Annotated in this window: 48 protein-coding genes and 1 pseudogene (1 of these 49 running past the window's edge); 11 read left to right on the forward strand and 38 right to left on the reverse strand. The window is 34.3% G+C overall.

Features of this window, described 5'->3' with window-relative positions; translation table 11 throughout:
- The 8 genes from DET63_RS19640 to DET63_RS19675 form a co-directional block, all read right to left on the reverse strand.
- Positions 1 to 260: the 5' portion of a DUF3887 domain-containing protein gene (locus DET63_RS19640; RefSeq protein ID WP_113937584.1), read on the reverse strand. The gene continues 127 nt to the left of window position 1, outside the view; the window shows 260 of its 387 coding nt (coding positions 1-260); it begins with the start codon at positions 258 to 260; the stop codon falls past the left edge of the window.
- Entirely contained in the window at positions 257 to 940 is a 684-nt protein-coding gene (locus DET63_RS19645) for a YhfC family glutamic-type intramembrane protease (protein WP_113937585.1), read from the reverse strand. Before DET63_RS19645 ends, DET63_RS19640 begins: the two co-directional genes overlap by 4 nt.
- An 89-nt stretch (positions 941 to 1,029) precedes the next feature.
- On the reverse strand, positions 1,030 to 2,346 hold the full coding sequence (locus tag DET63_RS19650) for a GHKL domain-containing protein (RefSeq protein WP_113937586.1): 1,317 nt from the start codon (positions 2,344 to 2,346) through the stop codon (positions 1,030 to 1,032).
- Positions 2,346 to 3,080, reverse strand: coding sequence for a response regulator transcription factor (locus DET63_RS19655; protein WP_113937587.1), 735 nt, complete (start codon positions 3,078 to 3,080; stop codon positions 2,346 to 2,348). The genes DET63_RS19650 and DET63_RS19655 overlap by 1 nt, the downstream gene beginning before the upstream one ends.
- Positions 3,081 to 3,258: 178 nt before the next feature.
- Positions 3,259 to 3,837, reverse strand: coding sequence for an HAD-IA family hydrolase (locus DET63_RS19660; protein ID WP_113937588.1), 579 nt, complete (start codon positions 3,835 to 3,837; stop codon positions 3,259 to 3,261).
- 27 nt (positions 3,838 to 3,864) lie between these two features.
- On the reverse strand, positions 3,865 to 4,443 hold the full coding sequence (locus DET63_RS19665) for a kinase (protein WP_113937589.1): 579 nt from the start codon (positions 4,441 to 4,443) through the stop codon (positions 3,865 to 3,867).
- Positions 4,443 to 4,985 (reverse strand): GNAT family N-acetyltransferase, encoded by a 543-nt coding sequence (locus DET63_RS19670; RefSeq protein ID WP_113937590.1) that lies wholly within the window; start codon positions 4,983 to 4,985, stop codon positions 4,443 to 4,445. Before DET63_RS19670 ends, DET63_RS19665 begins: the two co-directional genes overlap by 1 nt.
- A 15-nt stretch (positions 4,986 to 5,000) precedes the next feature.
- A complete protein-coding gene (locus DET63_RS19675) occupies positions 5,001 to 5,384 on the reverse strand; it encodes a VOC family protein (protein WP_113937591.1) in 384 nt (127 codons plus the stop codon).
- Positions 5,385 to 5,666: 282 nt separating this feature from the next.
- Between DET63_RS19675 and DET63_RS19680 the strand changes: the two genes are divergently transcribed.
- Positions 5,667 to 5,915 carry a hypothetical protein gene (locus DET63_RS19680; protein ID WP_000433610.1) on the forward strand — a complete coding sequence of 83 codons (249 nt, stop codon included), beginning with the start codon at positions 5,667 to 5,669 and terminating at the stop codon, positions 5,913 to 5,915.
- Positions 5,916 to 6,081: 166 nt separating this feature from the next.
- On the opposite strand, the gene DET63_RS19685 is transcribed toward DET63_RS19680, so the two are convergent.
- On the reverse strand, positions 6,082 to 7,191 hold the full coding sequence (locus tag DET63_RS19685; protein WP_113937592.1) for a lactonase family protein: 1,110 nt from the start codon (positions 7,189 to 7,191) through the stop codon (positions 6,082 to 6,084).
- A gap of 191 nt (positions 7,192 to 7,382) precedes the next feature.
- Here DET63_RS19685 and DET63_RS19690 point away from each other — a divergent pair, with 191 nt between their 5' ends.
- Entirely contained in the window at positions 7,383 to 7,679 is a 297-nt protein-coding gene (locus tag DET63_RS19690; protein ID WP_113937593.1) for a hypothetical protein, read from the forward strand.
- Positions 7,680 to 7,783: 104 nt separating this feature from the next.
- On the opposite strand, the gene DET63_RS19695 is transcribed toward DET63_RS19690, so the two are convergent.
- Positions 7,784 to 8,320, reverse strand: a complete 537-nt coding sequence (locus DET63_RS19695; RefSeq protein WP_113937594.1) for a DUF2812 domain-containing protein — start codon at positions 8,318 to 8,320, stop codon at positions 7,784 to 7,786.
- A 7-nt stretch (positions 8,321 to 8,327) separates the two neighbouring features.
- Positions 8,328 to 8,645, reverse strand: a complete 318-nt coding sequence (locus tag DET63_RS19700; RefSeq protein ID WP_000991891.1) for a PadR family transcriptional regulator — start codon at positions 8,643 to 8,645, stop codon at positions 8,328 to 8,330.
- A gap of 204 nt (positions 8,646 to 8,849) precedes the next feature.
- Here DET63_RS19700 and DET63_RS19710 point away from each other — a divergent pair, with 204 nt between their 5' ends.
- The 3 genes from DET63_RS19710 to DET63_RS19720 are packed head-to-tail and all read left to right on the forward strand — an operon-like array spanning position 8,850 to position 12,023.
- On the forward strand, positions 8,850 to 9,779 hold the full coding sequence (locus DET63_RS19710; RefSeq protein ID WP_012261180.1) for an AAA family ATPase: 930 nt from the start codon (positions 8,850 to 8,852) through the stop codon (positions 9,777 to 9,779).
- Complete coding sequence (locus DET63_RS19715; protein ID WP_113937595.1) at positions 9,776 to 10,939, forward strand: DUF58 domain-containing protein; 1,164 nt, start codon at positions 9,776 to 9,778, stop codon at positions 10,937 to 10,939. Before DET63_RS19710 ends, DET63_RS19715 begins: the two co-directional genes overlap by 4 nt.
- A complete protein-coding gene (locus DET63_RS19720) occupies positions 10,914 to 12,023 on the forward strand; it encodes a DUF4018 domain-containing protein (protein WP_113937596.1) in 1,110 nt (369 codons plus the stop codon). Before DET63_RS19715 ends, DET63_RS19720 begins: the two co-directional genes overlap by 26 nt.
- A gap of 68 nt (positions 12,024 to 12,091) precedes the next feature.
- Here the strand turns inward: DET63_RS19720 and DET63_RS19725 are convergent, their stop codons facing one another.
- Together DET63_RS19725 and DET63_RS19730 are read right to left on the reverse strand one after the other, a co-directional pair.
- The gene (locus tag DET63_RS19725; protein WP_002084815.1) at positions 12,092 to 13,543 is read right to left on the reverse strand and encodes an MFS transporter; all 1,452 of its coding nucleotides are present in this window, start codon (positions 13,541 to 13,543) and stop codon (positions 12,092 to 12,094) included.
- Between the two features lie 303 nt (positions 13,544 to 13,846).
- Positions 13,847 to 15,064: an aspartate aminotransferase family protein gene (locus DET63_RS19730; RefSeq protein WP_113937597.1), complete on the reverse strand. Its 1,218-nt coding sequence runs from the start codon at positions 15,062 to 15,064 to the stop codon at positions 13,847 to 13,849.
- A gap of 289 nt (positions 15,065 to 15,353) precedes the next feature.
- Between DET63_RS19730 and DET63_RS19735 the strand changes: the two genes are divergently transcribed.
- A complete protein-coding gene (locus tag DET63_RS19735) occupies positions 15,354 to 16,733 on the forward strand; it encodes a catalase (RefSeq protein WP_113937598.1) in 1,380 nt (459 codons plus the stop codon).
- Positions 16,734 to 16,855: 122 nt separating this feature from the next.
- Here DET63_RS19735 and DET63_RS19740 read toward each other — a convergent pair whose 3' ends face one another.
- The 10 genes and pseudogenes from DET63_RS19740 to DET63_RS19785 all read right to left on the reverse strand — a co-directional run bounded on the left by DET63_RS19740 (position 16,856) and on the right by DET63_RS19785 (position 26,451).
- Positions 16,856 to 17,377, reverse strand: a complete 522-nt coding sequence (locus tag DET63_RS19740) for a hypothetical protein (RefSeq protein ID WP_113937599.1) — start codon at positions 17,375 to 17,377, stop codon at positions 16,856 to 16,858.
- A gap of 113 nt (positions 17,378 to 17,490) precedes the next feature.
- A complete protein-coding gene (locus tag DET63_RS19745; RefSeq protein WP_113937600.1) occupies positions 17,491 to 19,245 on the reverse strand; it encodes an adenine deaminase C-terminal domain-containing protein in 1,755 nt (584 codons plus the stop codon).
- A 366-nt stretch (positions 19,246 to 19,611) separates the two neighbouring features.
- Positions 19,612 to 20,778 (reverse strand): serine hydrolase domain-containing protein, encoded by a 1,167-nt coding sequence (locus tag DET63_RS19750; protein ID WP_113937601.1) that lies wholly within the window; start codon positions 20,776 to 20,778, stop codon positions 19,612 to 19,614.
- Positions 20,779 to 21,230: 452 nt separating this feature from the next.
- Positions 21,231 to 21,737 (reverse strand): DUF3902 family protein, encoded by a 507-nt coding sequence (locus DET63_RS19755; protein WP_113937602.1) that lies wholly within the window; start codon positions 21,735 to 21,737, stop codon positions 21,231 to 21,233.
- A 350-nt stretch (positions 21,738 to 22,087) separates the two neighbouring features.
- Positions 22,088 to 22,822, reverse strand: a complete 735-nt coding sequence (locus tag DET63_RS19760) for a signal peptidase II (protein WP_113937603.1) — start codon at positions 22,820 to 22,822, stop codon at positions 22,088 to 22,090.
- Between the two features lie 15 nt (positions 22,823 to 22,837).
- A pseudogene (locus DET63_RS19765) lies at positions 22,838 to 23,949 on the reverse strand (DUF58 domain-containing protein).
- Entirely contained in the window at positions 23,946 to 24,878 is a 933-nt protein-coding gene (locus DET63_RS19770) for an AAA family ATPase (RefSeq protein ID WP_113937604.1), read from the reverse strand. The pseudogene DET63_RS19765 and the gene DET63_RS19770 overlap by 4 nt, the downstream one beginning before the upstream one ends.
- A gap of 146 nt (positions 24,879 to 25,024) precedes the next feature.
- On the reverse strand, positions 25,025 to 25,318 hold the full coding sequence (locus DET63_RS19775; RefSeq protein WP_002142306.1) for a putative quinol monooxygenase: 294 nt from the start codon (positions 25,316 to 25,318) through the stop codon (positions 25,025 to 25,027).
- Between the two features lie 47 nt (positions 25,319 to 25,365).
- On the reverse strand, positions 25,366 to 26,004 hold the full coding sequence (locus tag DET63_RS19780; protein ID WP_113937605.1) for a nitroreductase family protein: 639 nt from the start codon (positions 26,002 to 26,004) through the stop codon (positions 25,366 to 25,368).
- Between the two features lie 18 nt (positions 26,005 to 26,022).
- Positions 26,023 to 26,451 carry a MarR family winged helix-turn-helix transcriptional regulator gene (locus DET63_RS19785; RefSeq protein ID WP_000204168.1) on the reverse strand — a complete coding sequence of 143 codons (429 nt, stop codon included), beginning with the start codon at positions 26,449 to 26,451 and terminating at the stop codon, positions 26,023 to 26,025.
- Positions 26,452 to 26,715: 264 nt separating this feature from the next.
- Here DET63_RS19785 and tet point away from each other — a divergent pair, with 264 nt between their 5' ends.
- Complete coding sequence (gene tet / locus DET63_RS19795; protein WP_113937607.1) at positions 26,716 to 28,659, forward strand: tetracycline resistance ribosomal protection protein; 1,944 nt, start codon at positions 26,716 to 26,718, stop codon at positions 28,657 to 28,659.
- A gap of 47 nt (positions 28,660 to 28,706) precedes the next feature.
- Here tet and DET63_RS19800 read toward each other — a convergent pair whose 3' ends face one another.
- Complete coding sequence (locus tag DET63_RS19800) at positions 28,707 to 29,351, reverse strand: alpha/beta hydrolase (protein WP_113937608.1); 645 nt, start codon at positions 29,349 to 29,351, stop codon at positions 28,707 to 28,709.
- A gap of 21 nt (positions 29,352 to 29,372) precedes the next feature.
- A complete protein-coding gene (locus DET63_RS19805) occupies positions 29,373 to 29,840 on the reverse strand; it encodes an NUDIX hydrolase (protein WP_088009398.1) in 468 nt (155 codons plus the stop codon).
- Between the two features lie 206 nt (positions 29,841 to 30,046).
- Here DET63_RS19805 and DET63_RS19810 point away from each other — a divergent pair, with 206 nt between their 5' ends.
- A complete protein-coding gene (locus DET63_RS19810; protein WP_113937626.1) occupies positions 30,047 to 30,838 on the forward strand; it encodes a DUF4240 domain-containing protein in 792 nt (263 codons plus the stop codon).
- Positions 30,839 to 30,897: 59 nt separating this feature from the next.
- On the opposite strand, the gene DET63_RS19815 is transcribed toward DET63_RS19810, so the two are convergent.
- The 10 genes from DET63_RS19815 to DET63_RS19860 all read right to left on the reverse strand — a co-directional run bounded on the left by DET63_RS19815 (position 30,898) and on the right by DET63_RS19860 (position 39,248).
- On the reverse strand, positions 30,898 to 31,935 hold the full coding sequence (locus DET63_RS19815; RefSeq protein ID WP_113937609.1) for an SDR family oxidoreductase: 1,038 nt from the start codon (positions 31,933 to 31,935) through the stop codon (positions 30,898 to 30,900).
- 182 nt (positions 31,936 to 32,117) lie between these two features.
- Positions 32,118 to 32,789, reverse strand: coding sequence for an ABC transporter ATP-binding protein (locus DET63_RS19820; RefSeq protein ID WP_113937610.1), 672 nt, complete (start codon positions 32,787 to 32,789; stop codon positions 32,118 to 32,120).
- A complete protein-coding gene (locus tag DET63_RS19825) occupies positions 32,789 to 34,054 on the reverse strand; it encodes an ABC transporter permease (protein WP_181777940.1) in 1,266 nt (421 codons plus the stop codon). The genes DET63_RS19820 and DET63_RS19825 overlap by 1 nt, the downstream gene beginning before the upstream one ends.
- Positions 34,055 to 34,059: 5 nt before the next feature.
- Entirely contained in the window at positions 34,060 to 35,145 is a 1,086-nt protein-coding gene (locus tag DET63_RS19830) for an FtsX-like permease family protein (RefSeq protein ID WP_113937611.1), read from the reverse strand.
- A 77-nt stretch (positions 35,146 to 35,222) separates the two neighbouring features.
- Positions 35,223 to 35,591, reverse strand: a complete 369-nt coding sequence (locus tag DET63_RS19835; RefSeq protein ID WP_113937612.1) for a hypothetical protein — start codon at positions 35,589 to 35,591, stop codon at positions 35,223 to 35,225.
- A 476-nt stretch (positions 35,592 to 36,067) separates the two neighbouring features.
- Positions 36,068 to 36,334 (reverse strand): hypothetical protein, encoded by a 267-nt coding sequence (locus DET63_RS19840; protein ID WP_113937613.1) that lies wholly within the window; start codon positions 36,332 to 36,334, stop codon positions 36,068 to 36,070.
- Between the two features lie 126 nt (positions 36,335 to 36,460).
- Positions 36,461 to 37,396, reverse strand: coding sequence for a serine hydrolase domain-containing protein (locus DET63_RS19845; protein WP_113937614.1), 936 nt, complete (start codon positions 37,394 to 37,396; stop codon positions 36,461 to 36,463).
- Between the two features lie 24 nt (positions 37,397 to 37,420).
- Positions 37,421 to 38,311, reverse strand: coding sequence for an AraC family transcriptional regulator (locus DET63_RS19850; RefSeq protein WP_113937615.1), 891 nt, complete (start codon positions 38,309 to 38,311; stop codon positions 37,421 to 37,423).
- A 47-nt stretch (positions 38,312 to 38,358) separates the two neighbouring features.
- Complete coding sequence (locus DET63_RS19855) at positions 38,359 to 38,829, reverse strand: GNAT family N-acetyltransferase (RefSeq protein ID WP_113937616.1); 471 nt, start codon at positions 38,827 to 38,829, stop codon at positions 38,359 to 38,361.
- Positions 38,830 to 38,846: 17 nt separating this feature from the next.
- The gene (locus tag DET63_RS19860) at positions 38,847 to 39,248 is read right to left on the reverse strand and encodes a DUF3980 domain-containing protein (protein WP_085311783.1); all 402 of its coding nucleotides are present in this window, start codon (positions 39,246 to 39,248) and stop codon (positions 38,847 to 38,849) included.
- A gap of 96 nt (positions 39,249 to 39,344) precedes the next feature.
- Between DET63_RS19860 and DET63_RS19865 the strand changes: the two genes are divergently transcribed.
- Positions 39,345 to 39,794, forward strand: a complete 450-nt coding sequence (locus DET63_RS19865; protein WP_113937617.1) for an NUDIX hydrolase — start codon at positions 39,345 to 39,347, stop codon at positions 39,792 to 39,794.
- Between the two features lie 33 nt (positions 39,795 to 39,827).
- Here DET63_RS19865 and DET63_RS19870 read toward each other — a convergent pair whose 3' ends face one another.
- Positions 39,828 to 40,739 carry a DMT family transporter gene (locus DET63_RS19870; protein WP_113937618.1) on the reverse strand — a complete coding sequence of 304 codons (912 nt, stop codon included), beginning with the start codon at positions 40,737 to 40,739 and terminating at the stop codon, positions 39,828 to 39,830.
- Between the two features lie 124 nt (positions 40,740 to 40,863).
- On the opposite strand from DET63_RS19870, the gene pdxR reads away from it, so the two are divergent.
- Complete coding sequence (pdxR, locus tag DET63_RS19875) at positions 40,864 to 42,306, forward strand: MocR-like pyridoxine biosynthesis transcription factor PdxR (RefSeq protein WP_113937619.1); 1,443 nt, start codon at positions 40,864 to 40,866, stop codon at positions 42,304 to 42,306.
- A 232-nt stretch (positions 42,307 to 42,538) separates the two neighbouring features.
- Complete coding sequence (locus DET63_RS19880) at positions 42,539 to 42,979, forward strand: YaiI/YqxD family protein (RefSeq protein WP_113937620.1); 441 nt, start codon at positions 42,539 to 42,541, stop codon at positions 42,977 to 42,979.
- 84 nt (positions 42,980 to 43,063) lie between these two features.
- Here the strand turns inward: DET63_RS19880 and DET63_RS19885 are convergent, their stop codons facing one another.
- Positions 43,064 to 43,378: a DUF3892 domain-containing protein gene (locus DET63_RS19885; protein WP_113937621.1), complete on the reverse strand. Its 315-nt coding sequence runs from the start codon at positions 43,376 to 43,378 to the stop codon at positions 43,064 to 43,066.
- A 127-nt stretch (positions 43,379 to 43,505) separates the two neighbouring features.
- Positions 43,506 to 44,330 (reverse strand): DUF2785 domain-containing protein, encoded by an 825-nt coding sequence (locus DET63_RS19890; RefSeq protein ID WP_113937622.1) that lies wholly within the window; start codon positions 44,328 to 44,330, stop codon positions 43,506 to 43,508.
- Positions 44,331 to 44,520: the final 190 nt, after the last annotated feature.

The raw sequence follows: 44,520 nt of genomic DNA on the forward strand, positions 1-44,520 counted from the left end.
TTCTCAATTTTTTCGAATGTACCAGCTTTTTCAATTATAGGAGTAAGTTCTTTCATTTGCTCTTCTGATAAGGCTGATTTCATTTTACTATCAAATTTTTCATGTACTTCTTTATACTTAGCTTCATTTAGTAACGTTACAATCTCTTCCGCTTTCGGAATAAACTTTTTTGAAGTACTTTCATCTACTTTATTACCAGTACATGCTGCAAGTGCGAACGCCGCAATAGCACTTATAATAATGAGTAACATTCTTTTCATTTTAATACACCCTTTCTTTTTAAGATGAAACTATAACTAAATAGAAGTAAAGCACAAATTGCTATTGAAACTTCTGACATAATGATCCCGTTTTTCCCTGGTACATATAGAGATATAATGCCAGCTAATGCATTTGCGGTCCCATGGATGAGAATTGCATATACAACATAACGGAATTTCTTTTGGACGACAGCTTGTAATACAATGAAGGAAAGTCCAATATGCAATATCATCGCGAAGATGCGCTCAATACCGCCGAAATAGTAACTGTCACCATTTTGAATGACTGTTTGTGACAATAATAGAGATATTACCGGGATACCAACTATCAACACCGCCTCAATACCACCGTGCCCTACTCCGAATAAAAATCCAGACTGCCAATCTCGTTGTTTCATAAAATAACGTATTGCGATAAAACGGGCTACCTCTTCAAAAATACCAGCTGATAAACTAAGCAAAAATACAAGTAATACAGGCTGCATTACTGAAAACATTTGAAAATCTGTGCTAGTTCCATTTACATAATTCAGTATTGGTATGCGGATCAATATTTGTGATACAACAAAAGCCAATACACCTAACATATACGGGATATAGCGTTTCTTCCAAACAGCATAGAAAAGTGCTACAAGCGGTAAACCAAAGCTAATCATTGTTGTAAAAATAAGACCATTCATCTCGCTTCACCTCTTACTTAAAGTGTATATAAACGAGTGAAGGAAGTATGTAGTTCTTTCCTATTCGGTTTCATTTTCATCATAGATGGTCATTTCATCTCTTTTAATATGAGTGTTTGCGTGAAATAAGGACTTACATAAGTTGTTTCTAACGTCGCGTTATTTGTTTTATTCATAATCCGTTTTAACGAAAATAGCCCGTATCCTCTCGATCCTGCTTTACTTGAATGGTTTTTCTCATAAATTTTTTGCAAATCAATCGCTTCACTCTTTGAACTATTACGTACGATAAAATATTGTTGTGAATCCATTTCAAAAAATGCGATTTGCAATATCTTTTCCTCACTATGTACTGCCTCTTCAATTGCATTGTCTACTAAAACTGAAATGATGCGAATAAATGAAATGATCGTCATCGAAACACTTTCAATTTTCTCCGGTATATCAAGCATTACTTTTATTTGTTGTTGCTGGGCAGTGCCAACTTTCGCTCTCAATACACTTCTCACTTCAGGAATATGTATGCGAGATAATTTCGCAAGATCAAGTTCATGATCATTTATTGTTTTTAACGTAGGAGCTATAACGTCATAGTACACTTGCTCAATTTCTTTCACATTTTTCGTACGTATTCCCTCTTCTAACGATAGTAATACATTCATATAATCGTGACGGAAACTAGCAAGCTCATCATGCATATCCTCTAATTTCTCCACATAATCTAATAACTCTTTATCTAAACGTTTTTCATGCTCTTCTTGTAACTTTGCTTTCGATAAATGTGAACTTATAAGTACTATGATGACTAATAATAAAAATACAATAATCGCTGAAATATAACTTACATCACTGTATTGTTGATTTAACTTTGCTAAAAACGCAGAAGATGGCCGAGTTAAAATTAGTTCAATAATAAATCCAACAATTAATAATATATAAGTTACATAGTATAGCCGACTACCTACTATATATTGAGCAATTTTTCGGATTCTTTTCCGAGCTACAAAAATACCGATAAAAGTAAGTGTCGATACGATAAGATGAATAATACTACCTGTCCATAAATATAAATTGAATGTTGTTAACATAAAGATTTTCATTCCTAAATCAAATAGCAACATTTTCACTAACGTTATAATCACCATACTCACTAGTGCAAAATATACATTATGCTTAAATTTCAATTCATTTTGCATTAATCCTAAACTTATTAAAAATAACACAATAGTACTATTCAACTCTGGGTATCTCGTTACTGTTACGACAATAGCCAGTAAAATAATGAATACTGCACTTAAAGCTATTAACATTCTATATGACAATCTATTGTACCGGATTAATTGAATGTATAAAAACGTATGGCTTATACTAGTAAGCAGTATTGCAAATAAATCATAAATATACATTACATCTCACCCTTTAATATGTTACGTACTTTACTCAATAAACGACGTGATACTGGAATGCGTTTCCCGCTTTTTAAAACTATCATTTTTTGCTTCGCATCGTAATAAGACATTTGCTTCGTATTCACGATATATGATTGATGACAACGAAATAAACGTTCATCTATTATTTCTATCTCCTTTAATGTTCCATAAAAATAAACGATACGATCTAACGTCACTAATGCTAAACGGTGCGGTTCATCAGTCATAACATATTCAACTTCATGAAACGGAACCCGCACAGTCGCATTACTATTTTCAACGATAAAATCATCAGATGGAATAATATGCTTATTACGCGCTTCATATTGGAGTAAACATTGTTCAAAAACGTTACACCTCTCCTCGTATGGCAACCCTTTATCAATAAAAGTTAAAGCTGATACCATGTATTGATATGAAATAGGTGCAAATTCAGAATGCGTCGTTACAAACACAATAATTCCTTGCGTATCATACTTTCGTATCTCTTGTGCCACTTGTAACCCTTTATGTTCTTCTCTTTTTATCTCTATATCTAAAAAATAGATTGGGATATACTTCGCCTTAGGAATGTTAGTAATGATGTTTTCACTTTTACTAGTTACCTCTATAAAATCAAAAGGCAACATATACTCCTCACAAATCTCTTCAACTAGCCGCTTCATTTGCTGTGCTTGTATGACATCATCTTCTAAAATGAAAATACTCATGTGATCACTCGCTTTATTGAAATCTTTTCATCTATAAATTTATCTATAACTATATAATTCAAATCGTTATACCAATCTCCTCCTAAGTACTAGAAAGTATTAATTTTCTATATTTTTTATAAAGCATAGAAAATAACCTCTACTTTCAAGCAAAAAGTAAAGGTTTTATTTGAATTATTTATAAAATAACCTCTCTATCAATCACTACGTTAAAAAATTCCGAGTAATGCGATAAAGAATAATCCGCTACATCACAATTCCCTTGAAACATACATGTTGAAATACCTAATTCTTTTGCAGGTAATAAATCTAATTCTCTATCACCAATAGCTAAATCAATACTGTGCTTTTTATGCAAATGATCATAAGATAAAGTGTTCGGTTTTCGGGGGAAACCATCGTCAATTGTAACCATGTCTACGAAGTATTTCTCCCAGCCGTAATGATTTAATATAGATAATACCCCCGCTCTATCTTTATGAGTCATAATTACATTTTTATCGGCAAACTTTAATACCTCTTCCACTTTTTCAAATGGTTTTATATCTTCTATCATAATGCGACTCTCTAATACATCAATTTCACTTAATTGTTTTTTAGATATTTTATAATAATCAATTGTGTGAGAAAATGAAACCTTTAACTTTGTATAGATTTCCTCTTCACTTATTTCCTTCCCTAAAACTTGAGAAAGAATTTTTGTATATACCGGATACGTATCAAATAACGTCCCATCAAAGTCCCACAAAATATTCATTTCATTCACCCTTCTATTTTCTAATCACTAAATAACTAAATCCGCCCTATCCCTCGGCGATTCCGCTTCCCAATAATACTCCTCAGCTTTCCAATACCTACTTTGAAATTTTGAAAGGTTCTTCTGCGTTTCTGGACTTTCACGTAGAAACCTTGTCTCTCTTGAACAATCCAAATACACCATATAATGAAAGAAATCTCTCCATTCTTTTCGCTGCAGAAAAACGCCTTCTACAATTATTACACCTACTAAAGGAAGCTGTATTTCTTTCATTTCACATGAATCTGTTTCATCATGATAAAAAGGTAATTCTAATTCAATGTCGCTTTGTAACTTTTGAAACAGGTTTCGCAGCAACCAATCAATATCCCATTGAAGGTTGTAGTACTCATACCACTCTTCAAATCCAGTATTATATCGCTCGTTACGCTCGGTAATGTGATCATCAATATGAAAAATATGAAACGAGATTCCATTTCGTTTCATATTTTCTTCTAATTTTTTAACCAATGTTGTTTTACCCGAACGACTTAGTCCATCTATACCTAGTATAAATCGTTCATCTTTATGTTCCTTAATAACTTTCATTATTTCATTTGTGCTCATTACTTTTGCCACTCTTCTTTTAATAATGAATAAACGACCGTGTCATGAGCAACATCATTTTGAATCATATATTTTCGAAGTAATCCTTCTTCTTGAAATCCGACTTTTGTCAATAAATTACGGGAAGCTTCATTTTCTATATATACGACAGCTGCAATTCTTATAAATTGCAACGTTTCAAATCCGTAAGCTAACATTGCTTGCAGTGCTTCGGTTGCGTATCCTTGCCCCCAATGTGTATCATCTAGCTCATAACCAATTTCAGCTCGTTTATGATGATTGTTAATTAAATGAAACCCACACGTACCAATTAATTGATCCGTTCCTTTCTTCTCTATTCCCCAGCGAAATACGCTTCCCTCTTCATTACGCTTTCTAAACGTTTGAATTGTCGTTTTCGCTTGCTCAATATTTTCGAAAGCATCCATCCCAAAATAACGAATAACGGATTCTTTTGAAAAATAATGGAACATCGTTTCTGCATCTAACAGTGTAAGTTCTCTTAATAGTAAACGTTCTGTCTCTAATTTTGGAAACCCCATCCTCTTTTTCTCCTTCTATTCTAATGAACTACAAATTTCAATATAATTACCGTCTGGATCGGCAATGTAAGCAATTGTTTGTCCCCACGGTTTTACGATTGGCTCAACTAGAACTTTAACCCCTTGTTCTTTTAATTTCTCAATCGTTCCCTTTACATCTTCTACAACAAACCCTAACTCAAAATGAGAAGATTGTAGTACACCTTCTGTAAGAGGTAGTCCCGTTAACTCCTTAACATCCTCTCGTGTATTCATCGCTAAAACTGTTGCTCCTGTTTCAAATTCAATATATGTACCGTGCTCTGCTCTTATTGGCAATCTTAAAATTTCTTTATAAAACTGAAGACATTGCTCAAACTTTTCTACATATAAAATAATGTATTTCATTTTTAAGTTCATAATTATTCCCCCTTAACCTTCACCTTTAAAAATTCGACAAATGTTTTTAAAAACCTTGTACCTTATTGAGATGAGCACAAAAAAATGAGGCCGATTTCTCGGCCCCCCAGCTTATTGGCATAAAACAGGAGATTTGGTTTGGACATAACCAGTTCTTACATTTATTATATTTTATTTTTTCTGAATTTTAAATATAATAAATACCTATTTATGTTGAGAAAGTTTTTTTACTTGCATAAAATCATACCGCTTAAGAAATGCTACAAATGGAGGTGTATACATATGGAACCAATGCTATGTCCAAGTTGTAAAACGAACCGAACTCGCTTTAATATTCTTGAGCAACAAGTAAAACCAGTAAAATTAAATCCGCAAACTGGTCAAGTAGAAGAAGAATACACAAATGAAACGATGAACGCTTTTCATATGGCTTATCAAGGACCTACTTACCGCGTCCAATGTGCTGTATGCGGGCTTGTTGAAAACCCAGAGCAATTTATTAAACCGGCTCAAAATCAGTCTTTCTCTTAAACATTTCCCTACCCCCTATCAATTTTCTATAGGGGGTTTTTCCATTTTACATAAGCAAGGTGGACAATTGCTGTTTAATCAAAGGTTTCTAATTCATCTACATGTCTACTATTCATACACCGTCATATATTTTTCTTTTCCACACAAATATAGCGGCCCAATAGAATCAAAGAACAGCTAAGCCTTGCGACCCAAAGTAAGGAAAATTTGATGAAGCAACAACCTGCAACCTTACTAGACTACCATCACTTTGAATATTAAATACTGACACTGTACCCTGATTTCCATTAAGGGTGTAAAAATGTCGTCCATCTTTACTCACTCCAACATCCATCGGAAGACCCGGTGCCGTCCCCGGCGGTGTACTAGTAATATGCCTTACTACTGACACTACTCCATTGGGGGCGATTTGGTAGGTGGAGATGGTGCCACTTAAAGTGTTCGTAGTGTAGGCAAAACGTTCATCCTTCGTTGTTATAACCCAACAGGCAGTTTTATATCCGTTTTGTACAGAGCCGCTGATTACATGAAGAGTACCGTCATTGCTCAAGGAATAAGATGACAACGCATTTGAAACTGCTTCTGTAACTAAGAGAATTCCGGACGATAGAAAGTAAGCACCCAATGGGCCTTTACCGTAAGAATCATTAACAATTGGTCCTGTAACCGTACCATCTTTATTTACATGGAAGACACTGAGATGGTTTGATGTAAGCTCGGAGACAACAATTTTACTACCATCCGGGGTGAAGAGAACTTGTGCGGGCTGAGCATTAAAGGTACTGAGAGCATGAGTGGATCCTGGAATAAGTGTAAGGTTTCCCTTATCATCTATGTGAAATCCAGTAATATTTGATGCAAAATTGTTTGCAGCATTACCTACATTGGAGACATAGAGAAGATTACCATACACACCAATGCTATTGGGCTGAGCACCTCCTGATGACTTTACATCCACGAAAGTCGGCACCCCGTTATCTGCTATGATAAAACTACTGATACTATGGCTGCCTGCGTTAACTGCAAATAGGAACCGACCATCACGGGACAAAGTCAGAGAACCTTGTGATGCTAGAGGATCTATACCATCGTTTGCCGTTTCTGTAGAAACTTCCTTTATACCAGTACCTCTTCCGTAAGTTCGGTAAGAACCCACAAAGGTGAGCATTCCATTCGTATCCATATGAAAAGCAACAATGTGATTCATTACTTCATTATTAGTCATCATGTATACCATACTCGCACGAGCACGAAAATAATTGTTCATTCTCTGCATTTTATGACTCTCCTCCCTTCATAATTTTATATGGTTCTTTTTCCATTTAAATTCCCATGCAAATGGAAATTGATTTAGAAATATCTCTTACTCATCTCGTAGTTTCTTTAAGTGAAATCCTTATTCACTTCCATATTATATTTTCAACCCCACACTCTTTTGGTAATATTTACATAAGAGAGGTGAAATTAATGATTTTAAATAAAAAGTTAATGATTCCATCTACATTTCTACTATTAACTTGTCACATAGGTATTTTTTACTTTTGGATTTTCGATTGGAAGAAGATAACAGCTCCTTACGGTCTAGCTATATGGATTGTTTCTACTGTTTGCGGCTTTTTACTTTATTACCACTTTAAACATCAAAAATCTAATAAAATAGTCTTAATTGGTAGTTCATTATTATTAATCGTTTCTTCATCATTTATGATTTTTTTAGGTATTATCACTGGTATTATCTTTGTAACTGTTAGTTCTATGCCTTAAATATATAGTTTTTTATTATGTAAAAAAGAGTGAACAAAATAGAATTACATAAAAATTAAAGAAGATGATTCCGATAATCATCTTCTTTTAAAATCCACTCTTTATTATAATATTTCGCTTTTCAATTTCTTAATTTTCCAAGAGAGCCTTATAAAGAGATACATATACATACAACCAACAAACCCCAGCATAACTTTCGCCCAAATTGGCACTCTTGATTCTGTTGAACTTAAAAATGCGTTATACATTGAGGGTAATATAGTTATTGAAATAAAGGCAAAAAATTGTAGTAATTCCTTCATTTTTTGTACCTTCGTTTCCTTTTCTGAATAAATATCAGGCAACTCTTTTTCCTCTTCTACATCTTTACAAAAATAATTCCACTTTGCAAAACTCGTTACATGTTTCCATCCACACATTTCATATATTTCAATATATTCTTTTTGTTTTTCCATTGAATCTTTATAATCCAATCTAAAATCCGCTTTATATACTACATCTTTCGGCTTAGTTTTCTGAAACGTATACATTATATTATATTTTTGTAATGCCCAGCCTTGTTGGTGCATATCCCGTAAAAAAGCTTCTTCTTTTTCTAAGCTCCATACCGCGAAAGGTTTGAATATCTTCTTTGTCTCCATCTTCCATTCACTCCCCTAATATACTGTTTCCATTCCTTACAGATCTCTGCAGTCTGTTATACTCTAGCTCTAACACTTCTCTCCCAAACGGTGTTAACTCATAGCACTTCTTTCTGTCTGTAGAGGCAACTTCAACAATCAATTTCTCTTTTAATAACTTCGTCGTATTCCCATATAAAGTACCAGGACCGAGTTTTACTTCCCCATTTGTCATCTCTTCTACCATTTGCATAATTCCATAACCATGCATTGGCTTTACAAGTGACAACAATATGTAATATGTCGCCTCAGTTAATGGAATGTATTTTTGCGCTTTCGCATTCATTATAACTACCTCCGATACATCGCTTCATGATATATCGACTTACGATACATCGTATAACGATATTGCATAATCATATTCCAAAATATGCAAGTGTAATATTAAAATTAAATATCTATTTCTTCGGATTAAAAAATCATACCAATTTTCTGAATAATTTGTTAAAATATAGAAATATCCACTTTTATTTTGAAAGGAATGATACATATGATAAATAAATTAAAAGAAAACATAGGATCTGTTTTTGTCGGTAAGGAAAATGTAATTGATTTACTCCTCGTTTCACTGCTTGCTGATGGACATGTACTTCTTGAAGACGTACCTGGTACTGGAAAAACATTACTAGCAAAAACAATTTCTAAAAGCATTGGTGGTAATTTTTCTCGCGTTCAATTTACCCCTGATGTACTTCCGAGTGATGTAACAGGTATTGAATATTTCAATCCAAAAACTAGTGAATTCGAATTAAGACTTGGACCAGTTATGACAAATATACTACTCGCAGATGAAATTAACCGCGCGATGCCGAGAACACAATCTAGTTTGTTAGAAGCGATGGAAGAACGACAAGTAACGCTTGAAAAGCAGTCTACTCCTCTTCCGAAACCGTTCTTTGTTATTGCGACGCAAAACCCGATTGAATCACAAGGAACTTTCCCTCTTCCAGATGCACAACTTGATCGCTTTTTAATGACGATTTCAATTGGTTATCCGTCTCCTGAAGATGAATTAAAAATGATGCGCCGTTTTCGTAACAATGCACCGTTAGAAAGCGTCACATCTGTCATTTCTTTAGAAGACATTTTAGAAGCACAGAAACAAGTGAAAGAAATTTTCGTATCAGAACCGTTAGAACATTACATTATTAAGCTTGCTCACGCTACAAGAAATCATGATTACATTGCTAACGGTGTAAGCCCGCGTGCTACATTAGCTTTAGTACGTGCCGTTCAAGCACTAGCCTTTTTACGCGGCAGAGAATATTGCACACCTGAAGATATACAATTTTTAGTTCCTTCCGTTTGGAATCACCGTATCGTCTTATCGATGGAAGGAGCTTTACGTACGACAAAAAATGAATTAATGCAAAGGATTTTAAAAGAAGTGGACGTACCCGTGGAGATTGAACAAGCATGAATGGACAGCGCGTTGTAACTGTACCTTTATTTTTTCAACTCCATATTATTCAATTAACTGTGCCAGGTGCTATACTATTTACGTTTTTTCTGCCGCAACGAATTATTATGTTTCTCTTTTTCTTCTACTATTTATTTACGATTTTCATTTATAAATATGTCGCTTACTTAGAGAAAAAATTTCAAATTATAAATGAGAAACAAACAACTCGGCTTTTCCCAGATGAATCTGGACAATTTTATATTCATTTAAAAAATGGTGCAAACATACCACTTGTTAACGGCGTTTGTTATTTTCATTTAAATTCATCTCTTATACCGCATAAGGATCAAGGGATTGAACAAATATCAAAAACGTTATTTTCTTTCCCATTTTCACAACCTGCTCATTCAGCACAAAAATGGGATTTAACATTAACCGCAACGAAGCGTGGTGTGTTTCAAATTGAACAGTTCGAATGTGTTTTAAAAGATCCTTTTCATCTTTTAACTGTACATTTACCTGTTTTCGATAAGTTAAAGGCTGAAATTATTGTGTACCCTTCTCCTAAAGAGGTAGCCGGTTTACAAGAACTTCAGCAACTATTAACAGGTTCGTATCGAACGAATTTCTCTTTTTACAATGATGAAACATCCATTATCGGTGTTAAACGATATGAACGTGAATCTTTCCGCTCTATTCATTGGAAAGCATCTGCTAAAATGCAGGCGTTACAAGCTAAACAATATGAACCTGTAAAAAATTATAGTTGGACAATTTGTCTTTCTTTAGCTGCTGATCGTGGGTTTGGTTGGAAAGAGAATGTAGAAGACCTTATTTCATTTACAACGTACATTTGTCAATTCGCAACGAAGCATCAAATTCCGTTTGAGTTATTTATTAGCGTTTTAGCAGAAGGTGGCCCTTTGCTTTTACCATTAAACGAAGGACAAACACATTACGCCAAAGCGTTAGAAGAATTAGCACGTATTTCAGATGATAGTACATTACTTCCGAAACAAGGATTTCTTCACTATGTAACGAGAAAAAGGGAACGCTCATCTACAATGATATACATTGGTTTGCAGAAAAAGGAGCTCCCACTTCTATCTCAGCCTACGTTCCTCATTAATAATGAAGGGATGGTGGAAAAGCTTGAAAACTTGGCTCTATCACGTTAATGACTTTATTCTGCTCCTCCTCCTTTCGTTATTAACAGAAAGGGACGAACTAGTTGGTATTGCTATATTTTTAGCAACAGGCTATGTAGGTGTAGTTCTTATTCATAAATTAATGAATAAAAAAACAACAGGATTTGTACTACTGTTAGTTATTCAAATAGTCTGTTTTTCTTTCCTTCTCCCTTTCTCTCTATTTGGAACAATTATGTTACCGCTTTTCTTCTTTATCGTACACGCAGTCGGACCTGGCTATCCGGTTCAAAAATCGTTAGGCGGTATTGTATGGTTTGTCGTTTCAGCTATATTTTATGCGCCATTTCCTCCGGTATGGAAATTGTTACCATTAGTTTTACACATCATGATTACATTTTGGTTAACAGGTTCAAATCGTAATCAACAGCTATTACGTTTTTCTTCCCTTATTACTATTGGAATAATTAGTGCTTTACTCATTCCAATATTCCCTTATATTCGGCTTATTTTTTCTTATGTCGTACAAGTAGTTGCTTTAGGATTTGGTTACGCTATAAATCCGTTGTTCTCGGCAGCTACTCAAAAAGATACAGACGATTTTTGGTCGAATAAAGGGAATTTAAAAGATCCTACAATTAAGGAGGAATTGGGGCAACGTACTTTTGATCCAACTCTCATAAATAGCATTACAATAATAGCATGTACAGCCATCGCTATTTACGTCGTTTGGAAAATAGTAAAAAAACGAAAACATTTAAGTTTACCAAATATGCCTGTCTTTGAATCTACAATCATTACTGATAAAGAAGGCATTAGCCAAAAACGGTTCAAACGAAATAAACCACCACATAATGAAATTCGAAAAGAAATTTTCAAACTCGAGAGTAAGCTATCTCCTCCTTTAAACCGAGAACGAGGAGAAACTGTTGAAGCTTGGCTAGAGAGAATTAATGATGAAGAAGAGGTAAATATTCAGAGTCATATTATTATAGACGCGTATAATGCAGTGCGTTATTCAAATGGTGAAAACACTGTACTTCTGCATGAATTTAAGGAAGAGGTTCATAAGCTTTATGCGTATCAGAAGAGTTTGAAGAAGAAGAGAAAATGATGTATACAAAAAGACTCCTATTAAACTAGGAGTCTTTTTGTGTAAAAGTCCACGTTGCTTTTCACAAATTATGCTTTTTTTCCTGCTTCAATTTCTAAAGATTCTTCATGCCACCAAAGTGTTTCTTCAGGATCCTCTTTAGCAATTTGATGTGCTTCTTTTTTCGATTCTACAGTAGGATAAGAACCTTTTAGTGCACGTCCTGATGTTGTGACAAACAGTACACTAAACACAATTAATCCAATTACACTTACACCTGTTAAATAAAATGCTGGTGCCAGTGGATTACCAGTAGCATGAACTAAGTATGAACATACAAGCGGCGTTGTACCACCGAATATAGATACAGAAATATTAAAGGAGATAGAAAGCGCACGATAACGTACATCTGTGAAAAAGAGTGCTGGTAATAACGAAGGCAATGTTCCTTCATATACACTAAGGAAGAAACCTAAAATGAAAATACCCGCAAACATAGCTACAATATGTCCGTTACCAATTAATAAAAATGCTGGAATTGAACATAATGCTAAACCGAGTAAACCAATTTGTACTACGCGTTTATTACCTACTTTATCACTTAATTTACCGAAATAAAGTGCTAGTGGAATCATAAGTGCCATCGTAATTGAAATAATTAATAAGCCCGTTGTTTCTTTGACTTTTAGTACTTGTGTTAAATAAGAAGGAATATACGAAAGGATCATATAGTTTGTAATGTTAAAGAAGGCAACAATTACTGTGCTTAATAAGAAGTCTTTTTTGTGATATTTTAATATATCCATAAATGAAAATTGTTCGTTGTCTTCAGATTCCTCTTGTGCTTTTTCCATCTCTTGAAAGATTGGAGATTCATCTAAATGACGTCGTAAATATAAACCGACCAAACCAATTGGTGCAGCAATTAAGAAAGGAATACGCCATCCCCAGCTGAGCATTTGCTCATCTGTTAATAATAACGTTAAAATGGTAACAATTACCGAGGCAGCAATGTAACCTGAGAGTGTTCCAATTTCAAGACCACTACCGAGTATACCACGCTTTTTATCTGGAGAAGATTCTGCGATATAAACCATTGCTCCTGAATATTCGCCGCCTGTAGAGAAGCCTTGAATCATTCGAGCAATTAAAAGTAGTATTGGTGCCCATACACCAATTTGTTCATAGGTTGGTAGTAATGCGATGAATAATGTAGAAAGTGCCATTAAAATAATAGTTGTACTTAAAACAATCTTTCGGCCATACTTATCTCCTATTCTACCAAAGAAAATACCTCCGATTGGTCGAACGAGAAAGGCCGCTGCAAATGTACCAAATGTAAGTACAAGTTGCAAACCACTATTATCCACACCTGAGAAGAATAGTTGACTTAATATTACCGCTAAATACGCGTATAATCCAAAGTCAAACCACTCCATTGCATTCCCTATACCAGTAGCAATAACTGCTTTCCTGGCTTGTTTAGGATTGACAATATTAACGTCTTGAGGTTCAAAATTCAAATCATTATTTTGTTGCATATAGTAAAACAGCCCCTTATTTAATTTAACTTCTTTAAGCACACCTTCTCTTACTAGAATAAATTCAATACGAAGCACTTAAGGAAAAGCAACGTCTCCTTATCTGTTATTATTGTTTCACATAATTAATTATTTGTCCAACGAGATGCTTCCTAGATTAAGTAATTTACTATTTTAAAAAGCTGAAGAAGGCGCTATACGAGTACCTTTTTCAGCTTTTTATTTTAATACGTAAATTTATTTTTTCCACCCCTATTTTCTTCCTATTTGAATTAAAAATAAGGTGCTTTTTTATAAAGTTTTTTAAACACTCGCTATAGCTGATAAGCTATGAATACAGGAGATAAACTCATAAATAAATGCATCAATTTCTTCTTTAGTAATTATATATGGAGGAAGTAAACGGATGATGTTCCCTTGTGTAACATCAACTAACATTCCTTTCTTCATTAGCTCCACCTGTAATTTCTTAACATTTTCATTCTTATCATTCAAACTAATTCCAAACATCATTCCAGCATGACGTACTTCCTGAATATAATAAGAATTTTCTTTCTGAATTTCTTGCAATTTATCATTTAGATAGTGTGATGTTTCATACGCTTCTTGCATTAAACCATCGTCAATCAATGTATTTAAAACCGTTAACCCTAAAGCCGTTCCCATTGAAGAATGCGCAAACGTTGTACCGTGATCTCCTGGTGCAAATACATCACATAATTTTTCACCTACAATAATTCCGCCAAGCGGTATCCCGCCTCCTGCTCCCTTACCAATTTGAATAATATCCGGTGTAATATTGAAATTTTGATAAGCAAATAGTTTACCAGTTCTCCCCATACCACTTTGAACTTCATCAACGATAAGAATGACATTATATTTATCACATAAGTTTTGAACACCATGTAAATATTCACCCGATAAAGGGTATATCCCCCCGCTACCTAATACAGGCTCTAGCATAATCGCAATTGGATTTTCTTTAACAATTGTTTCTTCTAATTGCTCTATATTCTCGCGCTCTACTTCATATACAGGAATCGATGTTTTAGGGAAATTTTGATATACACTTTCTTGTCTCGTAAAATGAAGTGCCCCTAACGTACGCCCGTGGAAGCTATTCTTCAGCACTACGATTCCTTCACGTTCCTCATGCGTATTCGCTCTATATTTATCAATTAATTTCAACGTTGTTTCTGTCGCTTCCGTACCAGAGTTTGTAAAAAAGACTTTTCCATTTTTTAAAGAGCAATCAACTAATTTCTTTGCATACTCAATCGCAACTGGGTTTAAAAAATGAAATGGGAGATGCAGAGATTTCGTAACTTGTTCCATTGTCGTTTGCACGATTTTCGGGTGATTATACCCTAATACGTTCACTCCGACACCAGAAAATAAATCTACATACTCTTTACCATCCACATCATAAAGCTTGCACCCTTCTCCTCTTTCTATCGCAACCTTCGTACGACAATACGTAGGCATCATATATTCTTTATCTAATTGAAACCAATCCGACATTTTAAATTCCTCCTAGTTATTTTCCCTGTTTATTTATGTTCATTCTCTATAAAATCATGTATAAATTCATTTTTAAGATTGAAATTTTAATTGTGGTTTTCTAAAACGTGTTATTTCTCTTTCCGATATTCATTTTTTCATAATTTCTTCTATTTCAACAGGTCCACTATATGTGCGTTTTTTTCATCTAGCGGTATGTTATAAATTTGAACTTCGTATGTAATACATAATTGAGGCTAAAGAATCATATTTAGTAACAATCAACGAAAAAATTTTGGAGGCTATGTCGATGAATGAAAAACATGATAAACAGAAGGAGTCTTTATTAGGAGAATACTTTAATAGCAATCGAGAACTTACTGAACCAGCTATACTTCACTCTCAAACAGTTGGTTCACGTGGACCTATTTTAAAGCAAGATAATGTACTGCACGAGGCGTTACAAGAATTTATCCATGAAAAAATTTTAGAAAGACCTGTTCATGCAAAAGGATTTGGTGCATTCGGTTATTTTCAAACGATATATCCGATGTCTGAACATACAAAACTAAGCTTTTTACAAAATTCTAATGAGAAAATTCCTGTTATGGTGCGATTTTCATTAGCGGTTAGTACGAAAGGAACACCTGATACTGCTAGAAATGTACGCGGTTTTGCTACAAAATTTTATACAAAAGAAGGCGTATTTGATCTTTTATGTAATCACCTTCCTGTCTTTTCTGTTCGTGATCCGATGCGTTTCCCTGAAACTATTAATGCGTTGTTGCCTTCACCTAAAAATAACTTAATAGACCCTGATAGATTTTGGAGTTTTGTCGCTAGAGCACCCGAATCCATTCATTTTGTTGTCCGTTTATACTCTGATGCTGGTACGGCAAAAAGTCTTCGCCACATTCCAGGACATAGTGTAAATACATATGTTTGGAGAAATGCTCACGGTTATCGAAAGTACGTAAAGTATCATTGGTATCCATTTGAAGGTGTGCAATTCATTACTAGTGAGGAAGCAAATAAACTAGCTGCCGAAAACCCTGATTATAGCGGGAAAGATTTATACGATGCAATTGAAGCTGGTAAAGCAGTGGAATATGGTTTATATGTCCAGCTCATGGATCCTAAAGATGAAACACACCTTTCTTATGACCCTTTAGATGATACAAAAGTATGGGATGAAAAGGAGTATCCTCTTATACCAGTAGGCAAAATGGTATTAAATAAAAATCCTGAAAACTATAAAGAACAAGTAGAAAAAGTCGCTTTCTCCCCTTCTAATTTACTAGACGGTGCAGAACTATCAGATGATAAAATGCTACAAGGTCGTGCTAACATTTATAGTGATTCTCAAAGAAGAAGAATTGGACCTGAATTTCGTAAAATAGCGATCAACCAACAGCAAAATTGGACACCTGCTAATCAAACAACTAGCGGTGACGGAAGATACGTTGAAGGAAAACTTGAAAGAGCTTCTATAACTAAGAAAGACGACTTTGGGCAGCCTGGTGAATTTTATGCGAAGTTACAACCGATAGAAAAAGAACATCTTGCCGAAAACTTAGCTAGTGATTTGAAAGTTATCTCCGATGATATAAGAAAGGTAGTTTTAGGGTATTTCCATGAAGTGTCAGCTGATTTGGCAAAGAGGATTGAGAGTACGATGCAAAGGCTTTAAGAATATAAAAAAACGTCATTTTTAATGATTAAAATGACGTTTTTTTGCGAACTTACTCGTGATTTCTATCGACCAATGTACATTTATTAACGAAATCTTTCCCCTTCAAGATTTTCGTTATCTCATTTCATATTATGGTACTCATTTCTTTTTTCCAGATAATCTTTTTCACATTGTAATGGTCTGTATTCCACGATTTTCCCTTGCTTCTTTTTCGTTTCGGTAACAATCCATTCCCCTTTTTCAAGGTTTAAGCGTTTCATTACATTAGTATCGTCAATTTCTTTATAAAGTAAAAATGCTTCTTGCGCCTTCACAAATAATCTAGGCTCTCCTCTATATCCACCACTATCATAAACTTTAGTTAGCGAATTATAATAAGAATCATTTTCCCTTCCACCATACATCAAATGCGCAGCCTCTAGGTCTCTTTTACTAATTTCCCAAAAACTATTTTCATCAATCTTTAAATCAAATGTAGATATAATGTCATTCATAATGTTTTTCACATACTTTTCATCACGAATTTTACTTTCTTCCAGACAATCCGAAGATAACCTTGGTGCATTTGACTGAGAATGTACCACATGCTGTATAGATACGCACAAAATAAATACACTTAAAACATACAATAGTTTTTTCATATTTAAGTATCACCTCAAATGATTTAGATACTATATTATTTGAGGCTTAGGATATTCTTATGCTAAGAATGAGAAAGGTCCTATAAAATAGACTTTTTATAGGACCTTTCCTTTTAATATTGATTTATCAGTTTCATCGGCGAAGCAAGTACCTTACTACTTTTCACATCATATAATCCTATAGGCGTTACTCGTATAAAAGGCAAGTGCGTCGCAGAAAAGAATAAAATCGTAAATGCCGGATCGTCATACGCGTAGCCACGCTCTTGCAATAATTTCACCATCTGTTTTTCTTCCTGTATTAATTCACTCATTTTTAAATTAGACATAATCCCGAGCAATGGTAATGCTATTTCGTGTAATACTTCATTCTTTTCAACTATTACCATTCCCCCGCCAAGCTCTTTTACCCTATGAAAAGCTGTAAGCATATCTTCTTTACTCTTTCCAATGAGGATGATGTCACCTGTACCGGAATATGAGCTAACAAGGCCTCCTAATTTATTTGCAAAGCCTTTTACAACTGTATTCACTCGCCAAGTACCATCACGAGCAATCATCATAAGGAAACACTCATCATGATCTAGAGAAAGTTCCTCACCGTTTAAGTCGATTTCAGTTACATATGGTTTTGAAATAACATCATTTAATAATTTTATACCTGTTGTTTCAGAAAAAATCATATCTTCTTTCTTTAAAGACCAGTCTAATGATAATGGAGTTACTTTGAATTTACTCCAGTCTATATGTAATGATGCATTTTTGTTTATTCCGTCACGCTTCATCCACTTACCCTTTGCAATTACACTTATTGGAATCGGGTTTTCTTTACTTTCCAAAATATTAATATTTGCAATTCTTCCTGTCGCGATCGCGCCGTGTAAATGCTCCATATTATAATAACGAGCAATGTTATAGCTTGCCATATTATAGGCATCAATTACTGGTATTCCTTGCTTTATCGCGATTTCTATCATCCTATTCGTCATTCCGTTTTCATAAAATGACGGATGTGAACCATCTGTTGTAAACATGAATCTATCAAAGTGCTTGACACCTAATTCCAGCAATTCTTTCAGTAAAACTTCTAAATCTGGACGGATAGAAGAGTTTCTAAGAGAAACGGTGTAACCTTGCATAAGACGTGTTAATGCTTCCTGCCCCGTCATCGCTTCATGATCACAATCTGTACCTAACAGTTTTAACTTCGCTAAAGTCGTTTCAGATGCTCCTGGGAAATGCCCTTCCACCTTTTTATGTAATCGTTTCGTTTCCTGCACCCAATGTAACATTTCATCATCGCCATGTAATAACTTTGGCCACGCCGTTAGCTCGCCGCCTTGAAGAACCGCTTTATGCTTTAGCCACTCTATTATTTCTTCACGATTAAATAAAGATTCCCCGTTTTGCAATTCAGTTTGTCCATCAAAACGACACCACCAATACATACTTGCTGGAATCTTTTCAAATTCATCTAATACACGAAATGCATCTTCACGTTGTAAGGTAAAAAATAAAGTTAAATTATCATTAATAAACGTCGTTGTCCCAAATTGCATCGCATGATTTGCTAAAGTTTCTGGATTATACAATTGATATGGATGTGCATGCGGTTCAATGTAACTAGGAACTACATACTTTCCATCACAATCAATCACTTCACATTCATGTAGTTGCTCTGGTAGTTTTTCTCCTACATATATAATGCGGTCATCATAGATCCAAATATTTGCTTGCACCCACTCGCGCATATAGGAATTTAAATATGTTGCATTCTTGAATAAAATGTGCGGGCTTCTTGTGCCATCTATTACTTCAACATGCTCTCGTAATTGTGTGTTACTCCATCTAAACTGATTTTGTCCCAATGTATTTCACTCCACATCAATTTACTTTTATTTATTAAAATAAAAATAATTAACTAACTAAAGTATTATCCATTCATAACTCCCCTGTATATCCCCTATACCCTTTATTATATGGAATAATTACAAAAATAACAATTTTCAAAATTCATAATATATCTCTTTGATCCAAAATAAAAAAGATATCATGCAACTGACATCTTTTTTATACTAGACTATAAGATTGAATTACACTTGTATCCGTATTTATGTTCTACATATACTTGATTGCTGCCATACCATGAATGCTAATACTGCCCTTATTTGCGAAATTAAAAAGCATCTCTTTTATTTACAACTAAAGCAGTATTCCATTCGCTTTCTTTTCATCTATTTCTTAAATTCAATTTGCATCATTTTATTAAACTGTGTAAAAACATCCATCGCACCTAAAGAGTTAATATTGGCAGCTAATGTATGTTTGCCTCCCATTACTCCGCCAACAAAAGTTGTAAATCCAGGAATTGCCCCTCCGTGACCCCAAACTGAAACACCGTTTGGAAGTTTAGTCTCATAGATCCCAAGGCCATATCCATCACCAACACCTTTTCCTTCTATAGGAACTGTAGTAAGCATTTCTTTTAGCTCACGTTCTTTCAGTAACTTACCACCAAGTAAAAATGAAAAGAATTTATTTAGATCGTCCGCATTAGAAATCATATCTCCAGCTGAATTAGCTAAACTCGGATTATAATACGTCATGTCTTTCAACTCACTTGTTTCATCAATTTTCATATACCCACGAGCATGATTCTTACCTGGAATTACGGGTGAATTCCCTGGTAAAAACGTATTTGACAGATCCAAAGGCTTAATAATTCGCTTTTCAATTTCTTCCGCATAACTATTTCCAGTTATTTTTTCAATAAGCATTCCCAATATGACGTATCCTGTGTTTGAATACAACCATCCCTTACCTGGTGAAAAATCTGGAGGTAGAGAAAGTCCTATTTTCACTATTTCTTCTGCTGTATACGTTTTTTTCGAATTCATTATGTCAGCGTCTTTTGACTTTAAATATTCAGCTATACCACTCGTATGATTTAAAAGTTGACGTATCGTAATTTGATTGCCATCATACCCATTTCCTTGAATGAGGCCCGGTAGCCACTTTTCAATTGGATCGTCTAGTTGTATGCGATTTTCTCCTACTAATTGAAGTACAGTCGTAGCTGTAAAAGTCTTGGTCACACTACCAATCCGAAAGCGATATTCTGATTTTATCGGTTGCTTTGTACTTAAATCCGCGACGCCAGCAGTATAACTACTAATCTTTCCATTGTTAGACGTCTTCGCTAATATTCCTGGGGTTCCAAGCTGTACTGTTTCCTGCATTACTTGTTTCCAACCATTCCGATTCTTTTGATCATGTGATTGTGACGGACTAGATAAATTTTGAACAGACTCTGCTTTCACAGTAAAACCTGGTGTGAATAGAGTAGTACCCGCTAATAAAACTGCCAAACTTGCTAACTTAATTGAATTACATTTTTTCATAAGGCTCCCTCTCCTCTATTAATATCGGATTAATTCAAGTTATACTTTAATCCTATATGATAAAACTCTCTTTTTTCTTATCCATTCCTTACGAAATACTTACGTTCAGATTTTGATACGATAAACTGAGAAAGAGCTATGCATGAAAATAAAAAGGGCATATAAAATAAGGACAGCGACTTAACTGCCCTTATTTTCATTTCACCTCGTCTTTATTATTTTTAAGATGATTCATTAATTGTGTTCGTTTCAAAGGTACATATATGTTTGTTCCAGTAACATATCTTTTTCCCAATCGAATTATCTTATAAATTTCAGGAGTGCATATTAAGATTAACAATAAAAAAAGAACGTGTTTTCAATTTATCAAAACACGTTCTCTTACATACTTAAAACCCTATATCAACTTTTTATTTCATTCACTTCTTTAAACTACTAATCTATATCCACTTTTACCATCCTGCACTAGCATTCATACCATTTCCAAGAATAGTAAGAAATAGTGACCACAATACTGGTCCTAACGTAAGAAGTAAACTTAGAAGTATAAGTAATCTATATACCCCGGGGAAATTTTGATCTTTACGATTTACAAATACTAAAATAACTAATAATATTATGGTCGTTAAAAATAAAAGTAGAGTTAGCAGCCAATACCAAACCATTAAACTGAGACTCCATGGTGTTAATAGCTCGTGTATTATACCAAATATGATTCCTAATACTCCAAAACTAAAGGTAGTAACTGTTGATTTTATAAGCACTATATTTAATGTTTTTTCGTATGTATTTTTACAATATAAATCTATTAAAGTGTATAAAGATAAATATGCCATTAATACCCCTATCCAAGACAATAACCAGTCTCCGCCTCCTCTAAATAACATGAACAGCAACCAACACATCCCTACTGCAGAAAAAGCAAAGGAAATAAGTATGCTTTTCAATACCGGTTTCATTATATTTTCACACCCTTAAAAATAAATTATAAGTTTTTACTAAACTCATGTAATTTTTTATTAACATGCTACCCATTAATCGTTTAGCTCTAATGCATCCTTTTTTCATTCTATATTAATAAAACAAAGATACACTCATGAACAATTAAAGAAGCAATACTCTACAAAGAGTTCCATATAGCTTGTATATTCTTTTTCCATTGGTAGAGATATTAAAAAATTAAGTATACATTAACATGCAATTAAATATAAGTAAATAAAATTAATTTGCAGCTAATTTTATTTACTTATATAATTTTTATATTTAGATTAACTCAGCCATCTTTTTTATTTTGATATAGCATATTCTGCTATTCATGTCCCCCTTTTCCATCCCGCTCTATCCACCGCATAGTCTTCTTAATATCTAACTCCGTATACGTCTTTTCACCATATCGGACAGACTCGTATATTGGAATAATGTCTATCGTTCTACAAATTCTTTTCAGCCATTGTTGCATCGTTTCATAGGGCCTTCGCTGTTCGTGAAATGGTAAAGTTCTTTCCCATTCAACTAACTTTTTCCTTATCGTATCTGCAGGCAATGACTTTTCTGACTGATCAATGACTTTTTCATCCTTTGTGGTTCTTACCACAGTTTGCTTTGTGACCGATTCTTTCTCCTGTATTATTTCAGTTTTCGTCAACCTTTTCCTAATGTACTTGTAGATGGAATATATAATTGACATTACAATAATCACATAAAAAGCTATACTGATCCATGAGCTTGAGAGCACAGAAAATACATCCCCCCATGAACTTTTCCTTTCGAAAGCTGGCATTTTACTATCCGTTTTTGTTCTTATCCCTTTATCTCCTACTTTTGTCTTTTCCAAAGGTGTGCCATAATCTTCATTATTTTCATTGTTTATTGTTTCCTTATAAATTTTTTCAGATTTCTTTTCACTAAAAAAACGCTCTTTTACTATGTCTTGTACATGCACAACACCTTGTGATAACGTTATCGCACTAACCGCAAAGAATAGTATGATTAAAGCTCTTACACTCCAAAACTTCACTTTCATATGCCGCTTTTTATTCAACATGACATGAATCCCTTCTTATTCTTTAATTACAATCCATTTATTCGTTCTACTGTATTCCCTAGGTGAAGTACCAAGAATTAAAGGAACTGCATCCAATTCCTTACGACGAAATCCTGCTGTATAAAAATAAGAAGATGATACAGGCGTATCTTGATCCGATATTGAGGCAAGTACCTTTAATACATTTTGCAAATGTTTCCGATTATCCCCGTTCTTTACATGTAACAATCCGTTACCTTTCACACTGTTAATCCATAACTCAAATGAACAATCTTGCATGAGCAGTTGTTTGCATATGCCTGCCGTTAATTCAATAAGCTCTTCAATATCATTTCGTAAAGAAACGCCACTTTTATTTTGTAAATTGAGATAAATCGCATATTTATCAGATTGTGTTCGTTCGTATTTTTTCGCAGTTATCATCCCTGTTTTTGCTGTTGCACCCCAATGGATAGAACGAAAATCTTCATTTTCATAAGACTTCACTCCCATTACTTTCGTTTCATCATATAGCGGAGAAGACATCGCTTTTCGAAATCCGCGTGACCATTCTTGTAATTCAGGAACTTGTATTTTCGGAACGGCTGGTAAAACTAAATAGGACGGCGTATCAACTTGTTTATATGTTATATGTTTCGTTATGAATCCAAAGGGATCAGTAATAACAATTTCAACTTCTTCCCATTTCGCGATTCCTCTTTTTAAAGCTACAGCTTGCAAATCAAATGAAACTGCCTCTCCTCCTTTTATATTGAAATTCAAATAATAATTTGAACCTGTACTATGATTTTTGTTTAGTTCATCATGATTCCAAGTTAGCTTGTTTTCACATTTAAATCGAAATACGATATTGAAAATAGGAAATATCGACTTGTTTGAAATTTTCAATTTGCACATATTTATTTCACCTATAAAAACGTTCGAATTACCTTGATTGTATTTCCAGTTAACGCGAGATACTTTCCGAATATATATATATGTGTAGCGCCTATTAAAATTAAATACAAAAATACGAGAGATAATATGAGTAGATTACTTGAAAATACACATAAAATAACGGCTACAACTGACATAACTCCTATTACGAAAGGCTCCGCTAACGGTGTATACACAAGCTGTTGATTCATCGTACATTCTCCACTGGCACACTAATCGTATGAAGAATTTCTTTCATAATTTGTTCTTTCGTCGTTTTCATCTCACCTTCAATCGTTAACGTTAACCGATGAGCACAAACGGATGCAGCTAGTAGTTTTATATCATCTGGCGTACAATAATCTCTTTCATTTAATATCGCTCGTGCTTGAATCGCTCTCATAAATGCCAATGTGCCCCGAGGACTTACACCAATTTCAATTAGCTCATGCTTACGAGTTGCTTCAATGATTTCAAGAAGATAATCTTGCACATCACTCCCTACTAACACTTCCCTTGCACGTTTTTGTATATTTATTATTTCTTCACTCGAAATAATAGAATGCAGCGTTTCTAATGGATCATTCGTTTGGAACCGATTCATCATTTCCTTTTCCGCTTCTCTCGTAGGGTAACCTTGGCGTATAGTAAGTAAAAATCGGTCTAATTGAGCATCAGGTAAAGGAAATGTACCAGCCGATTCAAGAGGATTTTGCGTTGCAATAACTAAAAAAGGTTCTGGTAAAGAATGTGTCTGCTTCGCAATTGTAACAGTACGTTCTTCCATAACTTCAAGTAACGAAGATTGTGTTCTCGGTACAGCTCGATTAATTTCATCTACTAATACTATATTTGCAAAAATAGGCCCTAACCTCGTTTTAAAATCCGATTCCTTCACATCAAAATATTCGAGTCCAATAACATCTCCAGGCAAAGTATCAGCTGTAAATTGAATTCTTTGGAACTTAGCGTCCACACTTTTAGCCAAACTTTTCGCTAATGTTGTTTTCCCCGTCCCAGGTACATCTTCTAATAAAATATGTCCTCTTGCTATAAGAGCTATAGCTGCTAGTTCAATCGATTCATTTTTCCCTATAATGACCTTTGAAATATTGTTAGTGATTTTCTTTAATATGTTCATATATTTCACTTCCACCCTTAAAATATTTTTAAAATTAAGAATATTTATTTTCCAAATTATAACACATCACGTTAGAAGTAAATATATTCCTATCAAAATAAAAAAGATGACCTCAGCATACGCCAAAGTCATCTTCTATAACCATATTATTTTACTAACGTTCCATTATAAGCTTTTATATCAAGCGGAGCATTTAAAAACTGTGATGCTTTACTAACGAAAGATGTGAAGTGTTCACTCGTATTATGACTCGCAACTGCTGCTTCATCTTTCCATACTTCTACCATCGTATAAACACTTTCTTTTTCAGTATCTTTATATAAATCGTAAGATACATTTCCACTTTCTTCTCTTGAACCATGAAGTAATGGCTGAATTTCTTCTAAAAACGATTGTTGTTTTGCTGGATCTACTTGAAATATTGCGTGAATAATAATCATGGTGTTTCCCCTCTCATATCTCACTTATTTCTGTTTTTTTTATAAAATTACTTCCACTCAGCAACTTTTTCAACTGGAAGACGTACTGATGGATAACCACTGTCAGCAGCTTTTCCGATTGAAATTAACATAACTGGTACGTGACGCTCTTTGTCTAATCCGAAAGCTTCTGCGATTTGGTCTTTTTCAAATCCACCAATTGGGCAAGTATCATAGCCGTGAGCACGTGCTGCTAACATAAATTGCATTGCTACAAGACCACCGTCAATTAGTACAGTATCTTTCATTACTTCTGGTGTAACCATTGAGAAGTAACCTGAAAGTTTTTTCATTTGGTCTTCTTTTACTTCAGCTGGCATAAGTCCGCGCTCAACTGCTGTACCGTAAATTTCTTCTGCATTATCAAAGTTATTTAAATCACCAAATACAGCGATCATTGCTGAAGATGTTTCTACTTGAGATTGATTAAATTTCGCAAGTGGCGCCAGTGTTGCTTTTGCTTCGTCACTTTCAATAACTAAGAATCTCCATGGTTGCATGTTTACTGAAGATGGTGCAAGTGTTGCCTCTGTAAGAATTTCTGTCATTTCTTCTTTGCTAATTTTCACTGAAGGATCGTACTTACGAATTGAACGACGTCCTGTTAAAATTTCGTTAAAATCATTTGTTTTTACTGAATTAGTCATAGTTGTATTCTCCCTTTTTTATAATTCTTTTATGTTTTCTTGAATGCGGTCTAGCATTGTTAAAAGATTATCGCGTTCTTCTTCACTTAATCCTTTAAATGCAGATGTTGCGAAACGCTCTTTTTCCTCTTGATACACTTGAATTTTATTTCGTCCCTCTTCTGTAAGAGAAACTAACGTAATTCTGTTATCATCTGGATTTTTACGTCTTGTAATCATTCCATTTGCTTCCAGCTGTTTTAAATGCCTCGTAATCGCGGCATTATCAATATTCACTTCTTGCTGAAGTGCTTTTTGACTAATTTCATCTACTTCATATAACTGAAGTATAAGCTCTAGTCTAGATTGACTCATACCCGTACACCCTTCAAACTTCGAACTTACTTCTTTATTGAGGAAGTGTAATTTATATAAAATTATTGCTTCTTTTGAGCATGAACTTGTCAAATTACCCCTCCTTTACATCCAAATCAAAAATGTTTGATGTATCAATAGTTGATATGTCAATTAATATAATCTATATCGATTTAGAATGCAAGCATTTTGTTTTCTTTTTATTTTTTCCAAATTAAGGCGTTTTGTAGCGTTACAAAAAATGTAAATTACATTATAATAGTAATAATTTAAATGACTGGAGAGTGATTGTAATGCGGCAATACACAAATAAAAATGAGGAATTAAAAATGGAAAATGAAATGAGGATATTTATATATGACAACAATAAATATAGGGATTGTCGCGCACGTAGATGCTGGCAAGACGAGTTTGACTGAGCGTATTCTTTATGAAACGAATGTGATTAAAGAAGTTGGCCGAGTAGATAGTGGCAATACGCAAACTGACTCAATGGAATTAGAAAGACAACGCGGAATTACGATTAAAGCATCTGTCGTTTCTTTCTTTATTGATGATTTAAAAGTAAATGTCATTGATACACCTGGACATGCTGATTTTATCGCTGAAGTGGAGCGATCATTCCGTGTTTTAGACGGTGCCATTTTAGTTATATCTGCCGTTGAAGGTGTGCAAGCACAAACGAAGATTTTAATGCGGATATTACAGAAATTAAACATACCTACTATATTATTTGTTAATAAAATAGACCGTAGTGGCGCAAATACTGAAAAAGTTGTGAAACAAATAAAAGAGCTTCTTTCAAATGAAGCATGCCCCTTCTACTCTGTAGAAAACGAAGGTACAAAGGAAGTACGGATTATTGAATATAAATCCTATGACGATTGTATTGAACGATTAGCACCATTTAACGAATCATTGCTTGAGTCATATGTAAATAACGAAATAATACCGGATGCACTATTAAGAAAAGAACTCGAAAAGCAAATACAGCAAGCAAATGTGTACCCAATCTTTTTCGGTTCAGCAATGACAGGTATAGGAGTAACTGAATTACTTAAAAATATTTCATCCTTAATTCCAGCTACTAAATCGGCACAAGATGAAACATTATCCGGTGTTGTTTTTAAAATTGAACGTGAATCTTCTGGCGAAAAGATTGCTTACGTAAGAGTTTTTTCAGGTAGTTTACACGTTAGAAAATATGTTGATATACAGCGTGGAGAGTCTCTACCACATAAGGAAAAGATTAAAAAAATGTGCATGTTTCATAATGGAGATGCCGTTCAATCTTCTACTGTTCAAAGCGGAGAGTTTTGCAAAGTATGGGGACTTACGAATATTAAAATTGGTGATATTATCGGTGAACGGACGGATTATATAAAAGATATTCACTTTGCCGAACCACAAATGGAAGCTGCTATTGAAGCAGTACCTAAAGAGCGAATTCATGATCTATACGCTGCACTTATGGAGCTATGCGAAGAAGATCCGCTCATTAAAGTGTGGAAAGACAATGTTCACAATGAACTATACATTCGCCTTTTCGGTGAAGTGCAAAAAGAAGTTATTGAAACAACACTTTATGAAAAATACCGTCTACAAGTTACCTTTTCAAACACGCGAGTTGTATGTATTGAAAAACCAATTGACTTAGGGAATAGCGTTGAAGTAATGGGTGAAAAAGAAAATCCTTTTTACGCAACAATCGGCTTCAAAGTTGAACGGGGTGAACTTAACTCTGGCATAACGTATAACTTAGACGTTGAACTTGGATCACTACCTTTAGCATTTCATAAAGCGATTGAAGATACAGTATTTCAAACGTTAAAACAAGGTTTATTTGGATGGGAAGTTACTGACATTATCGTCACGTTAACACATACTGGTTATGCTAGCCCTGTTACAACAGCGAGTGACTTTAGAAACTTAACACCGCTCGTATTAATGGATGCTTTGAAACGGGCTGAAACATGTGTATATGAGCCATTAAACGAATTTGAATTAACTGTACCAGAGCACGCAATTAGTACCACAATGTATAAACTAGCTGCCATCCCAGCAACTTTTGCAGAGCCTATATTCTATAATGACTCTTACCATTTAACAGGATCATTACCTGTTGCAAAAACAGAAAATTTCAAACGACTGCTCCATTCATTTACTGAAGGAGAAGGTATCTTTATAACAAAGCCAACTGGTTTCACAAAGCTTACAGCTCCCTTCCCTACTCGAAAACGTGTTGACTTTAATCCGCTAAATCGGAAAGATTATTTGCTTCATGTTTTGAAGGCTTATTAAATAAAAAAGAGGTGCCATTCGCACCTCTTTTTGCATGTATTGATAGGTTAGTTTTTCCTAACAACTTCTTTAAGTTTTTCTATTATTTTTGCTATCGCTTCGATCGAATTCTCGGTTTCAAATTCTCCAACATTTACAGAATGGTTAGCGTTTTTGACAACTTCAATCTGTAAATTCGTTTTATGTAACTGATTTATTTGATTTGCATTATATTGATGATCTTTATCTCCAATTACTAAAAGCCCGTCGTGATGACTATGTAAGATCGAATCAAAAATCGAATCAAACGTCAATAAAGGTGTAAGTAATATCATGTTTGACTGTAAGTATTCTTCTCTCTTCATTAAATCATTCGCAATCGGGATTGTTCCGAGTGATTTTCCTAAAAACATCGAATCGTTGTATTGTCCATTTCTTAGCACTTCATTAATGATAGGATTAATATCATCCATCATTACTTTCGTTACTTCTTCCATTGGTTTTTCCATTAACTGTCCATCATAGGAATAATGAATATGAACTACATCTATTTTATTTTCAAGCATAAGCATCGTTGCATAATAAAATAACGGCTTGTCATAATTGTAGCCTGAACCTGAGAACATAAAACAAATTGTATTAGAACCTTTTTCGATATGTGTGTAACGAATGACTTTATCATCTATATGTATCTCTTTTTTAGTCCCCTTCACCGTTTTCCCCTCCAAGCACGCTTACTTTTGTAACACGATATGTTCTGTATGAACTGATACATCCTTTACTTTATCTTTTATAAACGCTGGCTGTAAGTTATATGCATCTAACTCTTCTACCGGCACCCACTTAAATAAATATTTTCTACCTTCTTCTTCAAGAATATATTGATCCGCCCCATTTGCAGGTAATTCATGCAATTCTACTTCATAATAAAAACTAATCTCATGAAACTTTCGCTCAGAAAGTGTAAAGAAGTTTTCTACTGACCATATTAATCTCTTCACTTCAATAGGTACGCCTAGTTCTTCTGCAAGCTCTCGTTTTAACGCATCTTCACTATTTTCTAGCATTTTCACTCTTCCGCCTGGTACGTACCAATACTCTTCACCTTCATCTTGAAGGATAAGTATTTTATTATCATATTTACAAATTGCTCCGACTCGGTAATTAAAACATGTTTCTTCTACTTTAAACGTAAGATCCATCCTGAATGCCCCCTATATATTATTTAAATATCAAATCATTACAAAACTATTATGTATGTGCTGTACAAATAAGATTACTAAATTTTTCTATTGCATTCAATGATTTTCGAACTTTCCGAAAACTACACTTACCTTTTCGTCATTACAGGTATTTATACATATGTTACAATCACAATGCATACTAGAAAAGCAATATGGGGGTACGAATAGAAACGTTATTAATCCAGCAAACTGAGAAATCAAATAAGTTTTGGAAAATCGTTGTGAAAGATAGAGACTACGTTGTGTTTTACGGAAAAATTGGCACAGCTGGTAGTGTGAAAGCGAAAGAGTTTGAAACAGAAGAAGAATGTATAAAAGAAGCTAACAAACTAATCGCTTCCAAACGAAAAAAGGGATATACAGACCCGTGCCTTGGGGAAGATTACATAAAAGAAAAAACGATGACAGAAGAAGAATTTTGGGAACTGCTCGCTCGTGCAAAAACGAAAGGCGAAGATCAAGAAGAACAAATAGAATGGCTTACTTCTCATCTCGCTAAGCGTACAGTACACGAAATTGTAGCTTTTGATACGCATATGCATCGCATATTAAAATCTTCCTATACGTCTCGTTTATGGGCAGCTGCCTATATTATTTTAGGCGGTTGCTCGGATGATTCTTTTGATTACTTCCGCGGATGGTTATTGTTCCAAGGAAAAGAAGTTTATGAAGCGTGTATTGAAGATCCAGAACGATTAATTTCTGTGTTAGAAAATTTGAGTGAGGATGATGTTCCTGAAATTGAAGAACTTTCTTTATATTTCGGTTACACTGTATATGTAGAAAAAACTGGAGATGAAGAGGATACTTACTTTACACTTTATCATGTCTTATCTAATGAAAAATTCGACGATATAGATATCGAGTTTGACTGGAATGAAGATGACGAAGACGGTTTGAAAAAGATGTTTCCTAAGTTATGGGAAATATATGGGGAAGAACCAATTGAATGGTAGATAAATATTAGGACTCTGTTTAACCAATAGACAGAGTCCTGTTTTCATAGAATCCTTATTTACACTCTCTTTGTTTCATTCCACTTATCTAACAGCTCCTTTTCTCTTTCAATTGAAATACCTGCCTTTAATTCCCTATGTTTCGTTTCTTTCATCCACTCATACACGTCTGTAACAGTATCTTCTAAACTTCTAAAAGTAAGACCCTCTTTAACTGCGCTCTCTATATTAATAGAGAATCCACCTTTCCACGGATCTGTTTCACCTTCTAATGAAAAAGCTTCGGGAAGCCATAATGGCATTTCCGTCCATGGCTGTACTTTATTCTCATTCATAAACGATTCATCAACCCAAACGAATTCAGCATCACTATTCGTACCCTTTTTACACGTATTTAATAGCTCTTCCATCGTCAATTCATAATTTGGACCTGTAACATTGAATGTACCTGCTTTATTGGTTTCTGCCATGTTTAGTCCCCAGTTTGCCACGTCTTTTATATCAACTATCTGCACTGGACGGTCTTTTCTTCCTGGAACTAGCACTTCTCCTCCCTTTACTACACGCCCAATCCAGTATGGAAGCCGATCTGTATAATCAAACATCCCTGAAAGAAGTCCTGCTCTTACATGTAAAACACGCCCCGGCCAATAATTCTCTGCTTCTTTTTCACATAATACTTTAAGCGCACCGTAATACTCATAAGGAGATATTTCACCATTCTCTACAGCTTTTACCTTATCACTTGGTGGTTCAGGTAGTAATTTATAATCTTCTTTTATGTGATACGGAATCCAATCTTTATATACGGAAAGGCTTGAGATGAATGTATAATGCTTTATATTATCTTTAAGTACTTCTCCTACATTCCTAATGTGATGAGGAGAAAATCCACACGTATCTATGACCAAATCCCATTTTCGATTTTCTAAACTTGAAACATCATCATTTCTGTCACCGATTAACTGCTCTACTTCAGGAAAAACTTCTTTATTCGTTCCGCGATTAAATAATGTAACTTCATGTCCTCTTTTTAAAGCTTCTTCTACGAAAGCTCTTCCTAAAAAACGTGTACCACCTAGAATTAAAATCTTCATGTTTCTCCCCCCATTCGTGATTGAAAATCCTTTCTTTTGTTAAACGATTTTTTGCTCTGAAAAGTTACGGGTGGGATGTAGCTTTTTACTACAATTTTAATTCTATAAAATAAAAAGAAACCATTTTGAAAAGTTAATCAGCATGGTTTCTTAAATAATAAATAATTATTAACTCTCATTCTTTAACTCCGCACAACTTCCCCATCAACTAACTCAATTATTCTATTACACTGATTCGCTACTTCAATATCATGCGTTACAATAATAATCGTTCTTCCTTCTTCATTAAGTTGTAATAGCAGATTCATAATTTCTTCTCCGGTCTTCCTATCTAAATTCCCAGTCGGTTCATCAGCCAAAATTATTTCTGGTTCGCCCACTAACGCTCTTGCGATAGCTACCCGCTGCTGTTGTCCACCTGATAACTCGTCTGGTGTTTTATGCATATGTTCTTTTAAACCTACTTTTTCTAAATAGAACTTCGCCTTATTTTCTCTTTCACGTTTCTTTAGCTTTCTATACGTTAGTGGTAGTGCTACATTATCCAGTACACTATGTTCTTTTAACAACGCAAAATATTGAAAAATAAATCCAATCATTTCATTTCTTGTTTTATGAACTTTATTTGCTCTAATTTCACTTAATGTTTTTCCATTTAAAGTATATTCCCCATCATTCGGCATATCAATTAACCCTATAACATTTAATAGTGTACTTTTTCCTGAACCTGATCGACCCATTACCGCTATAATTTCGCCCTTTTTTATCGTTAAGTTTATACCGTTTAAAGCGAACGTTTTGTGATTTTTGTTACTATACACCTTTTTAATATCTTTTAGCTCAATTAAACTCATTATTCCATCCCTCCTATTAATGTTTTAGGTTCAAGGTTTCTAATAAACAAGAAGACAATGAAATTTGAAACAATAATAATTAGTAGTAAGAATAGAAATACTAAAAATAATATAGGCAGATTTAATTTAAAGTCTAATACAGACGCCACATTTAAGTCTTTTGCTGTTTGTAGAAGAGCCCCATATCTAAATAAAAAGTATGCTAGCGACATCCCCATGCCAGCTATTCCAACAAAAGTGTTTTCTAAAACAATTTGAATAAAAATTCCAATTTTACTGTCTCCAAGAACCAATTTTATACCAAATTCCCTTTTCCTCATCATAATTGAGATTATGGTGGTTACAACAATTCCCGCTATTGAAAATAAAATAAATAGAATTCCTACTATAAGTTGTGGGATTTCAGAATAGCTATTAACAGTAACATCTTTATTTATTTCTTCCCCTAAATTTTTTAGATATAACGTAACGTCGTTTCCTTTAAGTTGAATTGTCTCTTGTAATTTCTTTATATCTGCACCTTTTCGTAGAGTTAATACGGTGCTTTGATGTAACCTTAAAAACATTGATTCATGTTCTTCATACCTTTCCGATGGCATAGGCAATATCATTGCTTTATCCAACTTCAAATATGTATTCGTGGAATTATTATTTACAATGAATTTATTTTCTGGTAAAAAACCAATAATCGTATATCGATCATTAATTGTATCCCCCACTTGAAAATATTCCTTAAAGTAAGAACCAGCTAAAACATTCATTCTCTCTTCACCTTTTTTTAGGAAATCTTGGTGTAAAAAACCCTTTCCAGTTTTTAAAGACACATTGAGTAATCTATAGTAGTTTTCATCTACTATGATTGTATTAATAGTGGGTCTTTCATCGTGAAATGTTTTATTTTTCAAATCACCAAGCATACTATTTTTAAGTAATCTATTACTTGATTCTAATTCTATTATCCTCTCTTCGTATGTTCCATACGAAATCACATCTTTATTTTGTTGAATTTTATTATAAATCTCTTGAATTTGCTCTTTATTAAATTGATCGCTTCTTAACCTATCTGTATTCATATCAAAAGAAATTAAGTATGTGTTGTCCAAATCTAACACTGAACTTGAATTGTCATTGAGATAGTATAAATTATAAAATACATTAATAGAACTCGTTATAGTTGATAATCCAAGCGTAAATTGTATTAGTAGAAGCAGTGAAAATAGAAATCTCTTTTTTAAAGCTATTACAGCGCTTTTTATTCTCATCATATTTTTTACTCCTTCAATGCTTTAGCAGGTTCACTTTTTAACACATAGACGAATGGTATTAAAGAGGTAATGAAAGATATTAAAAGAGAGACAAATACACTCATTACAATATGAAAAATACCTAAACTAATATTATAACTTGTATATTCTATAATACTTTTACTCAAAGTGCTTAAAATCCATTGTATACCTATTGCACAAGCCGCTGCTGTGATTGCACATATGAATAGTTGACTAAATATAAATACAAAAAGATTCGAGCTACTTGCTCCTAAAGCTTTCCTTAGAGATAGACTCTTTCTCTTCGTATAAATCCAAAAATAACTTACAATTATGCAATTAATTAAAGCTATGATGAGAAGTCTATATGGGAAATTTAGTAATTCTTCCACTGCTTGACTTGAGTTTTTTTCTTTCTCATAATTCTCTTTTTCATTTATCACTTTAGCATATGTATCTGTTCTATTCTGCTTAACATGCTGAATGAATGTGTCTATCTCTCTTTTAGGATCTTTGTTAGACCTAACTATCATTTGAAATGTGTTTTCATTTTGTATACTTTGTTTCACCTCATCTGGCATATCATTTAGAGAGACGTAAATTTTATAATTATATTCATATCCAGTATTTGCTCCACTCACACCTTTAACTGTATATTCCTTATTAAATAATTTTATTGTTGCAGAATCTTTATAAATTTTCTTTCCTACAATTACATTATTCTTTTCACCTTGTTTCATGTGAGAACCTTTGAGCAAAGGCGGGGACCAGTTCATATTAATAAGGCCAACGATAGTCACTTGACCGATATCTGGAATAGTAGTACGAATATCATTTGTAATAACGCTAGAGTTTATAAAATCAGATTCTGCTAACTCTTGAAATTTTTTTAAATTTATTTCTCCCATACCAGTTAGCTCAATGGAGTAGTAATAATTAAAATAACCATTTTTACTATCATAAAATTTCTCATCATAATACTCTCGAGTTGATATAGCTATAAGTATCGGCAATATCGTTAATACAAATCCAATAAATAACATACTGAATATTTTTTTGTTCACCGCTATTTCTTTTAATACTAAATTCATATATCCTCCGGATTTTAAAAACCGTGAAAGAGGTATAAATCCTTTTTTCACGGTTTTTATTATTATTTGTATAGTTCTTACTTAATTGTCATGACCTTTGATGTATACGCACTATCGCCAACCATTACCCATTCATGGGATGAGTTACCACTGCTTACTGGTCCGTTTGATGTAAAATTGACACTTACACGATCAGAACTTGAAGCATTAGGCAATTGCCTAAAACCTGAGGATCCATCATTAAAACGAGCACTTACAGTCATCTTGTAATAATGAGGTTCATTTGTTTTCGCCGTATAAGCAGATGCAGAAGCTTTAGCTCCGGAACCCACCCATGCTGCACTTGAATCCCAGCTAATTGAGGCAAATGAAACTGAAGAAACCGTACCTACTGCACAAGCTGTAATACCTAGAGTAGCTAATGTCTTTTTAATTAGGCTTTTCATATATCCCTAATCCCCCTTGTTTAAAATATTCACTTAAATATTTAAGTATTCTTAGGCCGTGACCTCACTATATCAAAAAAAAACAACAGTGCAGTGAGAACATTCTTTAATTTTACATTTTTTACACAATATTTACATTTTTTATAATAAAATGACATAAAATCTAAGTTACGCTATTTTTAAAATTGACTGTTGATTTTCATACACTAAGATTTTTCCTAATCCTGCTTTATTTCTCTCTGTACATTCAGATGAGCAACTTGCTGATCATTAATATCCCAATAATATACCCTGTTTTAAACAAGCCTTCTGTAGTTATACAGAATGTTTACTTTTCAACATTTTCATAGATTTAGACCTGATTAATATTAAATCTTAGTTGCTCATGTCCACTCATTAATCTATAAATCTAAATCATTCATATTCATACAAACAATGCTCCTATCAAATTGACAGGAGCATTTCTTTTTTAACCTCTATTTACTTTTATATACTTGAATTGAAATCACCAAAATTAAACTGAGCACTCCCATAAATAAACAAATCGCACCTAGAATGGTATAAGAATTTCCATACCCCTGTAATATAGCTAAATATGTACTTGTATCCATATGACCGCCCTGCTCTGTAACAGATCTACTAGCTGCCTTACTCCCCATTTCTGGTGCATTTATAAGAATATACACACCGAAAATAGATACTAAAGCTGAAATAATTTCTACAATATTAGATTTGGTCACCATACCCTCACCTTTCACACAACATCTTTAATCCATCTAGAAAAATCTCTTTCTATCTCTTACTTATACATAATAGCAAAAAAGACGGTATGAAATTCCAATTCATACCATCTTTTTTGCTAAATTCAATTATTTAGCTGTATACAATAAAGAATAAATTAGCTCCCATCTATCCTTGACTTCCGGTACAATTTCAGATGCAATCACCACCACCAGTTCCTTCTCCGGTACACAACAAATCACATTTCCACCATCGCCCATTGCACAGTATGAATAGACACCATCTTCTTCTCGTAACCACCATAAGTAACCATATTGATTTAAATTCATCGCTGTTGATTCTTGTACCCACGATTTTGAAAGAATTTGTTTTCCATCATACGTACCTTCATTCAAATACAATTGTCCAAACTTAGTCATATCTCTAGCTGTTAACGTAAGTCCCCATCCACCTGTCGAAATACCATTTGGATCGTGCACCCATCCTTTTACATCTTTTCCGAATAAGTCATCGAATCCAAATGCTTTCATATTGTAGTTTGGAATTTCTCTCATACCAATAAGCTGAAATAAGTGTTCGTTCGCAAATTCACGGGCACTTTTCCCTGTTACACTCGTAATAATTGCTGATAATAAATGAGCCCCTGCAGATGAATATTTAAAAGATCCGATTTCTCCGCCTTGTCCGATTCTATTTAGCGTATACTGCACCCAATCCTCTTGTGTACATAGTTCTTCTAACGATTCCTGCCAGTCCACATAAGGATATGGCGCTGTCATTGTAAGAAGGTGTCGTACTGTTATTTCAGATGTTTTAATATTATATTCAGGAAAGAAGTCCATTACTTTTTGATCAACGTTTTTTATATACCCTTTATCTACACATATCCCAACTAACGCAGAGATTATCGTTTTTGTGACTGACGCTACATGAAACGCATTATCTGGACTGTAACCATTATAATAATTTTCAAAAACAACATTACCTCTCTGCACTACTAACATACCATTAATATTTTTGTATTCTTCTTTTATAATCAGATCTAACTTTTCAGCAGTTTTCATTATTCATTCCCCTTTAACCCATGATTAAAAAGGTTCGATAGGTACATATATATCGACTATATGTTTATTTTCTGGGTGCTGCTTTGGGTCATTTTTATACATTTCAAAAGGATACGAATCTCTCGGTTTATATCCGCTATTTGGAAGCCACTCACCGTATAAGAAATCCCATGCTCCTTTATATTCATCTTGGAATATTTCAAAATGACCTACCGCATACTTGCCTGAAGGTATTACCATTATTCCAATGTCGCTCGTTTCTACTGCGGACTCATCTGGAATTGTTACACATAGACTTGTTCTTAAATGATAGTCTTCTGTAAACTCATGATGATCGTGGTAAATTGTTAATACCTTCGTATCCTCGAATACATGATATTTCTGCTTCGATGCGTAATGAAATAGTTTTTCTATCATTTCTGGAAAATCTATAGCTAAATCTTTATATGTACCTACATGTCTTATGTATGCGACGTTTACGTTGTCCGCTGTTACAATTTCGACCTCTCCTCGAACCTTCTTACACTCATTGTATTGAGAATCTTCGCTAACGTCTTTGCAATTCTTGCTATTGTGATTTCTATAGTGAGACGGACTTACTCCGTAATAACTTTTAAATGTCCGGGAGAAAACTGCTGAATCTGTGAACCCGAAGTAATACGCAATGTCTGTAATCGTCATATCTGTACGATAAGTAAGAAGGTGTGTTGCCCTCTCTAATTTCAAACGATTCACATACCGAGATAACGGCTCATCCATCATCCCTTTAAAAATTCTATGAAAATGAAATTTTGAAAAGCCTGCCACATTAGCTAAATCTTCAATTGAAAGTGAATCATTTATATGTGATTCTATATAGTCTTGCACTTTATAAACACGTCGTAAATACTCGTTTCTACTTTGAGAACTCTCCATATTTATCCCTCCTCACAACAAAAAGGCTAACTTTACGTCAGCCTACTTTACACATTTTTTAAAAATAAAACTCTACTCCCGCCGTTCCCATCATAATTTGTATGTACGGATACACCTTCTATTTCATCATCCCCAGCTTCAATTTGAAATCCGATTTCTTGATGAAATTCAATTGACTTTTTATTAACTGGTGACGTTATCGCTTTTACAACTTTACGGTTATTTGCACGAGCGCTATCGAAGAAATAAGAATATAACGTCGATGCGATTCCTTTTCGTCTAAACTTCGGATTTACACCGATAAAATGAACGTACGCTTCATCTTTATGCGTTTGTGAAAAAAATCCACATAAGAAACCTAACGTTTCTCCATCTTCTTCAATGATAAAACTCGTTTCTTGAAAATGGACGAAAAACAACTTCGGCAACATACTAGCCATATCTCTTCCGTCCCACCAATCATTTAATACAGAATGAATATTTACATAATCTTCCCCTTGAATATTTCTTACTCGCATGTATTTCTCCCTCTCACTCACTTCATTTTTTCATATATTTTAATAACCGTTTCGACTAACAGAATGAATACCCAAATACCTGAAAATACAAGAACAGACTGGAATATCGATCCAATTATCATAACACCAACTGCACCTGTTATTGAAAATGATATTCCACCAAGCCCTGGATCCTGTATAAGTGCTCCAGCAGAAAAAGCAGTTATAATAGATACTATTAAATAAATAACACTCATTATTTTTAATATTTTTATAGAAAGATACGAAGTTTGTTCTTCTTCCACTTGTGATAATTCGATTTCCCCGCTCGCAATTCCTTTTTGTAGACAATCTTCACACAAAAATTCTTCATTTATTTTTTTACCACCATGTATTGTACCTGTTATTTCTTTACACCTTGAACATTTTCGATTTATCATGTTGTTATCACTCCACTCCTATAAGATTATACTTATATAATTCTATATTTGTCTTAATATTCCTTTTATGTATTTTATAGAGAAAGGTCGTGTTTTATGATTTCAAAACTTACATTTGGTTATAAAGAACCTACTGTTCAGTATGTATTACGGCCAAGTTGCTATGCGGTTATTTTTAATAATGCTTGCTCAAAAATAGCTATCATCGAAAAAGGAGAACATTACTTTTTACCTGGTGGCGGTATGGAAGGTACGGAAACGAAAGAAGCATGTTTACAGCGAGAATTACTAGAGGAATTAGGTTGGGCGATTGAAATTGATCGTTATATCGGTAATGCAGCACGATATTTTTATGCCGAAAAAGAGGATACATATTATTTAAACGACGGGTTCTTTTACATCGCACAAAAGATACATGAAGTTGAAGTTCATGAAGAAGACCATATTTTACAATGGCTGTCTCCATCACTTGCTATAGAACATTTACTTCACGATCATCAAAAATGGGCTGTTAAACAAGCGCTTTTATTACGAAATAAAAAATGATCTCCTTCTATATGAAAGAGATCATTTTTACTACTAACTTACTTTTTTCAAATTGAGAGCTGGCTTTTTGATTCCGCCTTTTTTTACAACATATAAGCCGATGAAGATTATAAGACCGCCAACGAGTTGCATCATATTGATTTGCTCTCCAATTGTTACAGCTGCAAAGATAACTGCGAACAATGGTACGAGATACATATAAACCATTACTTTCGTTGAACCGATTTTACTAATACCGACATACCACATTGCAAGTCCGAAGATTGTCGCAAAGACGATTGAATATGCTAGTGATCCCCAGCTTGGCATATCTACTGGCCACGTTAATGTATTTACGTTGAATAAACAGTATATAACGAGAGGTACAATTCCAATTAAAGTAGACCATGATGTGACTCTCATTGCGGAGTATTTTGTGATAAGTGGTTGCGCTAAAATGGGATACCATCCCCACGCAATTGCTGCGACTAATCCAATTATATTGCCGAGCCATGCATACTCGTATGTAGCTCCTCCTGTATGTCCTGTTAATAAAACGAATGCTGCACCAATAAATGCTACTATTGAACCCATTTGTACTTTCATAGAAAAACGTTCTTGTTTGTGCAATACTGCTAATATTCCTGTAAAAATAGGTGACATCGCAATTAATAATGAGGCGTTCGTTGCTGAAGTATATTTCACAGATAGCATAAACATCGTTTGATACATTGTCGTTCCAACGATACCGACTGCTACTAATCGTAACCAATCTTTTCTTTCAATGCGAAGTGATCGTTCCATTAAAAATGTAATAAGTAATAATACCGGTGATGCTACTAAAAATCGTAAACTATTAAATTGAATGGATGACATATATGCCACGCCATACTTTCCAATTGTATAATTTGCTCCCCATACTAATGCTACTGATACTAGGAGCCATTCCATTTGCCATCGTTTCATCCGAATCTCCCCTTCCCTATTTAGCATAGTAAAATTGGCTGGATATAACACCGTCCAATTGGCTGTTTTTTTACCCAGCCAATTTGTTATACTTAATGTATATAAGATTTGCGGAGGCGTTTGTATGGAATGGAAGCTAGATAACGACAGTAAAATCCCAATTTATCAGCAAGTAGTTGACTTTATTGAGAAACGTATTACATACGGAGAACTTCCTCCAGGAAGCTTCCTCCCTTCCGAACGGAAATTAGCTACGCAGTTAAATGTAAACCGAAGTACAGTAACGACTGCTTATAATGAACTACGTGCTATGGGAATTGTAGAAAGTACGACCGGTAAAGGTACACGTGTAAGTACACATATGTGGGGTGTTTCTCCAACTTTAACGCCGAACTGGAGAAATTTCGTAGAAGGTGGCACGTTTTTACCAAACTTACCGTTACTTCGCCATATTCGGGCGGAAGTACAACAAAATGACAACATTATAGATTTTGCAAACGGGGAGCTCGGTTGTAACCTCTATCCTCACGATCAACTACAAACGATTTTGCGAGAACAACCGTTAACGCAGTCATTAAGTTACGATCATCCCCAGGGGTATCTCCCGCTAAGACAAGCGGTAGTGAAATATATGAAGGAATATTTAAAAGTTGAAGCGACTGAACAATCCATTATGATTACATCTGGTGCACAGCAAGCACTTCACCTTATCGTACAATGTTTATTAAATCCAGGTGACGCAGTCGCTTTCGAAAGCCCTTCTCACTGCTACTCATTACCATTATTCCAATCGGCAGGTATTCGTATTTTCCCATTACCTGTCGATGAACACGGTATTAATCCAGACGATGTGCAGGAATTGTATAGAAAACATCGTATTAAAATGATTTTTTTAAATCCAAATTTCCAAAATCCTACGGGAACGATGCTGCATCCAAACCGTAGAAAAAAATTGTTATCACTTTGCGCAGACTTACGAATTGCGATCGTTGAAGATGATCCGTCTAGTTTACTTACGTTAGAAAAGAAACAACCTTGTCCTACTTTAAAATCGATTGATGAAAATGGAACTGTCATTTATGTACATTCCTTATCTAAAATGATTGCGCCAGGGTTACGAGTTGGCTGGCTTGTCGCTCCGCAGTCTGTCGTAGAGCGATTATCAGATGCGCGTCACCAAATGGAATTAGGAATGAGTATATTCCCGCAGTGGCTTATACAACAATTTTTCGAAACAGTTCCATTTCAGTCGCATATAGTTCCTTTACGAAAGCAACTAGCAGAAAAAAGAGACATTATCGTCCGTGCTTTAAATGAACAGCTTCACGATAAAATCTCTTTTTCAAACCCAACTGGCGGTATATACATATGGGGAAAATTAAACGAACCGATAAACGAAAAACAGCTTATTATGCAAAGCTTAAAACAAGAAATCGCCTTTATGCCGGGCAGTATTTTCGGCGCGAAAGATGGTTATATTCGTTTATCTTATGGAAAAGTGAATATTGATCAAATTGAAGAAGGCATTTCTCGTTTGCGTGAGGCTATTTTGGTTTGTGGGAAATAACATTATGTAAAGAAGTCTCGTTTGACAAAACCTAAATCTACCATTATTATCAACACGAACCTATTTATCCCGCATTAACGGGCAGTAAAACTCCCACCTCAAAATTCAGCTGGAACAAAGAAGTTAGGTGGGAGATCAACTGCCCGTAAACGCCCGATTGGTTCAACTAATAATCAGTGAGGGATGAACAAAACCCCCACTGATTAAAGTTTCACTTTATAGGAGTGATAAAATGAAGATTTACGTTGATGCAGATGCTTGTCCTGTAAAAGATGTGATTATTTATGAAGCTACGAATGCCGAAATTCCTGTTACCCTCGTTACTAGCTTCTCTCATTATTCTAATGCTAAGCAGCCAACAGGTGTGGAAACAATTTATGTTGATTCCGGAGCAGATGCTGCGGATTACCGAATAATGCAGTTAGCCAAAAAAGAAGATTTAATCGTAACACAAGATTATGGTCTTGCTTCACTAGCTTTAGCAAAAGGCTGTATCGTTCTACACCATAAAGGCTATAAGTATACGAATGAAAACATTGAACAACTATTACAAACACGGTATTTAAGTGCAATGGTTCGAAAAAGCGGTAAGCGTACAAAGGGACCAAAACCATTTACAGCTGAAGATAAAGAGAAGTTTAGAGCACTCTTTAAAAGTATGATTGCACTTTAGAAATGAACCTTCTATTTGTAGGGAAAGCTTTATAAAAAAGAAGAGAATATCCAAATGAACATTCTCTTCTTGAGGTTTACCCGTTTAAAATGAAGGTAAATTATCTAAGTTATTTTCCTTTATACCATCCGGTTCACTACGTATAATATCCCTACCATACTTATGAAATACGTCCACATGAGCTAACTTCCCTGATTTCGCTTCATCAAGAGCAGTAATATAATCTAACTCTCTTCCACTACATGTTTTAAAAGCAATTAAATCCCCATCATCATTTTTACGAACGGCAACAATTTGTTCTGCTCCTGAATTGACTTCATTGTCTACTTCAAATTGAGCTTGCTCTTCTCCTTGATGTAAGTAATCATTATAAACTTTTTGAAAGTCTTTTTTGTCCATAAATTTCACCTCCAACACATTTTATTAGTATGTTTGGAAGGTATTAGTTTTATGTACTTTTCTCTTAACAAAATGTATTTTTATTTATTATAAGTTTTGAATCATATATTCTAATTCAAATGCTTTTTTAATACCTACGCAAATCCTTCAAAGTCTCCAATATATCATCTGTAAAGGCTGTACTACCCTCTGTCTCTAAAACTCTAAAATAAAAACTTCTTAAGAAAGTTCTAATATTTTGTACTAAAATAGCTTGCTGAGGATGTCGGATGTCTTCAACAGTTGCTATACTATGTAGCCAGTTGCTCCACTCTTCTTCAGTTAAAAGATTTTGATTACGTAACGACATAATTGGCGTTACTAATCTCTCATCCTCAAAGTGTATGTATACGTAGTCACTCATACGAACTTTTTGACGAACAGCAGCAAGGATTGCATATGAAAACTCACGATTTTGTATTGTACGTGCTAAAGCATCTAGTGCATCTGCCGCATGTGCAGTAGAATGTGCCCAGCCTTTTCCTTCTACGTAACCCCTTACATCTTCTTCTAAATATACATATTCCAGAACTTGTTCTGCTACACTATACAGTTGTTCTTCAGATAACAGTGGTTCTCTTTCATGAACAGATAAAATAAGCGGCGGAATTAATACGGAGAACGCACGTTTAAATACAGAGTCTGTGCCCTTTTCACCAATTTTATAAAATAAATAATCAGGACTAATCGCTTGTAACATTAATCCTCGTAATTCTTTTTGTCTAAATACATCATTTGTAATCCATTTGTGAAGCGTACTATAAATCAAATCATCACGTAATTCAGCATCAGGTGATCCGATATAATCTAGCATCCACTGTGCGTATGGATATGCGTCTACGTCTTCTGGCACAGCATAATTATTATTTTGAATTTGTTGTAATTCTTCTTTTAGTTCTAGTACTTCTGTCATTATATTCCCTGTCCCGATACGATAAACTTAACTAAATCTATACAATTCAATCAAATTTACACAAGTTAGTGCTTCATCGTGTTCTCGCAGCCCCAAAGGGACGAGGGGTATAACACTCCACACGAGGCAGTATCGTTACCTCCTATTATCAAGCATTTATTTTACCCATCTTGATAAATTTATCGACGCA

Origin of the sequence: Bacillus sp. DB-2, assembly GCF_003315125.1 — a bacterium.
Lineage (GTDB): Bacteria > Bacillota > Bacilli > Bacillales > Bacillaceae_G > Bacillus_A > Bacillus_A mycoides.

What these genes read in the sequence shown, in the direction of transcription:
- DET63_RS19645 (WP_113937585.1), bottom strand. Translation starts at nt 940, where the DNA reads ATGAATGGTCTTATTTTTACAACAATGATTAGCTTTGGTTTACCGCTT.
- DET63_RS19650 (WP_113937586.1), bottom strand. Translation starts at nt 2,346, where the DNA reads ATGTATATTTATGATTTATTTGCAATACTGCTTACTAGTATAAGCCAT.
- DET63_RS19655 (WP_113937587.1), bottom strand. Translation starts at nt 3,080, where the DNA reads ATGAGTATTTTCATTTTAGAAGATGATGTCATACAAGCACAGCAAATG.
- DET63_RS19660 (WP_113937588.1), bottom strand. Translation starts at nt 3,837, where the DNA reads ATGAATATTTTGTGGGACTTTGATGGGACGTTATTTGATACGTATCCG.
- DET63_RS19665 (WP_113937589.1), bottom strand. Translation starts at nt 4,443, where the DNA reads ATGAGCACAAATGAAATAATGAAAGTTATTAAGGAACATAAAGATGAA.
- DET63_RS19670 (WP_113937590.1), bottom strand. Translation starts at nt 4,985, where the DNA reads ATGGGGTTTCCAAAATTAGAGACAGAACGTTTACTATTAAGAGAACTT.
- DET63_RS19675 (WP_113937591.1), bottom strand. Translation starts at nt 5,384, where the DNA reads ATGAACTTAAAAATGAAATACATTATTTTATATGTAGAAAAGTTTGAG.
- DET63_RS19680 (WP_000433610.1), top strand. Translation starts at nt 5,667, where the DNA reads ATGGAACCAATGCTATGTCCAAGTTGTAAAACGAACCGAACTCGCTTT.
- DET63_RS19685 (WP_113937592.1), bottom strand. Translation starts at nt 7,191, where the DNA reads ATGCAGAGAATGAACAATTATTTTCGTGCTCGTGCGAGTATGGTATAC.
- DET63_RS19690 (WP_113937593.1), top strand. Translation starts at nt 7,383, where the DNA reads ATGATTTTAAATAAAAAGTTAATGATTCCATCTACATTTCTACTATTA.
- DET63_RS19695 (WP_113937594.1), bottom strand. Translation starts at nt 8,320, where the DNA reads ATGGAGACAAAGAAGATATTCAAACCTTTCGCGGTATGGAGCTTAGAA.
- DET63_RS19700 (WP_000991891.1), bottom strand. Translation starts at nt 8,645, where the DNA reads ATGAATGCGAAAGCGCAAAAATACATTCCATTAACTGAGGCGACATAT.
- DET63_RS19710 (WP_012261180.1), top strand. Translation starts at nt 8,850, where the DNA reads ATGATAAATAAATTAAAAGAAAACATAGGATCTGTTTTTGTCGGTAAG.
- DET63_RS19715 (WP_113937595.1), top strand. Translation starts at nt 9,776, where the DNA reads ATGAATGGACAGCGCGTTGTAACTGTACCTTTATTTTTTCAACTCCAT.
- DET63_RS19725 (WP_002084815.1), bottom strand. Translation starts at nt 13,543, where the DNA reads ATGCAACAAAATAATGATTTGAATTTTGAACCTCAAGACGTTAATATT.
- DET63_RS19730 (WP_113937597.1), bottom strand. Translation starts at nt 15,064, where the DNA reads ATGTCGGATTGGTTTCAATTAGATAAAGAATATATGATGCCTACGTAT.
- DET63_RS19735 (WP_113937598.1), top strand. Translation starts at nt 15,354, where the DNA reads ATGAATGAAAAACATGATAAACAGAAGGAGTCTTTATTAGGAGAATAC.
- DET63_RS19740 (WP_113937599.1), bottom strand. Translation starts at nt 17,377, where the DNA reads ATGAAAAAACTATTGTATGTTTTAAGTGTATTTATTTTGTGCGTATCT.
- DET63_RS19750 (WP_113937601.1), bottom strand. Translation starts at nt 20,778, where the DNA reads ATGAAAAAATGTAATTCAATTAAGTTAGCAAGTTTGGCAGTTTTATTA.
- DET63_RS19755 (WP_113937602.1), bottom strand. Translation starts at nt 21,737, where the DNA reads ATGAAACCGGTATTGAAAAGCATACTTATTTCCTTTGCTTTTTCTGCA.
- DET63_RS19760 (WP_113937603.1), bottom strand. Translation starts at nt 22,822, where the DNA reads ATGTTGAATAAAAAGCGGCATATGAAAGTGAAGTTTTGGAGTGTAAGA.
- DET63_RS19770 (WP_113937604.1), bottom strand. Translation starts at nt 24,878, where the DNA reads ATGAACATATTAAAGAAAATCACTAACAATATTTCAAAGGTCATTATA.
- DET63_RS19775 (WP_002142306.1), bottom strand. Translation starts at nt 25,318, where the DNA reads ATGATTATTATTCACGCAATATTTCAAGTAGATCCAGCAAAACAACAA.
- DET63_RS19780 (WP_113937605.1), bottom strand. Translation starts at nt 26,004, where the DNA reads ATGACTAATTCAGTAAAAACAAATGATTTTAACGAAATTTTAACAGGA.
- tet (WP_113937607.1), top strand. Translation starts at nt 26,716, where the DNA reads ATGACAACAATAAATATAGGGATTGTCGCGCACGTAGATGCTGGCAAG.
- DET63_RS19805 (WP_088009398.1), bottom strand. Translation starts at nt 29,840, where the DNA reads ATGGATCTTACGTTTAAAGTAGAAGAAACATGTTTTAATTACCGAGTC.
- DET63_RS19815 (WP_113937609.1), bottom strand. Translation starts at nt 31,935, where the DNA reads ATGAAGATTTTAATTCTAGGTGGTACACGTTTTTTAGGAAGAGCTTTC.
- DET63_RS19820 (WP_113937610.1), bottom strand. Translation starts at nt 32,789, where the DNA reads ATGAGTTTAATTGAGCTAAAAGATATTAAAAAGGTGTATAGTAACAAA.
- DET63_RS19825 (WP_181777940.1), bottom strand. Translation starts at nt 34,054, where the DNA reads ATGATGAGAATAAAAAGCGCTGTAATAGCTTTAAAAAAGAGATTTCTA.
- DET63_RS19830 (WP_113937611.1), bottom strand. Translation starts at nt 35,145, where the DNA reads ATGAATTTAGTATTAAAAGAAATAGCGGTGAACAAAAAAATATTCAGT.
- DET63_RS19835 (WP_113937612.1), bottom strand. Translation starts at nt 35,591, where the DNA reads ATGAAAAGCCTAATTAAAAAGACATTAGCTACTCTAGGTATTACAGCT.
- DET63_RS19840 (WP_113937613.1), bottom strand. Translation starts at nt 36,334, where the DNA reads ATGGTGACCAAATCTAATATTGTAGAAATTATTTCAGCTTTAGTATCT.
- DET63_RS19845 (WP_113937614.1), bottom strand. Translation starts at nt 37,396, where the DNA reads ATGAAAACTGCTGAAAAGTTAGATCTGATTATAAAAGAAGAATACAAA.
- DET63_RS19850 (WP_113937615.1), bottom strand. Translation starts at nt 38,311, where the DNA reads ATGGAGAGTTCTCAAAGTAGAAACGAGTATTTACGACGTGTTTATAAA.
- DET63_RS19855 (WP_113937616.1), bottom strand. Translation starts at nt 38,829, where the DNA reads ATGCGAGTAAGAAATATTCAAGGGGAAGATTATGTAAATATTCATTCT.
- DET63_RS19860 (WP_085311783.1), bottom strand. Translation starts at nt 39,248, where the DNA reads ATGATAAATCGAAAATGTTCAAGGTGTAAAGAAATAACAGGTACAATA.
- DET63_RS19865 (WP_113937617.1), top strand. Translation starts at nt 39,345, where the DNA reads ATGATTTCAAAACTTACATTTGGTTATAAAGAACCTACTGTTCAGTAT.
- DET63_RS19870 (WP_113937618.1), bottom strand. Translation starts at nt 40,739, where the DNA reads ATGAAACGATGGCAAATGGAATGGCTCCTAGTATCAGTAGCATTAGTA.
- pdxR (WP_113937619.1), top strand. Translation starts at nt 40,864, where the DNA reads ATGGAATGGAAGCTAGATAACGACAGTAAAATCCCAATTTATCAGCAA.
- DET63_RS19880 (WP_113937620.1), top strand. Translation starts at nt 42,539, where the DNA reads ATGAAGATTTACGTTGATGCAGATGCTTGTCCTGTAAAAGATGTGATT.
- DET63_RS19885 (WP_113937621.1), bottom strand. Translation starts at nt 43,378, where the DNA reads ATGGACAAAAAAGACTTTCAAAAAGTTTATAATGATTACTTACATCAA.
- DET63_RS19890 (WP_113937622.1), bottom strand. Translation starts at nt 44,330, where the DNA reads ATGACAGAAGTACTAGAACTAAAAGAAGAATTACAACAAATTCAAAAT.